This window comes from Streptomyces sp. NPDC000880 (assembly GCF_053599675.1).
Map to the genome: position 1 here is coordinate 1 of NZ_JBSFMS010000015.1, position 56,508 is coordinate 56,508.

The 56,508-nt window shown below is 69.9% G+C and carries 48 protein-coding genes, 1 tRNA gene and 7 pseudogenes (1 of these 56 only partly in view); 34 read left to right on the forward strand and 22 right to left on the reverse strand.

What is annotated here, in order from left to right:
• Positions 1-95 (forward strand): adenosylhomocysteinase (locus ACWDO5_RS07480; protein ID WP_450529338.1); only part of this gene is annotated, 95 nt, incomplete at its 5' end.
• 75 nt (positions 96-170) lie between these two features.
• On the opposite strand, the gene ACWDO5_RS07485 is transcribed toward ACWDO5_RS07480, so the two are convergent.
• From ACWDO5_RS07485 to ACWDO5_RS07495, 3 genes are all read right to left on the reverse strand, one after another.
• Positions 171-464, reverse strand: coding sequence for a hypothetical protein (locus tag ACWDO5_RS07485; RefSeq protein WP_450529226.1), 294 nt, complete (start codon positions 462-464; stop codon positions 171-173).
• A gap of 64 nt (positions 465-528) precedes the next feature.
• Positions 529-888 (reverse strand): hypothetical protein, encoded by a 360-nt coding sequence (locus tag ACWDO5_RS07490; RefSeq protein ID WP_450529228.1) that lies wholly within the window; start codon positions 886-888, stop codon positions 529-531.
• Between the two features lie 53 nt (positions 889-941).
• Positions 942-1,463 (reverse strand): ATP-binding protein, encoded by a 522-nt coding sequence (locus tag ACWDO5_RS07495; RefSeq protein WP_450529229.1) that lies wholly within the window; start codon positions 1,461-1,463, stop codon positions 942-944.
• 124 nt (positions 1,464-1,587) lie between these two features.
• Here ACWDO5_RS07495 and ACWDO5_RS07500 point away from each other — a divergent pair, with 124 nt between their 5' ends.
• The 11 genes and pseudogenes from ACWDO5_RS07500 (at position 1,588) to ACWDO5_RS07550 (ending at position 12,911) form a co-directional block, all read left to right on the forward strand.
• Positions 1,588-2,448, forward strand: a complete 861-nt coding sequence (locus ACWDO5_RS07500; protein WP_450529231.1) for a helix-turn-helix domain-containing protein — start codon at positions 1,588-1,590, stop codon at positions 2,446-2,448.
• Entirely contained in the window at positions 2,449-2,685 is a 237-nt protein-coding gene (locus ACWDO5_RS07505; protein WP_450529233.1) for a DUF397 domain-containing protein, read from the forward strand.
• A gap of 79 nt (positions 2,686-2,764) precedes the next feature.
• A pseudogene (locus ACWDO5_RS07510) lies at positions 2,765-3,565 on the forward strand (SAM-dependent methyltransferase).
• A 317-nt stretch (positions 3,566-3,882) separates the two neighbouring features.
• Complete coding sequence (locus ACWDO5_RS07515) at positions 3,883-4,884, forward strand: LacI family DNA-binding transcriptional regulator (protein ID WP_450529235.1); 1,002 nt, start codon at positions 3,883-3,885, stop codon at positions 4,882-4,884.
• 78 nt (positions 4,885-4,962) lie between these two features.
• Positions 4,963-6,174, forward strand: a complete 1,212-nt coding sequence (locus ACWDO5_RS07520) for an ABC transporter substrate-binding protein (RefSeq protein ID WP_450529237.1) — start codon at positions 4,963-4,965, stop codon at positions 6,172-6,174.
• Positions 6,174-7,292, forward strand: a complete 1,119-nt coding sequence (locus ACWDO5_RS07525) for an ABC transporter ATP-binding protein (RefSeq protein ID WP_450529238.1) — start codon at positions 6,174-6,176, stop codon at positions 7,290-7,292. The genes ACWDO5_RS07520 and ACWDO5_RS07525 overlap by 1 nt, the downstream gene beginning before the upstream one ends.
• Positions 7,293-7,551: 259 nt before the next feature.
• A complete protein-coding gene (locus ACWDO5_RS07530; RefSeq protein WP_450529240.1) occupies positions 7,552-8,469 on the forward strand; it encodes an ABC transporter permease in 918 nt (305 codons plus the stop codon).
• Positions 8,469-9,362: an ABC transporter permease gene (locus ACWDO5_RS07535; RefSeq protein WP_450529242.1), complete on the forward strand. Its 894-nt coding sequence runs from the start codon at positions 8,469-8,471 to the stop codon at positions 9,360-9,362. The genes ACWDO5_RS07530 and ACWDO5_RS07535 overlap by 1 nt, the downstream gene beginning before the upstream one ends.
• 47 nt (positions 9,363-9,409) lie before the next feature.
• Positions 9,410-10,879, forward strand: coding sequence for a glycoside hydrolase family 28 protein (locus ACWDO5_RS07540; RefSeq protein ID WP_450529244.1), 1,470 nt, complete (start codon positions 9,410-9,412; stop codon positions 10,877-10,879).
• Between the two features lie 2 nt (positions 10,880-10,881).
• Positions 10,882-11,106, forward strand: a complete 225-nt coding sequence (locus tag ACWDO5_RS07545) for a hypothetical protein (RefSeq protein ID WP_450529246.1) — start codon at positions 10,882-10,884, stop codon at positions 11,104-11,106.
• A complete protein-coding gene (locus ACWDO5_RS07550) occupies positions 11,103-12,911 on the forward strand; it encodes an alpha-L-fucosidase (protein ID WP_450529248.1) in 1,809 nt (602 codons plus the stop codon). The genes ACWDO5_RS07545 and ACWDO5_RS07550 overlap by 4 nt, the downstream gene beginning before the upstream one ends.
• 56 nt (positions 12,912-12,967) lie before the next feature.
• On the opposite strand, the pseudogene ACWDO5_RS07555 reads toward ACWDO5_RS07550, so the two are convergent.
• Positions 12,968-13,354: pseudogene (locus tag ACWDO5_RS07555) on the reverse strand (FAD-dependent oxidoreductase); the annotation flags it as partial.
• A 115-nt stretch (positions 13,355-13,469) separates the two neighbouring features.
• On the opposite strand from ACWDO5_RS07555, the gene ACWDO5_RS07560 reads away from it, so the two are divergent.
• The gene (locus ACWDO5_RS07560; RefSeq protein ID WP_450529250.1) at positions 13,470-13,904 is read left to right on the forward strand and encodes a YchJ family protein; all 435 of its coding nucleotides are present in this window, start codon (positions 13,470-13,472) and stop codon (positions 13,902-13,904) included.
• 52 nt (positions 13,905-13,956) lie between these two features.
• Here the strand turns inward: ACWDO5_RS07560 and ACWDO5_RS07565 are convergent, their stop codons facing one another.
• Together ACWDO5_RS07565 and ACWDO5_RS07570 are read right to left on the reverse strand one after the other, a co-directional pair.
• A complete protein-coding gene (locus tag ACWDO5_RS07565; protein WP_450529251.1) occupies positions 13,957-14,403 on the reverse strand; it encodes a hypothetical protein in 447 nt (148 codons plus the stop codon).
• Positions 14,400-15,062 (reverse strand): DJ-1/PfpI family protein, encoded by a 663-nt coding sequence (locus ACWDO5_RS07570; RefSeq protein WP_450529252.1) that lies wholly within the window; start codon positions 15,060-15,062, stop codon positions 14,400-14,402. Before ACWDO5_RS07570 ends, ACWDO5_RS07565 begins: the two co-directional genes overlap by 4 nt.
• A 201-nt stretch (positions 15,063-15,263) precedes the next feature.
• On the opposite strand from ACWDO5_RS07570, the gene ACWDO5_RS07575 reads away from it, so the two are divergent.
• On the forward strand, positions 15,264-16,217 hold the full coding sequence (locus ACWDO5_RS07575; RefSeq protein ID WP_450529253.1) for a GlxA family transcriptional regulator: 954 nt from the start codon (positions 15,264-15,266) through the stop codon (positions 16,215-16,217).
• A 5-nt stretch (positions 16,218-16,222) separates the two neighbouring features.
• On the opposite strand, the gene ACWDO5_RS07580 is transcribed toward ACWDO5_RS07575, so the two are convergent.
• The 3 genes from ACWDO5_RS07580 to ACWDO5_RS07590 all read right to left on the reverse strand — a co-directional run bounded on the left by ACWDO5_RS07580 (position 16,223) and on the right by ACWDO5_RS07590 (position 18,092).
• Positions 16,223-16,480, reverse strand: a complete 258-nt coding sequence (locus ACWDO5_RS07580) for a hypothetical protein (protein WP_450529255.1) — start codon at positions 16,478-16,480, stop codon at positions 16,223-16,225.
• 120 nt (positions 16,481-16,600) lie between these two features.
• A complete protein-coding gene (locus tag ACWDO5_RS07585; protein ID WP_450529256.1) occupies positions 16,601-16,918 on the reverse strand; it encodes a hypothetical protein in 318 nt (105 codons plus the stop codon).
• Between the two features lie 97 nt (positions 16,919-17,015).
• Positions 17,016-18,092, reverse strand: coding sequence for an ATP-dependent DNA ligase (locus ACWDO5_RS07590; protein ID WP_450529257.1), 1,077 nt, complete (start codon positions 18,090-18,092; stop codon positions 17,016-17,018).
• A 55-nt stretch (positions 18,093-18,147) separates the two neighbouring features.
• Here ACWDO5_RS07590 and ligD point away from each other — a divergent pair, with 55 nt between their 5' ends.
• Positions 18,148-19,161, forward strand: a complete 1,014-nt coding sequence (gene ligD, locus ACWDO5_RS07595; protein ID WP_450529259.1) for a non-homologous end-joining DNA ligase — start codon at positions 18,148-18,150, stop codon at positions 19,159-19,161.
• A gap of 50 nt (positions 19,162-19,211) precedes the next feature.
• Here the strand turns inward: ligD and ACWDO5_RS07600 are convergent, their stop codons facing one another.
• Positions 19,212-21,356 (reverse strand): OmpL47-type beta-barrel domain-containing protein, encoded by a 2,145-nt coding sequence (locus ACWDO5_RS07600; protein WP_450529340.1) that lies wholly within the window; start codon positions 21,354-21,356, stop codon positions 19,212-19,214.
• A gap of 56 nt (positions 21,357-21,412) precedes the next feature.
• Positions 21,413-23,896: a ThuA domain-containing protein gene (locus ACWDO5_RS07605; RefSeq protein ID WP_450529261.1), complete on the reverse strand. Its 2,484-nt coding sequence runs from the start codon at positions 23,894-23,896 to the stop codon at positions 21,413-21,415.
• 197 nt (positions 23,897-24,093) lie between these two features.
• Between ACWDO5_RS07605 and ACWDO5_RS07610 the strand changes: the two genes are divergently transcribed.
• The 5 genes from ACWDO5_RS07610 to ACWDO5_RS07630 all read left to right on the forward strand — a co-directional run bounded on the left by ACWDO5_RS07610 (position 24,094) and on the right by ACWDO5_RS07630 (position 30,218).
• A complete protein-coding gene (locus ACWDO5_RS07610) occupies positions 24,094-25,089 on the forward strand; it encodes a multicopper oxidase domain-containing protein (RefSeq protein WP_450529263.1) in 996 nt (331 codons plus the stop codon).
• A 132-nt stretch (positions 25,090-25,221) separates the two neighbouring features.
• Entirely contained in the window at positions 25,222-26,016 is a 795-nt protein-coding gene (locus ACWDO5_RS07615) for a VOC family protein (RefSeq protein WP_450529265.1), read from the forward strand.
• A gap of 84 nt (positions 26,017-26,100) precedes the next feature.
• Positions 26,101-26,346, forward strand: a complete 246-nt coding sequence (locus ACWDO5_RS07620; protein ID WP_450529267.1) for a WhiB family transcriptional regulator — start codon at positions 26,101-26,103, stop codon at positions 26,344-26,346.
• Positions 26,347-26,687: 341 nt separating this feature from the next.
• A tRNA-Trp gene (locus ACWDO5_RS07625) sits at positions 26,688-26,763 on the forward strand.
• A 62-nt stretch (positions 26,764-26,825) separates the two neighbouring features.
• A complete protein-coding gene (locus tag ACWDO5_RS07630; protein ID WP_450529269.1) occupies positions 26,826-30,218 on the forward strand; it encodes a hypothetical protein in 3,393 nt (1,130 codons plus the stop codon).
• A 30-nt stretch (positions 30,219-30,248) separates the two neighbouring features.
• Here ACWDO5_RS07630 and ACWDO5_RS07635 read toward each other — a convergent pair whose 3' ends face one another.
• The 3 genes from ACWDO5_RS07635 to ACWDO5_RS07645 all read right to left on the reverse strand — a co-directional run bounded on the left by ACWDO5_RS07635 (position 30,249) and on the right by ACWDO5_RS07645 (position 33,971).
• A complete protein-coding gene (locus ACWDO5_RS07635; RefSeq protein ID WP_450529271.1) occupies positions 30,249-31,223 on the reverse strand; it encodes an acyl-ACP desaturase in 975 nt (324 codons plus the stop codon).
• 117 nt (positions 31,224-31,340) lie between these two features.
• Positions 31,341-32,117 (reverse strand): dimethylargininase, encoded by a 777-nt coding sequence (gene ddaH / locus ACWDO5_RS07640; RefSeq protein WP_450529272.1) that lies wholly within the window; start codon positions 32,115-32,117, stop codon positions 31,341-31,343.
• A gap of 210 nt (positions 32,118-32,327) precedes the next feature.
• Positions 32,328-33,971 carry an ABC-F family ATP-binding cassette domain-containing protein gene (locus ACWDO5_RS07645; protein ID WP_450529274.1) on the reverse strand — a complete coding sequence of 548 codons (1,644 nt, stop codon included), beginning with the start codon at positions 33,969-33,971 and terminating at the stop codon, positions 32,328-32,330.
• A gap of 346 nt (positions 33,972-34,317) precedes the next feature.
• Between ACWDO5_RS07645 and ACWDO5_RS07650 the strand changes: the two are divergent.
• Positions 34,318-34,892 (forward strand): annotated as a pseudogene (locus ACWDO5_RS07650) (WD40/YVTN/BNR-like repeat-containing protein); the annotation flags it as partial.
• A gap of 35 nt (positions 34,893-34,927) precedes the next feature.
• Here the strand turns inward: ACWDO5_RS07650 and ACWDO5_RS07655 are convergent.
• Entirely contained in the window at positions 34,928-35,227 is a 300-nt protein-coding gene (locus ACWDO5_RS07655) for a YciI family protein (RefSeq protein ID WP_450529276.1), read from the reverse strand.
• A gap of 114 nt (positions 35,228-35,341) precedes the next feature.
• Between ACWDO5_RS07655 and ACWDO5_RS07660 the strand changes: the two are divergent.
• Positions 35,342-36,033: pseudogene (locus ACWDO5_RS07660) on the forward strand (endonuclease V).
• 98 nt (positions 36,034-36,131) lie between these two features.
• Entirely contained in the window at positions 36,132-36,272 is a 141-nt protein-coding gene (mmpA, locus tag ACWDO5_RS07665; RefSeq protein ID WP_450529277.1) for a morphogenic membrane protein MmpA, read from the forward strand.
• 36 nt (positions 36,273-36,308) lie between these two features.
• Here mmpA and ACWDO5_RS07670 read toward each other — a convergent pair whose 3' ends face one another.
• Entirely contained in the window at positions 36,309-37,508 is a 1,200-nt protein-coding gene (locus ACWDO5_RS07670) for a saccharopine dehydrogenase family protein (RefSeq protein ID WP_450529278.1), read from the reverse strand.
• Between the two features lie 275 nt (positions 37,509-37,783).
• On the opposite strand from ACWDO5_RS07670, the gene ACWDO5_RS07675 reads away from it, so the two are divergent.
• The 4 genes from ACWDO5_RS07675 (at position 37,784) to ACWDO5_RS07690 (ending at position 43,583) form a co-directional block, all read left to right on the forward strand.
• Entirely contained in the window at positions 37,784-38,926 is a 1,143-nt protein-coding gene (locus tag ACWDO5_RS07675) for a CaiB/BaiF CoA transferase family protein (RefSeq protein WP_450529280.1), read from the forward strand.
• Entirely contained in the window at positions 38,923-40,065 is a 1,143-nt protein-coding gene (locus tag ACWDO5_RS07680; protein ID WP_450529281.1) for an acyl-CoA dehydrogenase family protein, read from the forward strand. Before ACWDO5_RS07675 ends, ACWDO5_RS07680 begins: the two co-directional genes overlap by 4 nt.
• Before the next feature lie 22 nt (positions 40,066-40,087).
• Entirely contained in the window at positions 40,088-41,302 is a 1,215-nt protein-coding gene (locus ACWDO5_RS07685; RefSeq protein ID WP_450529282.1) for an acetyl-CoA C-acetyltransferase, read from the forward strand.
• Positions 41,303-41,405: 103 nt separating this feature from the next.
• Positions 41,406-43,583 (forward strand): 3-hydroxyacyl-CoA dehydrogenase NAD-binding domain-containing protein, encoded by a 2,178-nt coding sequence (locus ACWDO5_RS07690; RefSeq protein WP_450529283.1) that lies wholly within the window; start codon positions 41,406-41,408, stop codon positions 43,581-43,583.
• Positions 43,584-43,647: 64 nt separating this feature from the next.
• On the opposite strand, the gene ACWDO5_RS07695 is transcribed toward ACWDO5_RS07690, so the two are convergent.
• The 4 genes and pseudogenes from ACWDO5_RS07695 to sph form a co-directional block, all read right to left on the reverse strand.
• On the reverse strand, positions 43,648-44,385 hold the full coding sequence (locus ACWDO5_RS07695) for a MerR family transcriptional regulator (protein ID WP_450529284.1): 738 nt from the start codon (positions 44,383-44,385) through the stop codon (positions 43,648-43,650).
• Between the two features lie 238 nt (positions 44,386-44,623).
• Entirely contained in the window at positions 44,624-45,685 is a 1,062-nt protein-coding gene (locus ACWDO5_RS07700; protein WP_450529285.1) for a S1 family peptidase, read from the reverse strand.
• Positions 45,686-45,846: 161 nt separating this feature from the next.
• Positions 45,847-46,408: pseudogene (locus ACWDO5_RS07705) on the reverse strand (cation diffusion facilitator family transporter); the annotation flags it as partial.
• 6 nt (positions 46,409-46,414) lie between these two features.
• Positions 46,415-47,404 carry a sphingomyelin phosphodiesterase gene (gene sph, locus ACWDO5_RS07710; RefSeq protein WP_450529286.1) on the reverse strand — a complete coding sequence of 330 codons (990 nt, stop codon included), beginning with the start codon at positions 47,402-47,404 and terminating at the stop codon, positions 46,415-46,417.
• A 199-nt stretch (positions 47,405-47,603) separates the two neighbouring features.
• Between sph and ACWDO5_RS07715 the strand changes: the two genes are divergently transcribed.
• Both ACWDO5_RS07715 and ACWDO5_RS07720 read left to right on the forward strand, forming a co-directional pair.
• Positions 47,604-48,488, forward strand: a complete 885-nt coding sequence (locus tag ACWDO5_RS07715; RefSeq protein ID WP_450529288.1) for an oxygenase MpaB family protein — start codon at positions 47,604-47,606, stop codon at positions 48,486-48,488.
• Positions 48,436-48,870: pseudogene (locus ACWDO5_RS07720) on the forward strand (glycosyl hydrolase); the annotation flags it as partial. The gene ACWDO5_RS07715 and the pseudogene ACWDO5_RS07720, both read left to right, overlap by 53 nt.
• Positions 48,871-48,900: 30 nt before the next feature.
• Here ACWDO5_RS07720 and ACWDO5_RS07725 read toward each other — a convergent pair.
• Positions 48,901-49,941 (reverse strand): LacI family DNA-binding transcriptional regulator, encoded by a 1,041-nt coding sequence (locus ACWDO5_RS07725; protein WP_450529290.1) that lies wholly within the window; start codon positions 49,939-49,941, stop codon positions 48,901-48,903.
• Between the two features lie 382 nt (positions 49,942-50,323).
• Between ACWDO5_RS07725 and ACWDO5_RS07730 the strand changes: the two genes are divergently transcribed.
• The 3 genes and pseudogenes from ACWDO5_RS07730 to ACWDO5_RS07740 all read left to right on the forward strand — a co-directional run.
• The gene (locus ACWDO5_RS07730) at positions 50,324-52,300 is read left to right on the forward strand and encodes a Xaa-Pro dipeptidyl-peptidase (RefSeq protein WP_450529292.1); all 1,977 of its coding nucleotides are present in this window, start codon (positions 50,324-50,326) and stop codon (positions 52,298-52,300) included.
• Positions 52,297-53,577, forward strand: coding sequence for a M14 family metallopeptidase (locus ACWDO5_RS07735; protein WP_450529293.1), 1,281 nt, complete (start codon positions 52,297-52,299; stop codon positions 53,575-53,577). Before ACWDO5_RS07730 ends, ACWDO5_RS07735 begins: the two co-directional genes overlap by 4 nt.
• A 6-nt stretch (positions 53,578-53,583) precedes the next feature.
• Positions 53,584-53,982, forward strand: a pseudogene (locus ACWDO5_RS07740) (BCCT family transporter); the annotation flags it as partial.
• On the opposite strand, the gene ACWDO5_RS07745 reads toward ACWDO5_RS07740, so the two are convergent.
• The gene (locus ACWDO5_RS07745) at positions 53,892-54,863 is read right to left on the reverse strand and encodes an NAD(P)/FAD-dependent oxidoreductase (protein ID WP_450529295.1); all 972 of its coding nucleotides are present in this window, start codon (positions 54,861-54,863) and stop codon (positions 53,892-53,894) included. The pseudogene ACWDO5_RS07740 and the gene ACWDO5_RS07745 sit on opposite strands and share 91 nt — an antisense overlap.
• 66 nt (positions 54,864-54,929) lie before the next feature.
• Here ACWDO5_RS07745 and ACWDO5_RS07750 point away from each other — a divergent pair, with 66 nt between their 5' ends.
• The gene (locus tag ACWDO5_RS07750) at positions 54,930-55,967 is read left to right on the forward strand and encodes an oxidoreductase (protein WP_450529296.1); all 1,038 of its coding nucleotides are present in this window, start codon (positions 54,930-54,932) and stop codon (positions 55,965-55,967) included.
• Positions 55,968-56,468: 501 nt separating this feature from the next.
• A protein-coding gene (locus ACWDO5_RS07755) for a TrmH family RNA methyltransferase (RefSeq protein ID WP_450529298.1) crosses the window boundary here: on the forward strand, positions 56,469-56,508 show its beginning. It continues 113 nt past the right edge of the window; only the first 40 of its 153 coding nucleotides appear in the window; the start codon lies at positions 56,469-56,471; its stop codon lies off the right edge, out of view.

Here is a 56,508-nt window from a genome sequence, read left to right on the forward strand (position 1 = left end):
TGGGCGTGAAGCTGACCACGCTCCGCCCCGAGCAGGCCGACTACATCGGTGTCCCGGTCGAGGGCCCGTACAAGTCCGACCACTACCGCTACTGATCGGCTGTTGAGCAGTAGCTGATCGGCCCCCAAGACCAGGCCCCCGCCCATCCCCCGGGCGGGGGCCTGACCCATTCAGCGCATGGATGCGACGGCCCACTCGGCGACGACGGCCACCGCGACTCCGCCCCCCAGAACCGCGGTGGCCACCCGCGTACGCCCTTGTCGGCTGAGGACCAGAGCACTGCCGCAGAGGATCAGCGCGATGCCGTAGAAGCCCATGGTCAGCACCGAGTGCGTGCTGCCGAGCCGCAGCACGAGGGTGACGCCCACGGCGATCATGATGATCGCGGAGAGAGCTATCCGTACGCCGCGTGCCTGACGTGGTGTGAGCCCTTGCCGTTCCGGGCTCGAATTGGCTTCTGACATGCTCGGAAGACTAGCGTCCCGTCCCGGCGCTGACTGCCGGGGCCGACACGCTCCTCGCTCGCGCTCACGCGCTGCGGGCTCTGCCCACGCCGGCTTTCCACAGCGGAGCGGTGCCGGTGAGATGACAGGCCATCAGGTAGAGCGGGATCGGCGGAGTGTAGGGGCTGGTGTCGTCGGGCCGGCGGATGAGGCGGGGGCTGGTCGCCGGTACGTACGCCCCGCGGGCGTAGTGCGACGGCAGCGGCCAGGTCAGCTCCAGGTCCGAGCCGGCCGGTACGATCCACCACCACCAGTCGTCGCCGACGAAGACACAGCCCTTCCGCGGCAGCCGCCCGAGCAGCCCCAAGCCGTACCGCGCGGGAATGCCCACAGCGTCGCAGCCCAGATCGGCCGAAAGCGCGGGCGGGAGTGCGAGCCGGGTCATCCGGGCCTCGCTGGGGTGCCGGCTGTTCCGCCAGAGGAGTGTCGCCGGGCCCTTCAGCACAGCCTCTCCGGTCCCGGCATAAAGTCCGTCCCGAACGGAACGTCCGCTCCGGACGGGAGGTCCGCGTGCGCCCGCTCAGCGCGCGGCAGCTCCGCCCAGACGATGCGGCCCCTCCCGTGCTTCGACTCGTACGCGCCCCATGCGCTGCTCACGGCCTCGACCAGCAGCAGTCCGCGCCCGCGTTCCCCCTCGACGGGGTGGCAGACGTGCGGGCCCGTGGGCGCGGCTCCCTGGTCCTGCACGGTGATGCGCAGCCGCTCCGCGCCGTTGAGGAGTTCGCAGGCGACCAGGTGGCCGTCGGTGTGCACGACCGCGTTCGTGACCAGCTCGGAGACGACGAGCATCGCTGTGTCGTGAACATCCCCGCCTATGCCCCAGCAGTGGAGCCGCTCGCGGGTGAGCTTTCTCGCCCGGCCGACGAATTCGGCACGAGCGGGCAGCTCGAAGCCGTATCGGTGGTGGTCGGCCCCCGAACACGGGTCCAATCGCTGGGCAGTGAGCGAGTCACGATTCACCCGACCACTCTCCCGCTGCAAAGGACACCTTGGCAAGACCCACTCTGAAAAATCCAGAGTGGGCATATTCATCGCTGCGAGGCCGTGGCACACTGCTCGCAACAGCACGTGCGGAGGTCTCGAAGTGAGTGAACCGCGGTCCGCCCCCACAGTGGGGCAGGTCGTTCTCGGCAAGCGCTTGCACGACCTGCGGGAGCGAGCCGGACTCAGGCGCGAGGAGGCCGCAAAGGTCCTTCGCGTTGCCGCGGGCACCATCCGTCGGATGGAAAACGCCGAGGTTGCGCTGAAGATCCCGTATGTCCAGCTGCTGCTGAACGCGTACGGGATCACCGACGACGAGGCGCGCGGTTTCATCGAGCTGGCCGAGGAGGCCAATAAGCCCGGCTGGTGGCAGCGCTTTCACGACGTTCTGCCGGGCTGGTTCAGTATGTACGTCAGCCTGGAGGGCGCGGCCGGCCTGATCCGCGCCTATGAGCCGCATTTCGTGCCCGGTCTGCTCCAGACGGAGGACTACGCCCGCGCGATCATGCGCGGCGGAGCCGTCGGCCAGACCGATCCGGCCGATATCGAGCGTCATGTGGCGCTGCGGATGGAACGCCAGGCCCTGCTCACCCGCCCCGACGCACCCAAGCTGTGGGTGATCATGGACGAGACGGTGTTCCGCCGGCCCGTCGGCGGCCCCGGCGTCATGAGAGCGCAGATCGACCGGCTGCTCGAAGGGACCCAGCTGCCCCATGTCACCCTGCAGATCGCGGAGTTCGCGACCGGACACCACCCCGGCACCTACGGGCCGTTCGTCCTCTTCCGGTTCGCTGTCCCCGAGCTCCCGGACATGGTCTACAGCGAGTACCTCACCGGCGCCGTCTACCTCGACGCGCGCCCCGAGGTCGCTTCACATCTGGAGGTTCTGGACCGAATGGCGGCTCAGGCCGCGACTGCACAACGCACGAAGGAGATCCTCAAGGATCTCCGCGAGGAGCTATGAATGGATCACATATACAACGGCATGCCGGCCGCGGAGCTGGGCAGCGAGGGCTGGCACAAGCCGTGGAGCGGCGGCAACGGGGGCAACTGCTTCGAGACCATGAAGCTGGCCGACGGCCGGGTCGCGGTGCGCCAGTCCGCGGACCCGGACGGCCCCGCGCTGATCTACACCTCCGGCGAGATCGCCGCGTTCATCGAGGGAGCCAAGTCCGGCCAGGCGGACTTCCTGCTCACCTGACTCCGAACGTGGTCCGCACCTGATTGCTCAGCTGCCCCTCACCCCTCACCCCTCACCACCGAGACCTGTGGAGCGAGAGATGACCGGTCACGACGCGCCGCCCTCCGGATCGACGCCGGCAAGCCGCATCCGGCCCGGGTGTGCGACTGGTTCCTCGGCGGCAAGGACAACTATCCGGTGGACGAGGCGATGGCCAGGCAGTTGCTCGCCCTCGACTCCCGCGGCCGCGAGTTGGCCCGGGTCAACCGGGCGTTCATGCAATGTGCCACGCGCTGGCTGAGCGCGAACGGCGTACGCCAGTTCCTCGACATCGGCACGGGCATACCGACCGAGCCCAACCTCCACCAGATCGCCCAGCAGGCCGCCCCCGACTCGCGCGTCGTCTACTGCGACAACGACCCCGATCGTGCTGGCCCACGCGGACGCCCTGCTGCGCAGCACGCCCGCGGGCGCCACCGAGTACATCGAGGCCGACGCACGCCATCCGCAGACCATCCTCGAACGTGCCGGGAAGGTCATCGACTTCAGCCGGCCGGTCGCCCTATCCCTTGTCGCGCTGCTGCACTTCGTCGACGACGAGGACGGGGCGTACGAGGTGCTCGGCCGGCTCATGGGCGAACTGTCTTCCGGCAGTTACCTCGTGGTGTCCCACGTCACGGGCGACTTCGACCCTGAAGGCGCGGCGAAGGCCCGCGAGATGTACCGCGCCCGCGGTCTGACCCTGCGCCCCCGGTCCCGCGAGGAGTTCACGCGGTTCTTCGACGGCTTCGAGCCCGGCGTCTCGCCGGCCGCCGACTGGCATCCGGAACTGGGCGAAGCGGTGCGGACCGAGAGCGACGATCCGATCCCCGGGTACGCGGGCGTCGCCCGCAAGGCATAAGTGCGAGTCTCCTGAGCCCTGCTGAGGGTCTCCCGTTGCGGCCAGGGGCGTCTTCCTTCTCCGGACGTCTCGCCTGCGGTTGATCCTTGCCCTAGCGGCAGTGCATGCCGTCCGCGTGGCCCAGATCGGCACCCCCATGCTCGACGACGTCGGTCTCGGCGACGCCTGTGGTGGTCAGAACTTCGGCCGCACGGCAGGGTCGGACAGCCGGCGGCCAGCCGCTCGGCGGCGAGTGGTCCGGCCGGCCTCGGGCTCTGCTACTTTCCTGGGGCGAGAAACCGGTTTCTCAGCCGTGCGTGCCAAAGGAGGGCGTCCTGATGGTTGCCTCGAAGCGTGCGAAAAGGGTCACGATCGCCGATGTCGCACGGGAGGCCGGGGCCTCCGTCGCCACCGTCTCCCGCGTCCTGAACGGCGTGGACACCGTCGCCCCCGTCCTCGCAGAGCGGGTCAGGACGGCCATCGGTGATCTCGGCTACCGGCCGAGCGCCGCCGCGCAGGGCCTGGCGCGCGGCCGCTCCGGCACCATCGGTGTGCTTGTCCCCGATCTCGCGAACCCCTACTTTCACGACATCATCAAGTCGGTCTCCATCGTGGCCCGCGAGGCCGGCAGCCGCGTCCTGGTGATGGACTCCAACGAAGACCCGGACGTGGAACGGGAGCTGACCGAGGACCTGATCCACTACGCGGACGGTCTGCTGCTCTGCTCGCCCCGGATGCCGCGCGCCGACCTCGCCGCGCTCGCGGGCCGCGGCACCCCCATGCTGGTCACCAACCGACAGGTCGCGGGCCTGGCGCTGCACTCGATCACGGTGGACTTCTTCCGCGGGATCATGGCCCTGTGCGGCCATCTTGCCCAGCTCGGCCACCGCAAGGTCGTCTACCTCGAGGGCCCGGAGCACGCCTGGGCCAACGGCGAACGGCTGCGCGCTCTTTCGGGCGCGGAGGCCTTCGGCCTCGAAGTGCACGCGGTGCCCTGCGGGTCCACCACCGACGAGGGGTACGCGGCGGCCCCCGCGGCCCTGGAGAGCGGCGCCACGGCCGTGATCGCGTACAACGACTTCGTCGCGCTCGGCGTCCTCGCCCGCTTCTACGAGCTGGGCGTGAAGGTGCCCGACGACATGTCACTGACCGGCTTCGACGAGATCGACATGGCCCGCTTCTCCGCGCCCCCGCTGACCACGGTAGCGGTACCGCGCGACCAGCTGGGTCAGATCGCGGGTGAGGCGCTCGGCTGCATCATGGGTGGCGACGAGGACATCGAGCCCGCAACTGTCCCCGTTGAGCTGCGCGTTCGCGGTTCCACCGGCGCACTCTCTTGACACGGCTCCTGGCGGGGTGGACTTTGTTCGGGCACAAGGCCGAGTAAGCGCTATCTCACCAGAGGGGTGCGAGTCGCCATGTCCCGTCCACTGCGCCACCGTTCAGCAAGGATCGCGCTCGCGGGACTGCTGCTCGCGGTGGCAGCCGCCGGCTGCGGCGCACCCGACTCCGGGAGTTCGGAGTCCAAGGACAAGACCCCGCAGAAGATCCCGGCGAAGCCGGCCAAGCCGGTGACGCTCGACGTCCTGGATGTCGCCGGGAACCTCCAGCTGACCCAGGGCATGATCGACGAGTTCGTCGAGCAGCACCCGGACATCGTCAGCAAGGTCACCTACTCCAAGGCCCCGGCGCCCGACCTGGCCGGCAAGATCAAGGCGCAGCAGCAGGCCGGCCGCGTCCAGATCGACCTCGTACTCACCGGGACGGACGGTCTGGCCGCCGGACTCTCGCAGAAGCTGTGGAGCTCCATGGCTGAGCAACAGTCGCTGATCGGCACGCCGGACTATCTGGAGCCCGCCGCCGAGATGCAAAAGCTTGCGCAGGGCCATGGCACCGCGATCGTCTACTACCCCTCCGGCCCGCTCATCGAGTTCAACCCGGACAAGGTCAAGAACCCGCCGAAGTCCCCGCAGGAGCTGCTCGCCTGGGCCAAGGCGCACCCCAGGAAGTTCCAGTACGCCGACCCGGCCAACTCCGGCCCAGGCCGCACCTTCCTGATGGGCCTGCCTTATCTGCTCGGTGACAAGGACCCCGGCGACCCGGTCAAGGGCTGGGACAAGACCTGGGCGTACCTCAAGGAGCTCGACAAGTATGTCGGCGTCTATGGCTCCGGCACCACCGAGACCATGAAGAACCTGGCGTCCGGCCAGCACGACATGGTGCTGTCGACGACCGGCTGGTACATCAACCCGCGGGCGCTCGGCACCGTGCCGAAGAAGATGAAGGCCGGGCACTTCGACAAGATGACGTGGGTCACCGACGCGCAGTACGCGGTGGTCCCCAAGGGCGTCGACGCGGACACCATGTCCGCGACGCTCGCGCTGATCAAGTGGATGCTCACACCCGAGCAGCAGGCCAAGGCGTACGACGACGGGTACTTCTACCCCGGCCCCGCGGTCAAGAACGTGCCGCTGACGATGGCGCCGGAGAAGTCCCAGAAGGTGCTGAAGGAGTTCGGTGTCCCGGAGTTCGACCGGTGGATCGACCAGTTCCCGAAGAAGCCCTCGCTGCCGGCGGAGCAGCAGGTCAAGGCGTTCGACATGTGGAACCGCGAGGTGGCGGGTCGCTGATGTCCAGGTTCTCGATGCTCAGGCTGGACAAGGTCTCCCGCAGCTTCGGCCGCCACGCGGCGCTGCGGGATCTCGAACTCGAGATCAGGGGCGGCGAGTTCGTCGCCCTCCTTGGGCCCTCCGGCTGCGGCAAGTCCACTGCCCTGAACTGCCTGGCCGGGCTCCTGCCGCTCACCGGCGGCGCGATCCGGCTCGATGACGAACGCATCGACCATGTCGCGCCGGAGCGCCGCGGCTTCGGCATGGTCTTCCAGAACTACGCGCTCTTCCCGCACCTCACCGTGCGCGGGAACGTGGCCTTCGGCCTGAAGATGGCCAAGGTGCCGAAGGCGGACATCGCCGGACGGACGGACCGGGCGCTGGAGATGGTCCAGTTGACCGAACACGCCCACAAGCGGCCCGGCCAGCTCTCCGGCGGGCAGCAGCAGCGCGTCGCCATCGCCCGCGCGATCGTCCTGGAGCCGCGGCTGGTCCTGATGGACGAGCCGCTGTCCAACCTGGACGCCGCGCTCCGCCTGGAGATGCGCACCGAGATCCGGCGGCTCCACCAGAGTCTCGGGCTGACGACGGTGTACGTCACCCACGACCAGGAAGAGGCGCTGTCGCTCGCCGACCGCCTCGTCGTGCTCCGCGACGGGCTCATGCAGCAGGTCGGCACACCCGAGGAGGTGTACGGCAGGCCCGCGAACCGCTATGTCGCGGGCTTCATGGGCTACCGCAACATGCTCGACGTCACGGTCACCGCGACGGCCGGCGGCACGCTCTCGCTCCGGCTCGCGGACGCGGGGCTGACGGGCCTCGATCGCGACTCCCTCCCGGCGGGTGGCCCCGGCATCGCGGCGATACGTCCGGAGGACCTGGACGTCGCGGGCGAGAACGCCGCCGGGCGCATTCCGGCGGGCATCGAGGTTGTTGAGTACCACGGCCGTGAACTCGCGGTCCAGGCACGGCTGTCGGACGGCCAGCAGGTCCACTTCCGCACGGCCGGCAGGCTGGCCCCGGGCGACCGGGTGGACCTGGCGGCAGCGCCGGAGCGAGTGCTGGTCTTCGCCCCGGAGGGCGCGCAACCGGCCGAGCCGGTGAGGGATGTACCGCGCCAGAAGGCGGTGACGTCATGACCGCGCGGCCACTGCGGGACCCGGCTCGCGGGCGGGGGCCGGGTATCCGTCTCGCCGCCGGACGCGGTGAGGCCCATCCGCGGCTGGTGCCGACCCGCCGACGAGTACCGAGTGCCAGTCCGCGCGGGCCGGGCCCAACTGCGTTGGGCGCAGTGCGGTCGGCGCCCGCGGCTGCCTGTCGGTGTGGCGTGGCGACGCTGCCTCGGTCAGGCCCGCGCCCCAGCGCCGCCGCGGCGGGCGGCCCCGCAGGGGGGACCCCATGACCACCCGCGCACCCGCGCCGCCCGTTGGTCGAGACAGCCGGCCCGCGCTGCGGCACCGCCTCGCCGAGCGCGGGGTCGACCGGACGCTGCTCCTCCTCATTCCCGGCGCGCTCTTTCTCGTACTGCTCTTCTGCTACCCCTTTCTCTACGGGCTCCAGCTCTCCTTCCAGCCCCAGGAGGGCGGTGGCGCGCTCGCCAACTACCGGGAGTTCTTCTCCGACCCGTATCTGCGCGAGACGATCTGGATCACCCTCGAACTCGCCGTGCCCGTCGCCCTGGTGAACTGCCTCGCCGCCGTCCCCGTCGCCTTCCGCACCCGCGGTCCTTTCCGCGGCCGACGGCTGATGACCACCATGCTCGTCATGCCGATCACCCTCGGCACGGTCCTCACCGCACAGGGCCTGCTCGGCTATCTCGGCCCCAACGGCTGGCTCAACAAGGCTCTGTTGGGCACCGGCCTGATCGACCAGCCGCTGAACCTTGTGCACAACTACTGGGGCGTGTTCGCCTCGCTGGTGATCACCGGCTTCCCCTTCTCGTATCTGCTCACGCTCTCCTATCTCACCGGCATCGACCCGAGCCTCGAGCATGCGGCGGCGACGCTCGGGGCGAACCGGCGGCAGCGTTTTGGCCATGTGATGCTGCCGCTGCTCGCCCCGGGGCTTGCGATCACCTTCTGCCTCTCGTTCGTCCTGGCCTTCGCGGTCTTCCCGTCGGCGCAGCTCGTCGGCGACCCGCGGGGGAGTACGCATGTGATCTCGATCGAGGCCTACCAGGCGGCCTTCCAGAAGTTCGACTACTCCCTCGGCTCCGCGATCGCGATGGTGATGGCCGCGGTGATGATGGTGGTCGTGATCCTGGTGCTGGCCTGGCGCTCGATGCTCTACCGCGGCTCCACGGGAGGCAAGGGCTGATGGCAGACGTCCTGGACACGCGCGATCATCGCACCGCACCTGAAGACCCCGAGCGTACGAAGCACCGCTTCGGACGGCCCGTCACCTGGGTGACGTTCCTCGTCTTCGGCTTCTTCTTCATCAACCTCGCCGGGGTCGTCGGCGTACCGCTGGTCGACTCCTTCGGCACCCGCTGGTTCACCAGCTGGCTGCCGGACGGCTGGACGGTGAAGTGGTACGGATCGGCCTGGCGGGAGTTCTCCCTCGGCCAGGTCTTTTTCACCACGGCCCTCGCCTCCGTACTCGTCGTCGCCGTCTCGGTGGTCGTCGGCGTGCCCGCCGCCTACGCACTCGCCCGGCGCGACTTTCCCGGAAAGCGGCTGGTGCTACTGCTGTTCCTGCTGCCGATCCTGGTCCCGCCGATCACGTACGGCATTCCGCTCGCGACCGTCCTCTACAAGTTCCAGCTGGCCGGCACGCTGACCGGCGTGGTGCTCGCCAATCTGGTGCCGTCGGTGCCCTTCGTGGTGCTCACGATGACGCCGTTCATCGAGCAGATCGACCCGCGGATCGAGGCGGCGGCCCGGATGTGCGGGGCCGGGACCGGCGCGGTCCTGCTGCGCATCCTGGCCCCGCTGCTCGTGCCGGGAATCCTCGCAGCCTCCGTCCTCGTGCTGGTCAGGACGGTCGGCATGTTCGAGCTGACCTTCCTCACCGCGGGCCCCGACAGCCAGACCCTCATCGTGGCGCTGTACTACGCGGTGTTCTCCGCCGGCATCCGCACCCAGCAGTCGATCGACGCGATGGCCGTGATGTACACGCTGTCGATGCTGGTGCTGCTGGTGATCGCGCTGCGTTTTGTGAACCCGACTCAGCTGGTGACCCGGGTGAAGGAGGACCGGACCGCCCGCTGACCTCGCCCGCGCCCCTTTCCCCACACCCGATGGAGAGGTGATGTGCCATGCATCCGGACAATACAGACCACTCGCACCACTCGCACCACTCGCACCACTCGCACCACTCGCGCCGCTCGGCCCTCAAAGCGGGCGGGCTGCTGGCAGCGGGCACGCTGCTGCCCACGGTCGCCGCGGGCCCCGCCGCCGCGTCGACCGCCGACACCGCGGCTGACGGCTGGAGCCAAGTCCCGCGCATTCTCGCCCGTATCCGCCCGCCGAAGTTCCGCCGACGGTGTTTCGACATCACCGACTTCGGCGCGGTGGGGGACGGGCTGACGAAGAACACCGCCGCCATACGCACCGCCATCGCCGCCTGTCACCGGGCGGGCGGCGGCCATGTCGTGGTCCCGCCGGGCAAGTTCCTCACCGGCGCGATCCATCTGCGCAGCAATGTCGACCTGCATGTCGGCGAGGGCGCCGCCCTCGCCTTCAGCCCCGACCCGGCCGATTTCCTGCCCGCCGTGCTCACCCGCTGGGAGGGCACCGAGTGCTACAACTACTCGCCCTTCATCTACGCTTACGGACAGCACGACGTCGGCGTCACCGGCCGCGGCACTCTCGACGGCCAGGCCCGCCTCGGACCGTGGGAGAGCTGGTACCGCACCAGCGGCCTGCAGGGCCCCGACCAGAAGCTGCTGCGCCAGATGGGCTCCTCGGGCGTACCGGTCAAGGACCGGGTCTTCGGCGGCGGCCACTATCTGCGGCCGAAAATGGTGCAGTTCAACCGCTGCCGCAATGTGCTCGTCAGCGATCTGACGATCGTCGACCCGCCGATGTGGACCGTTCATCCGGTTCTCTCCACCAATGTGACGGTGCGTGACATCACCGTCGAGAGCATCCTCTACAACACCGACGGCTGCGACCCGGAGGCGTCCAGCAACGTCCACATCACCGGTTGCCGTTTCAACACCAATGACGACTGCGTCGCTGTGAAGTCAGGGCGGGACGAGGACGGCCACCGGGTCGGCGTGCCCAGCGAGAACATCGTCGTCCAGGACTGCGCCTTCTCCGGCCGGTGGGGCGGCATCACGGTCGGCAGCGAGATGTCCGGCGGCGTACGGAACGTCTTCGCCGAGCGGTGCCGGGTCAACCCCCTTGATTTCCCCGGCCATTACCCGGTGAAGTACCCGCTCTACGTCAAGGCGAGCAAGAAGCGCGGCAGCTTCATCGACGGCGTCTACGTGCGTAAGTTCACCGGCCGCGCGGTGGAGCGGGAAATCGCCTTCGTCAATATGAACTACAACGATGGCGAGGGCGGCACGCTGCCCGTCTCCGTACGGAACATCAATCTCTCCGAGATGGAGATCGACGGCGCACGCGCGGTCCTCAATCTGGTCGGCCTCGAGACGGACCGGCTGCGCGGCGTCCATCTCTCCCACTGCGCCTTCACCGAGGTCCGCGGCCCCGATTCCATCGCCTTCACCGACGACCTGACCTTCCACAAGGTCTCCGTCAACGGGGTTGAGGTGTCATGATCATGACTATTGCGAAGGTCCGGCGCTGGGCGACCCTCGAGGACATGGTCCACGACGGGGCCCGTCGCGCCATCAACCTCGAGGGTCTGGAGTCCGATCCCTTCGTCGGCGTCCATGTAGAGCGCTGCGAATTCACCAATATGGCGAGCCCCAACATCATCGGTCCCGCACGGGACTTGACCATCCGCAAGGTCTTCGTCAACGGAACCGAGGTGACGTACCCATGAGACGCCGCACCGTCTGGGTCGGCTGGACCGCTGTCCTCTCGCTGCTGTGCGGGCTGCTGCTGTCGGCTCCCACCGCAGCCCAGCCCCAGCCCCGGCCCGAGCCGGCCGCCGTCGAGGCCGCCGCGCAGTACCCGCCGCGCGAGGCGATGCTGCGCGACGCCACCGCCGGACTCTTCCTGCACTGGGGCATGTTCACCCGCCCCATACACAAGGACTGCCGCGAGTGGGAGAAGGCCGTCACCGACGGCGGCTGGAGCGCCGACTACTGGGTCGAGACGGCGAAGCAGCTCAAGGCGAGCTACATCGTCCTCGCGACCTTTCACTCACGCCTCGGCTACGCCCGCCCCTGGCCGTCCAAGATCCCCGGCAGCTGCTCCACCGAGCGCGACATCCTCGGCGAGCTCATCAATGCCGCCAATGCCCAGGGTCTCAAGGTCATCCTCTATATGACCGACGACCCGCAGTGGCACAACGAGCAGGGCATCGAGACGCTCGACTCCCAGGCCTACTCCGCCTACAAGGGCAAGGACGTGGACCTCACCCAGCGCCCGGGCTTCGGCGAGTTCAGTTACGACAACTTCTTCGAGGTCATGGCCAACTACCCGAAGCTGTCCGGGTTCTGGATCGACAACGACAACGCGTACTGGGAGGAGCACAAGCTCTACGAGCAGATCCGGGAGAAGCGCCCGGACATGACGCTCAGCAACAACAATGAGGACACTCCGATCATGGACATGGTGTCCCATGAGCAGAAGACCGGGATGACGCCGCCCTACGACCAGCCGTCGGCGATCTGGACCCCGATGCCGCGGCTGACAGAGTCCTGCTACAAGGTCCCGGACACCGGCTCCTGGTGGTACGACGGCCAGGACCGGCCGGTCACCACCTCACTCAACGTCGGCCGCTATGTCGCCAACGCAGGCACCTCCATCAAGTCCCTGATGGACCTCACCGCGATGGTGAACGGCAAACTCCCGCCCCAGCAGCAGAAGTTCACCGACTTCATGCAGGGCTACCTACCGCCGATCTGGGAATCCCTCTCCGGCGTCGAGGGCGGCGGTTATATGTACGGCGGGATGCAGCCGGGCGCTTGGAACAACGGCGCGTACGGCTATCTCACGGTCAGCAAGAGCGACCGGACCCGGCAGTACGTCCATGTCACCACCCGGCCGACGAGCGGCGACGAGGTCAAGATCCGCGACAACGGCTACCGCGTCAACCGCGTCACGGACCTGCGCACCGGCAAGCGCATGGCCTTCGACCAGCAGGGCGGCAGCCTCACCATCAAGGGCATCAGCGCCTGGGACGCGTACGACACGGTCTTCACCGTCGACACCGGTCGGCACCGTGAGGGCGTCTACCCGACAGGCTCGGTCAAGGCGGGCGAGCCGGCGATTGCCGACGGCGACTTCTCGACGTACTACGACAACAAGGGCGTCCTTCCCTCGGCGCTGACCCTGGACCTCGGCAAGGTCAGGAATGCCCAGTACCTCGCCGTCAACCAGCGCGAATGGTCCCCCACGTACAACCGGGAGACCTTCGGCAGGGCCGAGGACTCCGCCCGGATCAAGGACTACACGGTCTCGGTGAGCAACGATGGGGCGACCTGGCGTCAGGTGAAGGCAGGCGTCCTGGAAAGCGCTCGCGGGACCCGCTTCCTCGACCTCGGCGTCCGTGCGCGCTACCTCAAGCTGGAGATCGACAGCACCTGGGCGGAAGAGACAGTGCCGCGGTTCTACAAGCAGCTGCAGATAGACGAGATCCAGGTCGGGTACGCGTATCCGCGCAGCCACGGCCACCACTGAGGGGTGGATGCCGGTGTGCCCGGGGGTGGGTCCCGGGCACACCGGCCCTCCGTATCCGGCGTGTGATCCCGGCTGTCCGGCAGGTTGTGGTAGATGCCGGGGATGAAGCGGAAGCCGTGCTCGGCGGGCAGCGGCCGGCGGCCACCCCTCGCGCTGCCGGGGACGTCCATGCTGCGGGCCTTCCCGCCCAGTGCCCTGCGCTCGTAGACGGTGACCTTGAAGCCGCGTTCCGCCAGCTCGTGCGCGGCGGTGAGTCCGGCGACCCCGCCGCCGAGTACGGCGACGGACTGCGCGGCCCGGGAGCGGCCGTCCGCCGCTGAATCGGCGGCTGCGGCTGCGGCTGCGGCTGTGGCCTCGGTGCCCGCCGTGGCCAGCGCTGCCGTGCCGCCGGCTGCGGCGGCCCCCGCCATGAAGGTGCGTCGTGTGCTGCCGACCCGGCCCATCCCCCACCCCTTACCGACGGTAACTATCGCGTCCGGCGCAGGAGCATACGGAGATCCCCTACGGCCCCGGAAGCCACGCGTGGGCCTATTCCTTCAATGGCTGGAAAATGGACCCATGTCCCGACGCAGCTCCCGCTCCGGGCGCGGCCACGCGCCCGCCCTCACCGACACCTCGTCCTGCCCCTGCGGGCTGCCCGCCGCCTACGGCGAATGCTGCGGCCGCTTCCACTCGGGCGAGCACGCAGCACCCACCGCCGAGCTGCTCATGCGCTCCCGCTACAGCGCCTTCGTCGCCCAGGACGCTGCGTATCTGCTGCGCACCTGGCACCCCGCGACGCGGCCGCCGCGCCTCGAACTCGACCCCGGCATGCACTGGAAGGGGCTGGAGATCCTTGAGACCACGGACGGCAGCCCCTTCCATTTCTCCGGAACGGTCACCTTCCGCGTCCGCTACCGGCACCACGGCAAGCGTGGCGAACTGCACGAGCGCAGCAGCTTCGAACGGCATGGCGGCGCCTGGGTGTACGTCGACGGCGTCTTCCTGGAGTGAGCGCGGGGGCGCGCACCACCCCAGGTCGCACGCATGCGGTGGCCCGCGCGGGTCACGCCCCGGTGGTGGATCCGGGCCGCACGATCATCAGGACCGTGACCGTCGCCCACAGTAGATTGAACGCCCCCGTGGACATGGCGAGCCTGGCGGGCGCGACGGCCCCGAGATCGTCCACGACCGCGCTCTGACCGGGCAGCACCAGCAGTCCGAGGATGCCGGCGGCCAGGGCGGTGAGCACGATCGAGACGATCAGCCAGGTGTCGCCGAGGACATGAAGGCTGTTTGCGGTCGCGAGACCGAAGACGGGCACGACGACACCGACGACGGCGTACACACGGCAGATGCGGTGCAGATTGCGTACGACACCGAGCGCCCCTTCGCTGTCGGGCTCGGCCTGGGCCCGGCGGACGGCGGCGGGGAACGCGCTGGCAGCGACCGTGACCGGGCCGATCGCGATGATCGCGGCCAGTACGTGAACGATGAGCAGGAACTTGGTCACGCCGGCCGGCCTTCGAGGACGGGAACGGCGCCGCGGGCACTCCAGACCGTGCCGCGGCGCTCGTGGGAGAAGAGCCGCTCCACGGCGTGCGCGACGCGCGGCCCGAGCTCCCGCTCCAGCAGATAGAGCGCGAGATCGATCCCGGAGGTGACGCCCGCGCCGGTCACCAGATCGCCGTCGTCGACAACTCGGGCGTCGACCGCGTGGACCCCTGCCGCGGCGAGCGCGTCGAGACCCAGGTGATGAGTGGTGGCACGGCGGTCTGCGACGAGCCCCGCCATGGCGAGAAGCATGGAGCCGCCGCAGACGGTGGCCATGATGAGTTCCGGGCGGTCGCAGGCGGCCTTCAGCAGCCCGGGCAGTGGAGTGTTCAGGCTCCGGCCGAGGATCGCCGGGACGGTGTCATCGCCGTCGTCGTCCGAGATACGACCAGCGGCCCCCGGCACAAGCACCAGGTCGGCGCGTTCGGGGTCCAGCGCGCCGACGGCCCGCAGCGACAGCAGGCCCGTGCCGCTGGGTACGTCGCGTACGCCCTCGGCCGAGACGAGCTCGACGGTGAGCGCACCGCCGGCGACCATGCCGCCGGCGCCGAGCACTTCGTACGGAGCGATGACGTCCAACGGGTCGAAGCCGTCGAACAGAACGATCTGGGCGAGCATCCGGCACCAGTCCTTGCCTAGGGAGGGGCAGCCCCGGCCGGGGCGCCGGTCCGACGCTACTGAGCGCCGCACGTGGCGGGACAGTGGCATGAATGCCACCTGCCAACGGATTCTCGCCAGCGCGATCGACGAGGGATGACGACAGGCCGGCCCAGGTGGGGGGCCCTGAGCCGGAAACCGGTCAGCGCATACGTTATGGCCATGCACACCGTGGCTGTACTCGCCCTGGACGGCGTCATCGCCTTCGACCTGTCCACCCCGCTCGAAGTGTTCGCACGTACCCGGCTGCCGGACGGCCGGCTCGCCTACCGGGTCCGCGTCTGCGCCCCTTCGGACGAGATCGACGCGGGCGCGTTCACGCTGCGCGCGCCCTGGGGTCTGGACGCGCTGGCCGAGGCCGACACGATCATCCTGCCCGGCTGCGCCGACCCGACCGTGCCGGTACCACCCGAGGCGCTCGACGCCCTGCGGGCCGCGGCAGCCCGCGGCACCCGTATCGCCTCGATCTGCGCCGGGGCCTTCGTCCTCGCGGCCACCGGCCTGCTGGACGGGCTGCGAGCCACCACCCACTGGCTCGGAGCGGGGGCGCTCGCCGCCCTGCACCCCGAGGTCGAGGTGGACCCGGATGTGCTCTACGTCGACAACGGCCAGTTCCTGACGTCCGCAGGCGCCGCCGCCGGACTCGATCTCTGTCTGCACATGATCCGCAGGGACCATGGCTCGGCGGTGGCCGCGGACGCGGCACGGCTCTCGGTGATGCCGCTGGAACGCGAGGGCGGGCAGGCGCAGTTCATCGTCCATGAACAGCCGCCGAGCCCGGACGGTGCGACGCTGGAACCCTTGCTGCGCTGGATGGAGGAGAACGCCCGGCGTGAACTCACCCTCGGTGAGATCGCCGCGCGGGCGGGCTTGAGCACCCGCACTCTCAACCGCCGCTTCCGTGAACAGACTGCGACCACACCCCTGCAGTGGCTGCACCGCGCCCGTATCCGCCAGGCTCAGTACCTGCTGGAGACGACGGCGCACACCGTGGACCGCATCGCGATCCAGGTCGGCTTCGGCTCACCGACCGCCTTCCGTGACCGCTTCAAACGCCAGGTCGGCACCAGCCCGCACGCCTACCGCCGCGCCTTCCAGGGTTCGTCTGTGGGGTGAGCGGGTCAGTGGGCGCGCCCCGGCTTGAGGATCAGCAGCGGGTTGTAGGCGGCCAGCACCTTGTTGGCCAGAGCCAGCGCGGACAGCGCGTGCTCCCGGTCCGCCCGATCCGCGGCGCACATCGGGCCGCGGAACCGGTACACCTCACGCGCGGCGCACTCGGCGTCGATCTCCGCCTGCAGGATGTGGGTCGGCATGCAGGACCCGATCAGCGCGGCGACGCCATCGGGGATCGGCACGGGGATCAGGGGCGACGCGGTCACGTGTAGTCCTTCTCTGCTTCTGTGTCGGGCGCCGGCGGTCGGCGGCCACCCCTCCATACGTACCGGACGAGCTTCCGTATTCGTCGGCGGGGATGTATCTGTGCGGCAACCGTTTCCGGATCAGCCGTTGAGTAAGTGCTGAGGTCCCGTCAACTCCCCGCCCGCGAGCCGCGAACAGGGGCCGACCATGCGCGTACGCAAGGATCCGAAGAGGCGAAACAGCGCGGTGATCTCGCCGGCCGGGTCCCGGTCGACATTGTCAGGGACAACGGCGCCGACCACCTCCGGCAGCACCGCCGACATACGATACGCGAACGTGGGCCGCGCCCCCGAATCGGCCGTCCTGAGGCGCAAGGACGGTGACTGACGGTGGCGGCCCGTCACCGCAACCGCATCCGCGACCGAAGTGACCGCGGTCGCAAAGTGCTTGATCGCCACGGGCCGCGAACCCGGCGCCCGGACCCGGCCCATGGCCGGCGGGCGGGATCACCTCACCGCCCCCGAGCGGAAGTCCGGGCAAGGGGCCCTCGCACCATCAGGGAGCTGACACCTCAGGGGCCAGCACCTGTGAGAGGTCGTACCGCACCGGCTCCTCCAGCTGCGTATAGGTGCAGTCGGCGGGCTCGCGGTCGAGGCGCCAGCGGCGGAACTGGGCGGTGTGCCGGAACCGGTCGCCCTCCATGTGGTCGTACGCCACCTCGACCACCCGCTCGGGCCGCAGCGCCACCCACGAAAGGTCCTTCTTGCCCGTCCACCGGCTCTGCGCGCCGGGCAGCCGGGCGCTCTCATGGGCGGTCTCCTCCGCCCATGCCGCCCAGGGGTGGCCGTCAGGGGGATCCATCCGCAGCGGTTCCAGCTCCTCGATCAGCTCCTCGCGCCGTTTCATGGAGAAGGCGGCGCAGACGCCCACGTGCTGGAGCGCGCCCGAGCCGTCGTACAGGCCGAGGAGCAGCGAGCCGACGACGGGGCCGCTCTTGTGGAGGCGGTAACCGGCGACGACGGCGTCCGCCGTGCGTTCGTGCTTGATCTTGAACATCAGGCGGGCATCGGACCGGTACGGCAGGTCGAGCGGCTTGGCGATGATCCCGTCGAGTCCCGCGCCCTCGTACCGCTCGAACCATTCCTGCGCCAGCGCGGCGTCGGTGGTGGCGGGTGCGAGATGCACGCGCGCCCGCGCGCCCGCGAGCGCGTCGGCGAGCAGGGCGCGGCGCTCGGCGAGCGGGGTGTCGAGCAGGGACTCGTCACCGAGGGCGAGCAGATCGAAGGCGACGAAGCTGGCGGGGGTCTGCTCGGCGAGCAGCTTTACCCGGGACTCGGCCGGGTGGATGCGCTCGGTGAGCCGGTCGAAGTCGAGGCGTCCCTCGTGGGCGATGACGATCTCGCCGTCGACGACACAGCGGTCGGGAAGGTTGGCCAGCAGATCTGCGGCCAGCTCGGGGAAGTAGCGGGTGAGCGGTTTGCCGGTCCTGGAGCCGATGACCACCTCGTCGCCGTCCCGGTGGACGATCGCCCGGAAGCCGTCCCATTTGGCCTCGTACTGCATGCCCGGCGGGATCTTCTTCACGGGCTTGGCCAGCATCGGCTTGACGGGTGGCATCACGGGCAGATCCATGCTTCAGATTCTGCACGATATGCGGCATATCCGCGCTCGGCCTACCGTGGCGCACATGGGTGCAGCGGTGGAACTGGAAGCCGGCGGGCGTGCCGTGCGGCTGTCCAATCCGGACAAGGTCTACTTTCCCGAGCGTGGTTTCACCAAGCTGGACGTGGCCCGCTACTACCTGGCCGTGGGGGAGGGGATCACTCGCGCCCTGCGCAACCGCCCCACCACCCTCGAGCGCTACCCCGACGGCGTCGGCGGCGAGTCCTTCTTCCAGAAGCGCGCCCCCAAGAACCTTCCCGGCTGGATCCCCACGGCCCATATCTCCTTCCCCAGCGGCCGCTCGGCCGACGAGATCTGCCCCACCGAGGTCGCCGCCGTGATCTGGGCGGCGAACCTCGGCTGTCTGACCTTCCACCCCTGGCCGGTACGGAGGGACGGCGTCGACCACCCCGACGAACTGCGCATCGACCTGGACCCGCAGCCCGGCACCGACTTCGCCGACGCGGTCAGGGCCGCGCACGAGCTGCGCGCCGTCCTCGACGAGCACGGACTGCGCGGCTGGCCCAAGACCTCGGGCGGCCGCGGTCTCCATGTGTTCGTGCCGATCGAACCGCGTTGGGACTTCACCCGGGTAAGGCGCGCGGCCATCGCCGTCGGCCGCGAACTGGAACGGCGCATGGAGGGCAGGGTGACCACCGCCTGGTGGAAGGAGGAGCGCGGCGCCCGGATCTTCGTCGACTACAACCAGACCGCCCGTGACCGCACCATCGCCTCCGCCTACTCCGTACGCCCCCGCCCGCACGCGCCGGTCTCGGCGCCACTGCGCTGGGACGAGATCGACGACGTCTCGCCGCTCGACTTCGACATCGCCACCATGCCCGTGCGCTATGTCGAACTGGGCGATGTGCACGCGGACATGGACGACTACGCCTTCTCCCTGGACAGCCTGCTGGAGCTGGCCGCGAAGGACGAGCGCGACCACGGTCTGAGCGACCTGCCGTACCCGCCGGACTATCCCAAGATGCCGGGCGAGCCGAAGCGGGTGCAGCCGAGCCGCGCGAAGAAGCCCCCTTCCTAGGTGCGGGAAGGGGGCCCCTCGTTGGTCAAGGTCCGGAGCAAGGTCCGGTGCTAGAGCTCCTTGACCCGGATGTCACGGTACGAGATCACATCCGTCGTGCTGTGGACCTGGAGCCCGATGTAGCCGGAGGCGTACCGCCGGCCGTCCGTGCCCGGGTCGTCGCCGCGCGGCGGGGCGAACACCTGGCCGCCGGTGTTGTCGAACTCATTGATCAGGACGCCGTTGCGGTAGATCGAGTAGTGCTGGTCGACCACCCGGATCTCGTAGTCGTTCCAGGTGCCCTTCGGCGTCACACCCGCACCGGCGAGCCCCACCCGGTCGAAACCGTAGATAGAGCCGGTCTTGTACATGTCGCCGTCCGGCCGGTCCAGAACCTGCACCTCGTGGCCGTACTTGATGGCGACCCACTCCGGACGCGACTCCTCCGGGTTGTTGTGGACGTACGGGAAGCGCACGAAGACACCGCCGTTGGCGTTGCCGGAGCCCGGCGCGTCGTCCCGCCACTGCAGTTTCAGCGAGAAGTCCCCGTACTGCTGCTGCGGGAACCACAGCATGCCAAGGCCACCCTTTGTGGTGCCACTGGTCATCGCCCCGTCGGCGCTGAGTCCGAACGACCCGCCGCCCACGTGCTGCCACTTGCTGAACGACGTCTGCGTACCGTCGAACAGATTGCGGTAGCCCTTGTTCTGGCCCGGCTTGCCGATGCCGGACTGCTTGGCCGCCTGGTAGATCTTCTTGTGCTCGCGCTGGTCGATGACGCCGTCCGCGAGGAGCTTGTCGAGCACGTTGTCCACGTGCTTGAGGAACAGCGCCTGCGAGGACCAGGCCTTCTCGTCCTCGATCAGCTCGTTGATGGTGCAGCGGTTGCGTGTGATGCGGTTGGGCACACCCGTGTCGACCGTGCCGACGATCACCGTCAACCGCTCGTCGTACTCCGGGCAGTTGGGCGCCGGCACGCCGCCGCCCTCCGCGATCGTGAACGACACCTGTTGCGCCTGGGAGGTGTTGCCCGCCTTGTCGGTCGCCCGGTGCAGCACGGTGTGGAAGCCCACCCGGTCGACGATGACGGGAGAGGTGTACGCGAGGTACGGGCCGCCGTCGAGAGAGTACTCGACCTTGTCGACCCCCGAGTCCGCGTCGGTCGCGGTGAGCGTCACCTTGGCGCTGGTGACGTACGCGCCGTCGGAGTTCTTCTGACCGCTCACCTCGGCCGAGGTCACCGGCGGGGTCTTGTCCTCGGCGGGCGGCGTGACGACCGTGAAGTCCACGGCCTTCTCAGCGGCCGCGTTGCCCGCCTTGTCCGTCGCCTTGTAGCGGACCTTGTGCGTGCCCGCCTCGTGCACCATCACCGGGGCGGTGTACGGCTGCCAGGCGCCGGCCGCACCGATCGCGTACTCAATGGTGTTGACGCCCGAGCCGGTGTCGGACGCGGTCACGGTGACCGTGGCCATCCCCAGGTACTCGCCCTGCGCGTTCTTCTCGCCGCTGACCGTCGCCGAGGTCTCCGGCGGCGTCTTGTCGTCGGTCGGCGGGGCGACGACCGTGAAGTCGACCGCCTTCTCCGCGGCGACGTTCCCCGCCTTGTCACTGGCCCGGTAGCGGACCTTGTGCGTGCCCACCTCGTTGACCACGACCGCCGTGGTGTACGGCTGCCAGGGGCCGTCCGCCCCGACCGCGTACTCGATCTTGTCCACGCCCGATCCCGCGTCGGTCGCCGACACGGTCACGGTGGCCTGGCCGACGTATGCGCCCTCCGCGTTCTTGTCGCCGTCGACCTTCGCGGTCGTGTCGGGCGCGGTGGTGTCCTCGCCGCTGCCTTCGGTGACGGTCAGGATCCCCTGCATGGAGCCGTGGCCGGGGATGCTGCAGTGGAAGCGGTACCGGCCGGGGGTCAGCGTGACCTCGGCGGTGTGCTTGCCGCCCTGGTCGTCACCGGGGTTGGCGAGGATGTTCAGCGGTACGTCGTTGTTGTACTCGGGATCGGAGACGTCGAAGGTCAGCGTGTGCGGCATACCGGTGGTGTTACCGGTCGCCGTGCTGTTCTCGAACACGATCGTCGTCGTGCCCGCCACCGCGGTGGTGGGGAAGGAGAGATAGCGGTCGGTCGGATTGCCGGCTGTCCAGGTCAGGACCTGGTTGGCGACCTGGCCGTCGCTCTGGCCGTACGCGACCGCGGACGTCAGCCCAAGGACCATCGTCACCGCGGCCAGCAGGGCCGTCCAGAAACTCGCCGTTCTGTGTCTCAGGTGTGTCACTGCGCTGCCTTCCGTGCCAGCTTGTCGGCGGACGGCGTGGGCTCGCCGCCCTTGTACGTCACGTGCCACAGCGCCGACCTGGAGTCGGATGTGAAGAATCCGCGCCCGTAGTCCAGGACGTAGAGCGAGCCGTCCGGCGCGAACTTCCAGTCCATGAGGTTGCGAATGCCGTTTGTCCCGCCCGGGATGATCCCCTTCAGGGATTCTGCGTGCACCGGGATGCCGCCCTTGCCCACGGTCTTCGGGTCGGTCAGCACCGCGTGCCGCGGCTGGTCGCCGTCGTAGAAGTCACCGACGAACCACTTGCCGTCCCAGTACGACGGCCACTTGTCCTTGCTGGTGCTCGCCGTGTCGTAGCGGTAGACCGGACCGTTCATGGTCGCCTGGCCGCCGCCCTTGAGCCACGGCATCAGGATCTTCTGCTCCTCCACCTTGTAGCTCGGGATGCCGTTGGCGTCGCGCGGATAGTCCACGCCGCCGCCCTGCGGCGAGTACCAGATGGTGTTGGAGACGACCGGCGGCAGATTCACCAGGCCGTCGTTGTTGGGCGACTCATTCTTCGGGGCGTCGCAGTTGTACCAGCCGAGCGGCTGGCTCGGATCGGGCAGATTGCGGTCGCGGTAGGGCTGCTTGTTGCCCATGCAGTACGGCCAGCCGTGGTTGCCCGCCTTGGTGATGGCGGAGAAGGTGTCGTACTTTGCCGGGCCCCAGGTCGTCGACGGCGTGCTCGCGTCCGGGCCGACCCAGCCCGCGTAGAGGATGTCCGTCGACTTGTCGATGAAGATACGCGCCGGGTTGCGGACGCCCATCACATAGATCTCGCCGCGGGTCTTGCCGCCGCCCTCGTCCGGTTCCTTGCCCGTGAATAGGTTGCCTGCCGGGAGCGTGTACGTCCCGTCGTCCTCGGGGTGGATCCGCAGGATCTTGCCGTTGAGGTTGTTGGTGTTGCCCGCGGTGCGGCGGGCGTCGGCGAAGGACACACCCTTGAAGTTCGGCTCCGGGTTGTTGCCGGAGTAACCGCCGCTGAATTGGGAGGAGTTGTTGTCACCGGTGGCGATGTAGAGATTCTGCTGCGAGTCCCAGGCCATACCACCGCCCGCGTGACAGCAACTGTGGATCTGCACCGGCCACTTGAGGAGCACCTTTTCGCTCGCCAGGTCCAGCTTGGCGGTAGCCGGGTCGAGCGTGAAGCGGGAGACGCGGCGCTCGGCCATACGCGTGTCCCGGTTGATCTGGGAGTGCGGTGTGTAGTGCAGATACACCCAGCCGTTGGTCATGAAGTCGGGATCCAGCTCGATGCCGAGCAGGCCCTCCTCGACCTTGATCAGCTCATCGCCGCCGCCCTTGTTGCCGAAGATGGTGAGGGACCCGGCGAGGGTCACCTTCCCGGTCTTCGGGTCGTAGACGTGGACCTCGCCCTGACCCTTGCCCATGTCGGGGTTGTTCCAGTCGGTCACGACGGGCTTGCTGGAGTCGGCGCCGCCGCGCCCGATGTAGAACACCCGGCCGTCGGGGGCGGTGACCAGGCCGTGCGGCTCGCCGATCTGGTCGTTCTGCCCCGGCTGGTTGGGCTGGGTGACGCGCTCGGCGGTGTAGTTGGCGTTGATGGTGGCCTTGCAGTCCGCGCGCGAGAGACGGGTGGTCCACGCGAGGGCGCCGCGCAGATGGTCCCGGAAGTCGGTCTCGGCGAAGCTGTCGACCGTACCGCCCATGCCGGTGTAGAAGGAGCGGCCGCCGTCGTAGTCACGGCACCAGGAGACGGGATGGTCCCAGCCGTTGGCGCCGGCGACGGGCTTGTACGAGTCTTCCTTGACGCGGGCCACGGTGTGCACGCTGCCGGACGGGTTCGCCGCCCAGTTGAACCACTTGTCGGGCCGCTTCCACTGGAGCGGAAGCGACTTGGTGGCCGGATGCTGACGGTCGCCGACCTCGACCGTCGCGCGCTGGACCGTGCTCGGGGCTCCGGTCGGCCGGGCGCCGATCAGCCCGGTGAACCAGTCGGAGTACGGCTCGGTGCGCGCCGCGTCATGGATGCCCAGGAAGCCTCCGCCGGCCTCCAGATATGTCTCGAGCCCGGCCTCCTGCTCCGGGTCGAGCACATCGCCGCCGCCCGTCAGGAAGACGATCGCGTTGTACCTGCCGAGCTTGGTGGCATTGGTGAACACGGAGGCGTCGTCGGTGGCTTCGGTCTTGAACCGGCCCGCGGCCGGACCCGTCTGCCCGATCGTCTCGATCGCCGCGATACCGGCGTCGACGGTCGGCGACTCCTCGGTGGCGGAGCCGTGGAAGACGAGGACCCGTACATTCGCGCCGCCGGGAGGCGACGGCAGGGACAACGTTGTCGAAGGCGGCTCCGGATAGGTCCTGGCGGCGGCGACATCGCCGCCGCCGAGCAGGGACACGGTCAGTACGCCGACCCCAAGGGCCGCCGCCAGTCCGCTTCTTCGGGATCTCGACCTGTGATGTGGTGCGCGCTGCATGTGGTCACCCACCCCTCTTTGGTCACAACAACAGCCTCGGAAACTAGACCCCTTTTCGCGGTTCGCCAATAGGTAAGACCGAAATGGCACGAACTTTGTCCTGGGTGTGGATAAACGAAGATCCCACCGCTACCGTGTGCTCGTCTCCGGGGTCACTTGTGCCCCGTCAATCTCCGTACAGAACTTGGGAGTTCGGCATGGACAGACGGAGCTTCAACCGACGGCTGCTGGCGGGGAGCGCGGTCGCGGCGACGGGCGTGACATCGTTGTCGCTGGCTTCGGCCCCGAGTGCGACCGGCGCCGCGTCGGCGGTAGGCCCGCCGAAGACCGCCCCGGCGGGCGGCCAGATACGCCATCTCAAGCTGTACGCGGAGAAGTTGCCGGACGGTCAGATGGGCTACGGCCTGGAGAAGGGCAAGGCGTCGATCCCCGGCCCGCTGATCGAACTGGTCGAAGGCGACACCCTGCACATCGAGTTCGAGAACGCGATGGACGTACCGGTGAGCCTGCACGTCCACGGCGTGGACTACGACATCGCCAACGACGGCACCAGGCTCAGCAGGAGCCACGTCGAACCCGGCGCCACCCGCACGTACACCTGGCGCACCCACACACCGGGCAAACGCGCGGACGGCACATGGCGCGCGGGCAGCGCGGGCTACTGGCACTACCACGACCACGTGGTGGGCACGGACCACGGCACGGGCGGCATCCGCAAGGGCCTCTACGGCCCGGTGGTGGTCCGCAGGAAGGGTGACATCCTCCCGGACAAGCAGTTCACCATCGTCTTCAACGACATGACGATCAACAACAAGCCGGCGAACGCGAGCCCCAACTTCCAGGCCACGCTGGGGGATCGCGTTGAGATCATCATGATCACGCACGGCGAGTACTACCACACGTTCCATATGCACGGTCACCGCTGGGCGGACAACCGGACGGGCCTGCTGGAAGGCCCGGCCGACGTCAGCCGCGTGATCGACAACAAGATCACGGGTCCGGCGGACTCGTTCGGCTTCCAGGTCATCGCGGGCGAGCACGTGGGAGCGGGGGCGTGGATGTACCACTGCCACGTCCAGAGCCACTCGGACATGGGGATGGCCGGGCTGTTTCTGGTGGCGAAGCAGGACGGGACGATTCCGGGGTACGAACCGCATCATCCGGAACAGCCGGCGGCTGCCCACGACCATTAGGGCGCGCCGCGAGGGCAGCCGGGCACGGAGGAATTCGCTCCCTCGCGGTGGGCGTGTACTGGATGCGCCGGTGCGGGATCGGTAGCAGACTCGGGGACGTCAGACAGCGGGACTCCCACAAAGGAGCGCACCATGCTCACCACCCGTTTCGTCACAGGCTCCCCGAACTGGCTCGACCTTGCCGCGCCCGACATCGAGGCGGCGAACGCCTTCTACGGTGGCCTGTTCGGCTGGACCTTCCAGTCGGCAGGCCCCGAGGCCGGCGGCTACGGCATGTATCAGCTGGACGGCAAGACCGTCGCGGGCGGCATGACGGTCAGCCCCGAGCAGGGCGGCCCGGGCTGGACCCTCTACTTCCAGTCGCCCGACGCCGACGCCATGGCCAAGGCGGTCGAGCAGGGCGGCGGCGCGGTGCTGTTCGAGCCGATGGACGTCTTCGACCTGGGCCGCATGGCGGTCTTCAACGACCCGGCGGGCGCGGGCTTCGGGATCTGGCAGCCGGGCCGGAACAAGGGCCTGGACGTCGTCAACGACCCCAACACGCTGTGCTGGGCGGAGCTGTACACCGACGACCCGGGCGCGGGCCTCAACTTCTACAGCGGAGTGTTCGGCTGGGAGACATCGACGATGCCGCTGCCGGACGGTACGGGGTCGTACACGATGGTCAACCCGGCGGGCGCGGGCGCGGAGGCGATGTTCGGCGGCATCGTCCCGCCGGCCGCGGATCCGGTGGAGACGGACGGTCCCTACTGGCTGCCGTACTTCGAGGTCGAGGACTGCGACGCGTCGGTGGCCAAGGCGCAGCAGCTGGGCGGCAAGGTCAGGATGGCCCCGGTTGACATGGAGGGCGTTGGCCGCTTCGCGAAACTGGCGGACCCGGCGGGGGCGCGCTTCGCGGTGATGCAGGGGGTGCAGCAGGAGGACTGATTGTGGGGCGGTGGCCGAGAGAGGCGTGGGGTCGTTGATGCTTCATTGACCCGGTGTTTATCGGCAAGGGGGAACGTGTCCCGCATGCCGATCAACACCATCACCGACCAAGAACTCTCCTGGCAGGAGACCGCGCTGTGCGCCCAGGCGGGACCGGAATTCTTCTTCCCGGCCCCTGGCTCGTCGACGCGTGAGGCGAAGCAGTTGTGCGGGGCGTGCGAGGGGCGAGTGGCGTGCCTGGAGTACGCGCTGGCTCACGACGAGCGATTCGGGGTGTGGGGAGGGCTGTCGGAGAAGGAGCGGTACCGCCTCAAGCGTGCGCAGAGCTGAGCCTGGCGGAGGTGGCAGATCCATGGACTTGGGCACGACGCGAACGGGGGAGTGCCCGTCGAGGAAGCCGCTCCTGGAAGGCCCGTCGTCGTCCAGTAGCGCCTGGAAGATCCCCGCGCGGGTGCCGAACCGGCGGAACAACGTCCCCTTGCCCAGGCCCGCCGTTCGGCCAGCCCGTCCGGGATCCGCCACGAACGCGGCCATCCCCCTGGTCCTTGCCATCGCCGCGCTCACGCTGCGCCTTGCGACCACCTGACTGCACGCCGATCCCCCGCCGGGGAGACAGACCGATGACCGTCACAGGTCACCGCGCAGCCGCCGGGTCAGGATCTCCGGCAAGGGCGGGGTCGTAGCACAGAGGCTGACGCGCCGGTCTCCAGAACCGGAGGACGCTGGTTCGACTCCAGCCGCCCCGCCCCCTCCCCGTCGCACTCGGGCGATGGCACCCGCCATGACGACTCAGCAGGCAGAATCCCCCCATGGCTCACACCCCCCTGCACCAGGCGGACCGCCTGCTGGACGTGCTCGACCCGCTTCCGTACCCGCTGCGCATGCGTGAACTCGCCGCGAAAACAAGGGAGATGAACCAGGCCGAGCTAGGACCACTGCTCGCCGAGCTCGATGAGCGCGGCCCCTATGAGCGTGGTCTCGCCGTTGTTGTGGCGGCTGTGGGCGGGGACGCCGCGTGGGTCGGAGCCCGGCTCGCGGACCCGGACTCGTTCGTTCGCGGCCAGGCCCTGCGGGTGGCCACGAGCCTCGGCGTGCCGGACGACGCTTTCGTCGCCGCTCTCAACGACGCCCCCGCCGCCGTACGCAAGCAGCTGCTGCACGCGATAGTCGCCGCGCGCCGTTCCGCGCTCGCCGACCGCGTCATCGACCGGATCCGGGAGACCTGGGGCGACGTTGAGGCGGCGCGGCTGCTGCCGGGGTGCGGGGCCGGGACCGTCGCGCGGCTGCTGCCCGCCCTGTTCCATGCCGTACGCGGCTGGACAGGGCTCGGCACCCGCCATCCCGGCGTTCTCCTCGACACGGCGGAGCGTAACCTGTCCGCGCTTCCCGAGGCGCTCCGCGACGGCTGGTGGCAGCGGTACGCCGGTGCCGTCGCCTCCGTCACCGCTGCCGAACCGCTACGCGTCATCGATCTGCTCGTACGGCATGGACCCGCGGCCCTGCCCGTCCGGCTGCGCCCGAGCATCCCGGCGCTGACCAGGGCCGACCCGGCGCACGTGGTGGGCATGCTGCTCGCGCCCGAGGGGCACGCCATTCGCCGAGGCACAGCGCTGCGTCCGGCCGCCCTGCGGCACCTGGCACGTCACGCACCTCAGGATCTGCTCGTCGAGCTGGGCCAGGTCATGTCAGCCAACCACGACGAGTACTCCCGGCTCGTCAAAGCCCACCCGCCGGCCCGCCGCGGAGCCTTCCACGAGGCCGTGCTCACGGAGCGCGGGCCCGAGGCGGGGACTGTGAACGCGGAGCTTCTCGACGTACTGCCCCGCAGTTACGTGGCGGGCGAGGCGCGCCGGGCGGCGGACCGGGCCAAGGAGCGTGGAGCGGGCTGGAGTTCGGTGCTGCTCGCCGAGTCCTATCTGCCCGTCGCGCAGGCGCGCGAGCAGCTCGTCGCCGCCACGCACCGTGCGTCGGCGGAGGATCGTGCCGAGGCCTGGCCCCTGCTGATCCGCAATGCCGGGCGCTCCGGCGATCCCCATGCCGTCACCTCCGTACTGCACGAGATGTCTCGGCTGCGAGATGAGCAGGACCCGGTGCGCTCGGCCGCGATGCACGCGCTCGCCGCCACCCCGCCCGCACTGTTCACCGAGGACGCGGAGCCGCACTTCGATCGCGTGGCCACCGACGCCGTGGCAGCTCGCGACTCCTCCCCGGATACCCGCCAGGCGCTGAGCCGCCTCGCCATCGCCGTGCTGCGCGAGCATGCCGCAACCGGCCGGCGGCAGTTGGTGAACTGGGCACTGCGCACCCTCGTACGCATCTCGGGAAGCACCGGCGGCGCCGATCTCGGCCGGCTGGACCGCACCCTGCGGCGTGGTCAGGAGCACGCGGTCTTCGAGGCGCTGCGCCCCTGGATCGAAGCGGGCGCGGAGAAGGCCGACTTCAGCCTCGCCTTCGCGCTCGCCCGCGCGGTCGGCCGCCGCGCGGCCGGAATGCCGGAGTTGCAGGATCTGCTCTGGCAGGCCATACGGTTCGGCGACAACTCCACCGCACAGACCGCAGTCGGGCTCTGGCTCGAACCGTCCGGCGGACGTGACCGGCGAGTGGAGCGGCTCCTGATCCACGAGCCCTCGGCCGCAGTACTCCCCGCTGTCGTACGGGCGTTGAGCACGCGCCGCACCGATCTGCTCGACCGGTTGCTGGGTGACACCGCGCCGTACGGGCGTTTCCTCACCAAGGGCACCCACTGGACCGTGCCGGTGGGCGTCGACGTCCGTCGCTGGACCGCACGACAACAGCGTGCAGCAACCCGCCAGTTGGAGCGCACGGCACACGACGCATCGCTTCCGTTGTACGCGCGTGCGTCCGCTCTCATGTCCGCCGCGCGGATCCCGGACGTGGGCGCGGACGTGGCGCGCCGCTGGACCCGGTCGCCGGACGTGGTGCTCGCGGAGGCGGCCATCGCCGCATTGGCATGGACCGACCGGCCCGCCGAGGTGCTGTCCGAACTGCTCGCCCACGCGGCCGGCGACCGGGCGCGCGTCGCCGTGTACGCGGCCACCCGCGCTTCCCGGTACGCAAGGCCGTCACAGCTCGGCGCGCTGCTGAGCGGCGTACTGGCGCCCGGCACCGCCAAGGTGACCAGCCGGAAGGAGGCCGTACGGCTGGCGGCCACCCGGCTGCCGCTGCCCGAGGCGGCCGGCCTGCTGGCCGACGCGTACGCCATGCGGGGCCAGCACCGGGATGTGCGGGCCGCGTGTGTGAGCTTCGCCGCCCCGCTGCTCGGCGACGAACGGACCTGGCAGCTGCTGAACGAAGCGGCGGCCGGCGACACGGTGCTGCGTACCGCCGTGCTCCGGGTCCTGCCGATGGATCTGCCGGAACCTGACCGGCCCCGCTACGCCCGCCTGGTCCGGGAGGTGTGCGACACCGAGGACACGGAGCTCGCCGCCCTCGCGTACGAGGCGGTCGCGCGCTGGGTGCCCTGGTCGCCCGATGCGTCGGCCGTCCTGGTGGCCGCGGTCACCCAGCTGGACAAGCGGCAGTCCTGGCGCGCCGCCGCGGACGGGCTCGCCTCCGCCGCGCCTTCCGGCCCGGAAGCAGGCCGTGCCGTGGAGCGCGCGCTCCAGGCGCTGGTCACGGCCGATACGGTGGCCGTGGATGACGCGTTCGAGGCGTTCGACGCGGGGACCGACCGGGACCGGCCCGCGTGCCGACGTGTCGAATACCTCGTGGCGCGGTTCTCCCGGGAGACCGTGTCGCGGCCCGGCGCGCTGCGCCCGGTGCTGACGGCTGCCGCGGAGCTGCTGGCGCGCCACGACGCCTTCGTCCCGCAGGCCGCGGCCCTGCTGGTGGAATCCCTTGACCTGAACGCGGAACCGCCAGAGCTGCACGCTGCTTTCGACCGGCTGGTCAGCCTCCATGAGGGCCGCCCCGCACTCGCCGTGCGCACCGCCGGCGTACTGGAGAAGCGGATCGGCGGCAGCCAGCGGCCCGGCGACACCGGGACGCTGCTCGCCGCCGCCAGGCAGCTCGCTGATGCCGGCGGCCACACGGAGGGTCTCTTCGCCGTCACGGTCGTCTCGGCCGGCGGCTCACGCACCTCCTGGACCGAGCCGTGGCGGGTCCAGCTGCGGAAGCTGCGCCGCCATGCGGATGCGGACGTGCGCGATGCGGCCCTGGGCAGGGTGACGGCGTACGAATGACCCGAGCGGCCGAGGGAGCGGCCGGGACGGTCAGCTTGCCGCCCGCGCCGCCATCCGCGCCTTGCGCGCCGCGAGCTTCTCGTCGAACTTGCTCGCCTCGGAGTCCAGCCCGCCCATGTACAGGCCGAGCTCCTCCTGCGCCTTCAGGCCCTCCGGGCCGAGACCGTCGATGTCCAGGACCTTGAGGAAGCGCAGCACGGGCTGGAGCACGTCGTCGTGGTGGATCCGCATGTTGTAGATCTCGCCGATCGCCATCTGCGCGGCGGCCCGCTCGAAGCCCGGCATGCCGTGTCCCGGCATCCGGAAGTTGACCACAACGTCACGCACGGCCTGCATCGTCAGATCGGGGGCGAGCTCGAAGGCCGCGCCCAGCAGATTCCGGTAGAAGACCATGTGCAGGTTCTCGTCGGTCGCGATCCGCGCCAGCATCCGGTCGCAGACGGGGTCGCCCGACTGGTGGCCGGTGTTGCGGTGCGAGACGCGCGTGGCGAGCTCCTGGAAGGCGACGTACGCGACCGAGTGCAGCATCGAGTGGCGGTTGTCGGACTCGAAGCCCTCCGCCATGTGCGCCATCCGGAACTCCTCCAGCTTGTCCGGGTCGACAGCGCGGGAGGTGAGCAGGTAGTCGCGCATCACAATGCCGTGCCGGCCCTCCTCCGCCGTCCAGCGGTGCACCCAGGTGCCCCAGGCGCCGTCGCGGCCGAAGAGGCTGGCGATCTCGTGGTGGTAGCTGGGGAGGTTGTCTTCGGTCAGCAGGTTCACGACCAGCGCGATCTTGCCGATGTCGGTGACCTTGGACTGCTCGGGCTCCCAGGCCTGGCCGTCCTCGAAGAAGCCGGGGAAGTTGCGGCCGTCGGTGAACGGGACGTACTCGTGCGGCATCCAGTCCTTGGCGACCTTGAGATGGCGGTTCAGTTCCTTCTCCACCACCTCTTCCAGCGCGTACAGCAGCCGGGCGTCAGTCCACGCTTCCGAGCTGCCGAGGTGGGGAGAGGTGATCGTCACTGGTACTCCTGGGGGACGGGAGAGCTACTTACGGATTCGTAGGTTACGACACCGTAGGTTAAAGGGGCAGTAAGCCGTCGGCCAAGCCCCCGATCCCGGATATCCGGTTACGTTCCGTTATGCGTACAGGTCACGGAGGCGTACGGAAAGGCAGGTCACGCAGCCTTCGAGCTTCTCGAACTCACTGATGTCCACCGTCACGGGCTGGTAGCCGAGATCCGTGAACAGCTCCGCCGTCTTCGGCGCGCTCGCCGCCATCAGCAGCCTCCCGCCGCCGAGCAGCACCACATGGGCGCCGGACTCCTCGGGCACCGGGAGGTGGCGGGGGAAGACGGACGGGGTGTCGACCAGCGGCGGGTAGCCGATGACGGTGGTGTCCGGCAGGGCGGTCACCGCCGACTTCAGGTGCAGCACCTTGCTCACGGGCACGGGCACGACGCCGGCGCCGAGCGGTTCGAAGACGGCGCGCAGCTGCTGCACCCCCGCCGCGTTCGTCCGGCCGCCGCGGCCCACATAGATCGTGTCGCCGATCTTGAGGACGTCGCCGCCGTCGAGGGTGCCCGGCTCCCACACCCAGTTCACCGAGCAGCCGAGACGGGCGAGGGTCTCCTCGACGGCCGTCGTCTCCGGCCTGCGGGACTCGGCGCCCGGGCGGGCGATCAGCGCGACATTGCGGAACATCACCACCGTGTCCTCGATGAAGACGCTGTCCGGGCAGTCGTCGGCCGGCTCCGTCTCGACGGTCTGCCAACCGTGCTCACGCAGGGTCTCGGCGTACGTCTCCCACTGCTGGAGCGCCAGACCGGCGTCGACCGGGGAGCGCTCGATATGGGTGACCAGGCCCTCGGCGAGGCGCGGGCTGGGACGGCGGATCAGGGCTTTCCTGCTGGGCACGGGGAGTTCTCCAGGGGGTATCACGGTCCGGTCGGCCCATCATGACGCGCCGTCCAGGGGCGATGGAATCCCCGGCGCGGCGCGAGCGTGAACAGGCGGCGCAAAGGGCCACGGAACGGGCGGCGGCGGTGGCGCCCGATCTCGCGGCAGGCATTCTCGTGGTGACCACGTCCCGAGACCGGACCTCCGCCTCCGCTGTGACCTGCACCTTTACTCCATCGGCAGCTCACCCTCCCGTACCTCGTCCGCGGTGATGTCACGGAGTTCGCCGTCCAGCAGCAGCCAGCGCGTGATGCCGATCGACTCCAGGAAGGGCACATCGTGACTCGCCACGATCAGCGCCCCCTCGTACGACTCCAGAGCCGCGGTCAGTTTCCGCACGCTCGCCATGTCCAGATTGTTCGTCGGCTCGTCGAGCATCAGCAGCTGCGGCGCCGGCTCGGCGAGCAGCAGTGCGGCGAGCGCCGCGCGGAACCGCTCTCCGCCCGACAGCGTCCCGGCGAGCTGGTCGGCGCGCGCGCCCCGGAACAGGAAGCGCGCGAGCCGCGCCCTGATCCGGTTGTTGGTGGCCTCCGGCGCGAACCGCGCCACGTTCTCCACCACGCTCAGCCCGTCGTCCAGCACATCGAGCCGCTGCGGCAGAAAGCGCAGCGGGACCTCGGCCACCGCCTCGCCTGCGACCGGCGCCAGCTCGCCGGTGATCGTGCGCAACAGAGTCGTCTTGCCCGCTCCATTGCGGCCGACCAGCGCGATCCGCTCGGGGCCGCGGATCTCGAACTCTCCCTTCGCCTCGGCTCCGTAGCGCAGCCGCAGCTCGCTCAGCCGCAGTACGCCCCGGCCCGGATGGACCTTGGTGTACGGCAGCTCAATACGGATCTCGTCGTCGTCCCGGACCGCGTCCGCAGCCTCGTCGAGCCGCTCCTTCGCCTCGGCGAGCTTCTCCGTGTGCATGATGCGGTGCTTGCCCGCCGACTCCTGGGCCGCGCGTTTGCGCGCACCCATGACGATCTTCGGCTCACGCTTGGCGTCCCACATCTTCTGTCCGTACCGCTTGCGACGGGCCAACTTGACGTGGGCGTCGGCCAGTTCACGCTTCTGCCGCTGTACGTCGGCCTCGGCGACGCGCACCATGCGCTCCGCGGCCTCCTGTTCGACGGCGAGCGCCTCCTCGTACGCGGAGAAGTTTCCGCCGTACCACGTGACCTCTCCGTCGTGCAGATCGGCGATCTGGTCGACCAGCTCGAGCAGTTCACGGTCGTGGCTGACGACGACCATCACACCGGACCAGGCGGCGACCGCCTCGTACAGCCGTCTGCGCGCGTAAAGGTCGAGATTGTTCGTCGGCTCGTCGAGCAGCAGCACATCCGGCCTGGCCAGCAGCAGAGCGGCCAGCCGCAGCAGGACGCCCTCGCCGCCCGACACCTCGCCGATGGTCCGGTCGAGGCTGATATGCCCGAGCCCGAGCCGGTCGAGGGTGGCGCGTGCCCGCTCCTCGACGTCCCAGTCGTCGCCGACCGCCGTGAAGTGCTCCTCGCTCGGATCGCCCGCTTCGATGGCGTGCAGTGCGGCGCGCGTCCCGGCGATGCCCAGCACTTCGTCGACACGCAGCGCGGTGTCGAGCACCAGGTTCTGCGGCAGGTAGCCGACCTCGCCCGTGGTGCGCACCGTTCCGCCCGTCGGCGTCAGGTCACCGGCGATCAGCCTCAACAGCGTTGATTTTCCAGATCCGTTGAGGCCGATCAGGCCGGTTCTGCCCGGGCCGACCGCCAGTTGGAAGTCGTCGAGTACCCCGGTGCCGTCCGGCCAGGCGAAGGTGAGGGAGGAGCAGGTGATGTGAGTGGGGACAGTAGACATACGGGTCTCCCGGTTGCGTGGGAAGGGGCGTGGGCAACTGGTGGAGACACCGCGGCGCGGGCGGGCCCGGTCGGGGAGGACGGCTCGAACGCCGAGGTCGCACGCGAAGCGCACAGCATGCTTGAAGAAGCTGTGACGCACGGTGTCTCAAGACCTCAGACGAGCAACGTCCTACTCCAATCGACGACAACAGGACCGCTGTACACCGTACGAGGCGGTTCTGGAGACGTCAACGAATTATCGTGAGCGGGGACCAAGGAGGGGACAAGGAGAGGACAAGGAGAGGACAAGGAGAGGACAAGGAGGCGTCGCCGTGCCCAATGGATCGCTTTCGCTCGCCGCCCGGCTCTACGACTGCACCTTCTTCGACAGCCGGCACGGCCTCGCCATGAGCGACCCGGTGGACGGCAAGTACCGCATCCTGTCCACCGGCGACGGCGGAAAGTCGTGGAAGGTACTTCCGAACGCCGGTATGCCGGCGGCGCTGCCGGGCGAGGCGGCCTTCGCCGCCAGCGGCCAGTGCCTTGTCAGCTCAGGGCCGAGGGACGTCTGGCTGGCGACCGGCGGCGGCGCCACGGCGCGCGTGCTGCATCCGCCGACCGCGGCCTGAACTGGACCGTCGCCGAATCGACCGTTCCGGCCGGGGATCCGGCGCGGGGGGTGTTCGGGCTCGCCTTCCGTGACCGTGCCCATGGCATCGCCGTCGGCGGCGACTACCGCGGCGGCCAGGCGTCCCCGAACGCCGGAGCGGTCAGTGGGGACGGCGGCCGCAGCTGGCAGCAGTCGAAGACACCCCCGCCGTCCTACCGTTCCGGCGTGGCCTGGCTGCCGCACAGCAGGTCGGTCGCGCTCGCCGTCGGACCGACCGGGACCGATCTGACACTGGACGCCGGCCGCGCGAGAAGGGCCGCGTCGCCCGGCTGGAGTTCTAGGCCCTGACGGGGCCTAGCTAGGCGCTACGAGGGCAACTGCTGCTTGTACGGGGCGAGTTCCGGCGCGGTCTTCGTCGCGATGAACTCCGTGATCCGGTACTCGCACACACCGCCGACCGTGAATGGGTCGGCCGCCGCGATCTCCTCGATCCGCGCGCGGTCGTCCCCGACGGCCAGGATCACCCCGCCGTCACGTGGGTTCTTGCGGCCCGACGCGATGAACACGCCCTCCTCGTACAGCGCGTCCAGCCAGGCCACATGTGCCTCGAGGAGCTCGTCGACGCGCTCGACCGGTGCGGTGTAGGTCAATTCCAGTACGAACATGATCGCCAGGCTACGGCACGACGACATCGGGCCGATCGACAGAGCCGGCGGGACGCCCGGATCGACAACGCACCAGGGGACTGCGCGGCGGCCGGTCGTAGGGTGGGCGGCATCATGAAGATCATCGAGACGCCCGCCGACTGGCCCGCCGACGAGAGTGCGGCCCTGGCCGTCCAGGACGAGCTGCGCACGCGCGTCGTCCTGGACGAGCCGGGGCCGGAGCCGGGTACGGGCCTGGTGACCGGCGTTGATGTGGCGTACGACGACGAGCGCGATGTCGTCGCCGCGGCGGCCGTCGTCCTGGACGCCACGACGCTCACCGTCGTCGAGGAGGCCACCGCGGTGGGCCGGGTCGCCTTCCCCTACGTGCCCGGGCTGCTGGCCTTCCGGGAGATCCCGGCCGTGCTCGCCGCCCTGGAGTCCCTCACCCGGGACACCGGTCTCGTCGTCTGCGACGGCTACGGCCGGCGCACCCCCGCCGCTTCGGTCTCGCCAGCCATCTCGGCGTGCTGACGGGGCTGCCAGTGATCGGTGTCGCCAAGAACCCCTTCGCCTTCAGCTACGGCGAACTCGGGCCGCGGCGAGGCGACTTCGCGGCGCTGCGCGCGGACGATGGCGAGGAGGTCGGCCGGGCGCTGCGCACCCAGGACGGCGTCAAGCCGGTCTTCGTCTCCGTCGGCCACCGCACGACGCTCGACAACGCCTGCGCGCACACCCTCCGCCTCGCGCCCGGCTACCGGCTCCCGGAGAGCACGCGATTGGCCGACCGGCTGTGCCGGCGCGCCCTGGCGGAGGCGACTGCGTAGGTGCCCGGGCAGCGAAGCGAGTACCTGGGTACCAGGGCCCGCGAACTGAGTATCTGAGCGGATGTCAGGAACTGGGCGCGATCGGCATCCTCTCCGGCATGACGACTCAGACGACGCACAGCGCAATCGAGACCACCACCCACCCCGTCGAGCGCATCGTGACGGCCGTGCTCGTCCTGGCCGCCCTCGCCGGCTTCAGCTGGGTGGGGTCGATGTTCTACGCGGCGCTGACCGGCTGACCTGCCGCACGTATTCGCGGTCGGCTCCCGGGCTCATCAGCGCGTGGCGGCCACCCGGAACCGGATGCCGGCCGCCCGCAGCCGCTCCAGCAGCGCATCTCCCATCGCGACCGCCGTCGTGACCTGCCCCGCGGTGTCGGGCAGTTGGTCGAAGGCCAGGCACAGTGCCGATTCGGCGAGCATCTTCGCCGTCTCGTCGTAGCCCGGATCGCCGCCCGACACCTCCGTGAACACCGTGCGGCCGCCGCCCTCGCCGACGAAACGCACCGAGAACCAGCTCTTCGCCCTGCGCCGCTCGTCCGGACCCGCACCCGGCTTGATCCGGTCCGACAACCAGCGCCGGGCAGGCGGCAGTTGAGCCAGACCGAAGAGCGCGCCCACGGCCGCCGTACCACCCGCCGCCATGGGAAGCGTGCGGACCGCCGCGTAGTGCCGGTAGCGGAAGTCCGGACCGTACCGCGGCAGTGCCCGCGCCGAGCGGGCGACGATCTGCGGGTCCACCGTCGGCAGCGGCAGCGCCCATGCGCCGGTCTCCCGGCTGAACCGCGGCCCGCCGAGCGGGGCCCGCGCCCGCCGTCCCACCAGCCGCGGCTCGTGCAGCCGCCGGTCGTGCGCGGCCCGCAGCATCTGCCGGCCACGGCCCATCGCGGTGAGCGCGGAGGCGAACGTCCCGCCGGAGAGGGTGGCGTTCGAGCGTACGAATCCGTCGACGCGCAGCGGCACGTCCTTGGGAAGGTGCTGGACGGTGAAGTACGCCCCCAGGTCGTGCGGGACGGAGTCGAAGCCGCAGGCGTGGACGAGCCGCGCCCCGGTCTCCCGGGCCCGTGCGTCATGGCGTACGTACATCAGGTCCACGAACTCGGCCTCGCCGGTCAGGTCGACGTAGTCGGTGCCGGCCTCCGCGCAGGCGGCGACCAGCGGCTCGCCGTACCAGAGGTAGGGGCCGACCGTCGTTGCCACCACATGGGTGGACTCGGTGAGTTCGCGCAGCGCTTCGGGGTCGTCCGCGTCCGCCTCGATCAGCGGCAGCTCTGCGCAGCCGGGATGCTCGGCGGCAAGCCGCTCACGCAGCCGCTCCAGCTTCTGCCGGCTGCGGCCCGCGACGGCCCAGCGGCATCCGGAGGGCGCGTGCGCCGCGAGGTACTCCGCGGTGAGCACGCCGACGAAGCCCGTCGCTCCGAAGAGCACGATGTCGTACGGGCGCTGCGCGCGACCGGTCCCGTTCTGCCTGTTCAATGGCCCCTCCGCCGTTGCCCCGCGGTCGTGTCGGTGGCTGAGGCTAGCGTGCGAACGGGGTCGGGAAGAAGATGCGTTTCCCATCGGTAACCTGCCGGGCCGCGCGGCCGGATCGTCCGCCACGCCGGGGCGCCAGGACGATCCGGGCGTGCCGCCGTACGGGAGTAGGGTGCGGACAATTCTAAGCGCTTGCTCGGCCCAGGCCTTGTGCCGAGTGGAACGCGTTCTTACCATCGCTGGTGTTACATCAGTTGTGTCACAGTGCTGGGGGCTTGATGACAGCGACGGGCAACGGCCCGCTGGCCGGAGTGCGAGTGGTCGAACTGGCGGGCATCGGGCCCGGTCCGTTCGCCGCCATGCTCCTGGCCGACCTCGGCGCCGATGTCGTACGGGTCGACCGGCCCGGCGGCTCGGGGCTGAACATCGATCCGGCGTACGACCTCACCAACCGCAACAAGCGATCCGTGCTGATCGACCTCAAGGCGGCGGACGGCCCCGGCCAGGTCCTCGATCTGGTCGAGCGGGCAGACGTACTGATCGAGGGCTACCGCCCCGGTGTCGCCGAACGGCTCGGCGTCGGGCCGCAGCAGTGCCTCGCCCGCAATCCGCGCCTGGTGTACGGGCGGATGACCGGCTGGGGCCAGGAGGGACCGCTCGCCCAGCGCGCCGGACACGACATCGCGTACATCGCCGTCACCGGCACCCTCGGCATGATCGGTAAGCCCGACGAGCCGCCGGCCGTCCCGGCCAACCTCGTCGGCGACTACGCCGGCGGCTCGCTCTATCTTGTCGTCGGAGTGCTCGCAGCCCTGCAGCATGCCCGCAGTGAGGGCGGGGCCGGCCAGGTCGTGGACGCGGCGATCGTCGACGGGGCCGCCCATCTCGCCACGATGATCCACGGGATGATGGCGGCCGGCGGCTGGCAGGACCGGCGCGGGGCCAATCTGCTCGACGGCGGCTGTCCCTTCTACGGCAACTACGAGACCGCCGACGGCCAGTACATGGCGGTCGGCGCACTGGAGCAGCAGTTCTACAACGAGTTCATCGAGCTGCTCGGCATCAAGGACGAGGCTCCGGCGCGTAAGGACTTCGCCCGCTGGGGTGAGCTGCGCACCGCTGTCGCCGCCCGCTTCAAGACCAGGACGCGCGAGGAGTGGACCGCCGTCTTCGAGGACTCGGACGCCTGTGTCGCCCCGGTGCTCTCGTTGCGGGAAGCCCCCTCGCACCCGCATCTCGCGGCCCGCGGAACCTTCATTGACCACGGCGGACTCACCCAGCCCGCGCCCACCCCCCGCTTCTCCGCCACACCCGGCTCCGTGTACCGGGGCCCCGCCCAGCCTGGCGCCGACACCGCAGAGGTGGCCCGCGACTGGGATCTGCCCGGCCTCGCCGAGCCCGCCGAGGAGGGCAAGAGTTGAAGCGTCAGATCTTCACTGCCGAGCACGACGCGTTCGGCCGGACCGTCCGGACCTTCCTCGCAAAGGAGGTCCTGCCGCACTACGAGCAGTGGGAGAAGGACGGCATCGTCAGCCGGGACGCCTGGCTGGCCGCGGGGAGGCAGGGACTGCTCGGACTCGCCGTGCCCGAGGAGTACGGAGGCGGTGGGAACGCCGACTTCCGCTACAGCGCCGTCCTGGCCGAGGAGTTCACCCGGGCGGGCGCGGCCGGGCTCGCGCTCGGACTCCACAACGACATCATCGGCCCCTACCTCACCGGCCTCGCGACCGATGAGCAGAAGCGGCGCTGGCTGCCCGGCTTCTGCAGCGGCGAGATCATTACCGCCATCGCGATGACCGAACCGGGTGCGGGCTCCGACCTGCAGGGCATCCGTACCACCGCCGAGGACCGTGGCGACCACTGGATTCTCAACGGCTCCAAGACCTTCATCTCCAACGGCATCCTCGCCGACCTGGTGGTCGTCGTCGCCAAGACCAGCCCCGAGGGCGGGGCCAAGGGCCTCTCGCTGCTGGTCGTCGAACGCGGCATGGACGGCTTCGAGCGCGGTCGCAACCTGGACAAGATCGGCCAGAAGTCCCAGGACACGGCCGAGCTGTTCTTCAACGACGTACGCGTCCCCAAGGAGAATCTGCTCGGCGAGCTGAACGGCGCCTTCATCCATCTGATGACCAATCTCGCACAGGAGCGGATGGGCATAGCGGTCGCCGGGATCGCCGCCGCAGAGTATCTGCTCGAGATCACCACTCAGTACGTCAAGGAGCGCGAGGCATTCGGACGGCCGCTCTCCAAGCTTCAGCACATCCGCTTCGAGATCGCCGAAATGGCCACCGAATGCGCCGTCACCCGTACGTTCCTCGATCGCTGCATTGTGGATCACTCGAACGGGGAACTCGACGCCGTACACGCGTCGATGGCCAAGTGGTGGGCCACCGAACTGCAAAAGCGCGTCGCCGACCGCTGCCTGCAATTGCACGGCGGATACGGCTATATGACGGAATACCGCGTCGCCAAGGCTTTCACGGATGGCCGTATCCAGACGATCTACGGCGGCACGACCGAGATCATGAAGGAAATCATCGGCCGTTCTCTTCTCGCCTGACCCTCATTGAAAGGCTGCTGTCTTGAGTACCGAAGCGTATGTGTACGACGCGATCCGCACCCCGCGCGGGCGCGGCAAGGCCAATGGCGCCCTGCACGGCACCAAGCCGATGGACCTCGTGGTCGGTCTGATCCACGAAATCCGCAACCGTTTCCCCGGCCTCGACCCGGCGGCGATCGACGACATCGTGCTCGGTGTCGTAGGCCCTGTCGGGGACCAGGGCTCCGACATCGCCCGTATCTCGGCCATCGCTGCCGGGCTGCCCGACACGGTCGCGGGCGTACAGGAGAACCGCTTCTGTGCCTCCGGGCTCGAAGCCGTCAACATGGCGGCGATGAAGGTCCGTTCGGGCTGGGAGGACCTGGTGCTCGCGGGCGGCGTCGAGTCGATGTCGCGGGTGCCGATGGCCTCCGACGGTGGCGCCTGGTTCGCAGACCCGATGACCAACTACGAGACGGGCTTCGTCCCGCAGGGCATCGGCGCCGACCTCATCGCCACCATCGAGGGCTTCTCCCGCCGCGACGTCGACGAGTACGCCGCGCTCTCCCAGGAGCGGGCCGCCGACGCCTGGAAGGACGGCCGCTTCGACCGCTCCGTCGTCCCCGTCCGCGACCGCAACGGCCTGGTCGTCCTCGACCACGACGAGCACCTGCGCCCCGGCACCACCGCGGACAGCCTCGCCGCGCTCAAGCCCTCGTTCGCGGGCATCGGCGAGATGGGCGGCTTCGACGCTGTGGCGCTGCAGAAGTACCACTGGGTGGAGAAGATCGACCACGTACACCACGCGGGCAACTCCTCCGGCATCGTCGACGGCGCGGCGCTCGTCGCCATCGGCACGAAGGAGGTCGGCGAGCGGTACGGACTGACCCCGCGCGCCCGGATCGTCTCCGCCGCGGTCTCCGGCTCCGAGCCGACCATCATGCTCACCGGCCCGGCGCCTGCCACCCGCAAGGCGCTCGCCAAGGCGGGGCTCACGATCGACGACATCGACCTCGTCGAGATCAACGAGGCGTTCGCCGGTGTCGTCCTGCGCTTCGCCCGCGACCTGGACCTCCCGCTGGACAAGATCAACGTCAACGGCGGCGCGATCGCGCTTGGCCACCCGCTCGGCGCCACCGGCGCGATGATCCTCGGCACCGTCATCGACGAACTGGAGCGCCAGGACAAGCGGTACGGCCTCGTCACGCTCTGCGTCGGCGGCGGCATGGGCATCGCGACCGTGGTCGAGCGCCTGTAGCCCTACGGCCCCGGCGCACCGTCCGCCAGGGACGCGCGTGCGCGGTGGCCCCCTCGCGACCTTCCAGGCCCCGGCCCGATCAGACCCTCATGGAGACTTCGCAATGACCGAGAGCACCACCATCCGCTGGGAGCGGAGCGACGACGGCGTCGTCACCCTCGTCCTCGACGACCCCAATCAGTCCGCCAACACGATGAACCAAGCCTTCAAGGCCTCCATCGCGGCGATCGCCGAGCGCGCGGAGGTTGAGAAGGACTCCATCCGCGGCATCATCATCACCTCCGCCAAGAAGACCTTCTTCGCGGGTGGCGATCTCAAGGACATGATCAAGGTTGGTCCGGAGAACGCCCAGCAGGTCTTCGACACCGGCATGGCCATCAAGCACGCCCTGCGCAAGATCGAGACCCTCGGCAAGCCCGTCGTCGCGGCGATCAACGGCGCGGCGCTGGGCGGCGGTTACGAGATCGCCCTCGCCTGCCACCACCGCATCGCACTCGGCGCGCCCGGCTCCAAGATCGGCCTGCCCGAGGTCACCCTCGGCCTGCTCCCGGCGGGCGGCGGCGTCACCCGTACCGTACGGCTGATGGGCATCGCGGACGCGCTGCTGAAGGTGCTGCTGCAGGGGACGCAGTACTCCCCGCAGCGGGCCCTGGACAGCGGCCTGATCCACGAGGTGGCCGCCACCACCGACGAGATGCTCGCCAAGGCGCGCGCCTTCATCGACGCCAACCCCGAGTCCCAGCAGCCCTGGGACGTCAAGGGCTACAAGATCCCCGGCGGCACCCCGTCCAACCCGCGGTTCGCCGCCAACCTTCCCGCCTTCCCCGCGAATCTGAAGAAGCAGACTGCCGGCGCCCCCTACCCCGCCCCGCGCAATATCCTCGCGGCGGCCGTCGAGGGCTCCCAGGTCGACTTCGAGACCGCGCAGACCATCGAGGCGCGGTACTTCACCGAGCTGGTCACCGGCCGGATCGCCAAGAACATGATCCAGGCGTTCTTCTTCGACCTGCAGGCGGTCAACTCCGGCGCCAACCGCCCGGAGGGTATCGAGCCGCGCCCAGTCCGCAAGGTCGCCGTCCTCGGCGCGGGGATGATGGGCGCGGGCATCGCGTACTCCTGCGCCCGCGCCGGCATCGAGGTCGTCCTCAAGGACGTGTCCCTGGATGCGGCCGAGAAGGGCAAGGCCTACTCCGAGCAGCTGCTCGCGAAGGCGCTCTCCCGGGGCCGTACGACCGAGGCCAAGCGGGACGCGCTGCTCGCCCGCATCACGCCCACCGCGGAACCCGCGCATCTCGCGGGCTGCGACGCCGTGATCGAGGCCGTGTTCGAGGACACCGCGCTCAAGCACAAGGTGTTCCAGGAGATCGAGGAGGTCATCGAGCCGGACGCGCTGCTCTGCTCCAACACCTCGACCCTGCCCATCACCGTGCTCTCCGAAGGCGTGTCCCGGCCCGTCGACTTCATCGGGCTGCACTTCTTCTCGCCCGTCGACAAGATGCCGCTCGTCGAGATCATCAAGGGCGAGCGCACCGGCGACGAGGCGCTGGCCCGCGCCTTCGACCTGGTCCGCCAGATCAACAAGACCCCGATCGTCGTCAATGATTCGCGCGGGTTCTTCACCTCGCGCGTGATCGGCCAGTTCATCAACGAGGGCGTGGCGATGGTCGGCGAGGGCGCCGATCCCGCGTCGGTCGAGCAGGCCGCCGCGCAGGCCGGGTACCCGGCGAAGGTGCTTTCGCTGATGGACGAGCTGACGCTCACCCTGCCGCGCAAGATCCGCAACGAGACGAAGCGCGCGATCGAGGAGGCCGGCGGCACCTGGTCCGGGCACCCGGCGGACGCCGTGATCGACCGGATGGTCGACGAGTTCGGGCGTACGGGCCGCAGCGGCGGGGCGGGCTTCTACGAGTACGGCGAGGACGGAAAGCGGACCGGGCTGTGGCCGGGACTGCGCGAGCACTTCACGCGTTCCGGTGTGCACCTGCCCTTTGAGGACATGAAGGAGCGGATGCTCTTCTCGGAGGCGCTGGACTCGGTCCGCTGCCTGGAGGAGAACGTGCTGACGTCGGTCGCCGACGCCAACATCGGCTCCATCATGGGCATCGGCTTCCCGGCCTGGACGGGTGGCGTGCTGCAGTACATCAATGGCTACGAGGGCGGTCTGCCCGGCTTCGTGGACCGCGCCCGGGAGCTCGCCGAGCGGTACGGCGACCGCTTCGACCCACCGGCGCTGCTGGTCGAGAAGGCGGAGCGGGGCGAGAAGTTCAGCGACGAGGCCTGACCGTCGCCGGCCGGGGCCGCCTCCACCGCCGCGTGGTACGACTGCGACGTACCACGCGGCGGGACTACTCCGTGGCGAACGCGGCCCGCAGCTCCTCCTTCAGCGAACGCTGGAACGCGGTCACCAGCGCCTGCACCACCATCGGCTGCATATGGGCGGACAGCGACTTCATCGCCGCGACATGCTCGGGGTCCGACTCCCGCTCGCGGTACGGGCTCCACACCTCGTCGCGGAACAGCCGGGTGAGCTCGTGCGCGGCGGAGCGGGTGTGCTCCAGCAGGACGGTACGGGCGGCAAGGATCGTCTCGTGCGCGATCGGCACGTCCAGCAGCTGCACACCGAGCCGTAGCAGCCCCGGGTCGAGCCGGTAGCCGTCGGCGGCGTCCGCGCCTCCCGAGCGCTCCAGGACGCCCATCGCCGCCAGCCGGTCGATGTCCTCCTCGCTCAGCGACCGCCCCGCACGGCGCTCCAGGTCGGCATGGGACGCCTCCTCGGCCGAGTCCGGCGCCCAGGAGGCCACCAGCGCACGGTGGACGGCGAGATCGTGCGCGCTCAGGTCCTCCGGCAGCTGCTCCAGATAGCGCTCGATCGCGGCGAGGGTCATGCCCTGGTGCTGAAGCTCCTCGATGAGCGCCAGCCGGGACAGATGGCCGGGGCCGTAGTGCCCGACCCGCCGCGGCCCGATCGCCGGGGGAGGCAGCAGCCCGCGCGTGCTGTAGAAGCGAACGGTCCGCACGGTGACCCCGGCCCGCGCGGCCAGCTCGTCGACGGTGAGCGTCGGCTCCTCGGCCTCGGTCGCCATGGGTGCGCCTCACTTTCTCCTCACGCGGTGCAACAGTATTGCTGTCTCACCAGTGTTGTGAAAGTGCCCTACGGATCTGGACGCGCCGGCGGGCGCGGGCGGGATCCAGGGGGCCGCGGCCGGCAGCATCGGTGCCGGGTGTGAATGTGGTGTCGGGCGGGCTCGACGTGCGCAGCCGGAGGAACTGAACAGCACGGCGGGCGTGCCCACTTGGTGGGCACGCCCCGTGTGTCGGTCCTCAGTACACGTTCACACCGTACGCGCTGAGCGCTTCCTTCACCGGCTGGTGGATCGCTGAGCCGTCGGTACCGGAGCAGCCGGAGCTGCCCGAGTGGATACCCAGGGCGGTGGCTCCCGCGAAGTGCGCGCCGCCGCTGTCGCCGCCCGCCGAGCAGGCGGTGGTGCGGACCATGTTGTAGACCGGCCCCTCGCCGTAGTTGACGGTGACGTTCACCGCGGTGACGGTGCCGCTGGTCACCTTGGACGTCGAGCCGCTCTTCCTGATGGCCTGGCCGACGATGGCGTCCGCCGCGGACGTGATGTCCTGGGAACCGCCCTCGTAGAGGTTGACGTCCCCGGCGGGCTGCGAGCTGTTCGTGTACCGGACGAGGCCGTAGTCGTTGGTCGGGAAGCTGGAGCCCACGCTGGTCCCGATGGCCGCGCCGCCGGACGTCGTCGACCATTTGGCGGCCGCGTTGGTGCAGTGGCCCGCCGTCACGAAGTAATGGGCCGTGCCTTTCGAGACGTTGAAGGCTGCCGAGCAGCGGTAGCCGCCGCCGAGGATCGCGTCCCCGCCGAGCACTTCCTTCTTGAGGACGCCGGGCACACGCTTGATCCGCACGGCGTCGCCGAGACCCGCGGCCACCGTCTTCAGCAGCGCCATTGAGCCCGCGGAGACGGTCCGGTCGGCCTCGATCGCGACCTGGTTCGTCGAGGGGTCGATACCCCACGAGGTGCCGGTGATCTTCGCCCGGGCCTCCAGCGTGGCCATGGCCGATTCAAGCTCTGCCGTGCTGTGCTCGACGCGCTTCGCACGTGCGCCGGCGGCCCGGACCTGGTCGGCCGCGGCCTCATCGGTGACGGTGACGACCAGTTCGCCCGTGTCGGCGTCGAGATACGAACCGGCGGTCTGGGCGCCGAGCGCACGTTCGAGGGTGCTGTGCAGGTGGTACTGCATCGCCGAGGGCGTGACGCCCGGATGTGGTTCCGGGGCGGCCGCGGCGGTGCCTGGGCCCAGACCGGCGGCAGGCAGGGCGAGGAGGACGGGAAGGTAGATGCGCGCGCGGAGCGTGCGTCTCATGGGGGGGCTTCTCCTTCGTACGAGTCCGTAGTGGGGGTGCCGAGAAGCAGTCTGGACTGGACCAGTCCGGTGTGCGGGATTCGATCAACCAGGGACCTGTCAAGCAGCCAAGCGCGCGAGAACGCCGGAGCACCCGTTCGGCGGAAGGAGTCGAAGGGGTGTCAGGGACGGATCTGGACGGTGGCCGCGGTCAGCCGGCGGACCCCGCGCAGCAGCGCGTGCTCAGCCGCCGGCGCCACGGCGTGCGCCTGCGCCACCGTCGGCGCGGGGTCGACGACGATCGACGTCTCGGCCCGCAGATCGGCCCGAGCCAGCGCATTCGTACGTCCCCCACTGCCCGTACGCCCGCGACATGACGGAGCGCGTGCTCGGCCTGGTCGACCAGCGCCGGGTCGACCGCGTCCATCAGCCGGTGCGAGATCTCGGGTGTCGCCCCGCGCAGCACCAGCGCGATCGCCCCCGTGATCGCGAGCCCGATCAGCGGATCGGCCCACCGCCATCCGAGTGCAGCTCCGCCCGCGCCCAGCAGTACGGCCAGAGAGGTGAAACCGTCACTGCGAGCGTGCAGTCCGCCGGCGACCGGCGCGGCCGATCCGATCCAGCGGCCGGTACGGATCCGGGCCACTGCCACCCGCTCGTTGCCGGCGAAACCCGCCAGACGCTCGCGGCCACTGCCACCAGATGGCTGACCTCCTGCGGCTCGAACAGCCGGCGCAGCGCGGCGTGCGACTACTGTCCGGACGCGACGACCGGGTAGTGGTCGGAGAGGTTGGTGTACGTGTAGTTCGTGCCCCAGCTGGAGACCGTCCAGGGCGCGCTCTGCTCCTTGATCACCTCATTGGTCCAGCCGGCCGGCTTCGCGTGCCCGGCGCGGTGCAGAACATGGTCGAGGTCCTCGCGAGGGTCGTCCGGGTAGCGCTCGGACGCGATCGAGTTCTGCTCGGTGTCGAAGGAGTACGGGTGTCCGGTGCGGGCGTCCGCACCCGTGAGACCCGCGTCGGCGAGCATCGTGGCGTACTCCGGCGTCCGCGAGTCGACATTGAAGTCGCCCGCGACCAGGACCTGTTCAGAGGCCGGGATGTTCTTGCCGTCCAGCAAGGCGTCGATCGCCTTGAACTGGCGGCTGCGCATCTGCGCCGCCTCGCCCGCGCCGCAGCCGGGGTCGGTGGACTGCGCGTGCGTACCCACCACATGCACCTTCGCGCCGTTGACGTTCAACACGGCATAGACGAAGCCCTTGTTGGACCACCAGTCCGCCCCGCAGGCGTCCTTGTAGACGAACTGTTCCTTGCGGACGATCGGCCACTTGCTGAGCACGGTGACCCCGCCGTCCTCGGGCGTGGTGGCCGAGTACGACCCGCCGGTCGCGTCCCAGCCGTCCTTGCTCCGCCCCATCACCGGGGTCTGGTACGGGTACTGGCCGGCGGCCTTCTGCTTCAGCGCGTCCGACGAGGAGTTGTCGAAGGCCTCCTGGATCACGACGACGTCGTTGCCCTGGAAGAACGAGGTCGCGGGGATCGCCGCGGCCCGGTGGTCCTGACCCCAGTTGGGGTACAGGTTCTTGCTGAACAGGAAGGCGTTGTACGTCAGCACCTTCAGGGACGGCGTCGCGGCCGCCGGAGCGGCAGAAGCCGCCGGAGCCGTCCCGGTGAGGACGGCCGCGGCGAGCGCGGTGGAAAGAGCTGCGCCAGGGATACGGCGGAGCGCGGAGTGCGGCACAAAGACTCCCGAGTGTGGTGGGGGGCACGACCGGCGACGCACATCAAATCAGGCGGAGTTACCACCTGGTAATGGCCAGGTGCCCACTTTCTTTCCGCTGCCGCACGATCTCACCAACACTGGTGCCGCCGTCTTCGCCCGGCTGCCCGGCAGAGGCCATGGAAGGCCTGCCCGACCTCCTGAAAGTTACGATGGTCAAATGACCGGGCCCGCGACAGATTCCGTACCACCACCGCCCGGCGGAGTGCTCTGGACCCTCGCCGGTGACATCCGAGGTCTGCTGATGCTGCCTGCCGCGCTCACCCTGCAGGTCGCCCACCCCGCTGTCGGCGCCGGCGTCGACGAGCACTCAGTCTTCCGCACCGACCCCTGGGGCCGCGGTGAGCGTTCGCTGCGCTCGCTCCTGCTGTGGGTGTACGGGGGCGAGGCGGCGGCCGAGGAGGGGCGCAGGCTCCGGGAGCTGCACAAGTCCATCCAGGGCACGGACGCCCACGGCCGCAGGTACCACGCGCTCGATCCGGCCTACTACTCCTGGGTCCACGCCACCGGTTTCCCCGTCTACCAGCACGCGCTGCGGTATCTGGCGCGCCCGCTCACCCAGGCCCAGGAGCGCAAGCTCTACGCCGAATGGCTCCAGGTCGGGCGGGTCCTCGGCATCCACGACCGGGACATGCCCCAGACGATCGAGGAATTCTGGCCGTACTACCGCAAGGTGCTCGCCGACGAGCTGGAGGCGACCGTCGTCGTACGCGAACTGATCGCCACCGACCAGGCGATACCGCCGCCCGACCGCGGGCCGGCGGTGCTCAGAGTGCTGCTCAGGACGGTGTGGCCGGTGCTGCTGCCCGCGTTCGCCCGCTTCCGCCGCTTTATGACCATCGGGCTGATGCCGCCCGACGCCCGCGAGGCGATCGGCCTGGAGTGGACGGACGAGCAGGAGCGCAGACTGCGCAGATTTGCCCGGGTCATACGGGCCGTGGTTCCCGTACTCCCCGAGCGACTGCGCTACCTCCCGCCGGCGCGCGAAGCGCGGCGGGCCGCCCGGATCAGCCCGTCAGACCGCCCCGTGCGCGGCCGGCGGTAACTACGACGGCACCCCGCACCAACCCCTCGTCTACGAGATCAGACACGTCGACGGCACGCCCACCCCGGGCGCCGCGACCGCGTTCCGCCTTCAGCTGGACGCGGGCACCACCGTCGGCCTCGGCCAGCAGGCCCGTATCAGCTACGACCTCACGGGCGACGGCGCCTTCGACCGGACCGAGACCTACCACTATTTCGCGACCGACCCGGTGGCAGGCTGGGCGGAGTACGCCCAGTCACGCGGCCTGAAGGCGGCGACCGGAACCGTCGGCGATCTCAAGGGCGGCACCGTACGACTGGAGGTGTGGAGCGCCATCGGCAATGGCACTGCGAAGCTCCAGACCGGCACGGACAAGTCGGTGGTCGTGATCCCCTTCAGCTGACCGTGCGGTGTGCGGCGGGCAACGGCCCTCTCAGGCCGAGGCCCGCCGCACCAGCGTGGTCGGAGTGATCAACGAGGCGGGAACGCCGGCCCCCGGCTCGCCCTCGTTCAGTACGCGCATCAGCAGCCGGACCATCAACCGGCCCATCCCCTCGATGTCCTGCCGGATCGTCGTCAGCGCCGGATCGGTCGTCCCCACCACCGACGCCATGTCGTCGAAGCCCACCAGCGCCACATCCTGCGGCACCCGCCGCCCCCGCTCGCGCAGCGTTCGCAGCGCTCCCGAGGCCATCAGGTCGTTGGAGGCGAACACGGCGTCCAGTTCCGGGCGGCGGTCCAGCAGTTCGGCCATCGCGCGGGCGCCGCTGTCCGCGGTGAAGTCGCCCTGGCAGACCAGTTCCGGGTCGGCGTCCAGCAGGACGTCGCGGTAGCCGTCGATCCGGTCCAGCGCGGAGGTCTGGTCGCGGGGGCCCGCGATGTGCGCGACGTGCCGGCGGCCCAGTGAGACCAGATGACGTACGGCTTCCCGGGCGCCGCCGCGGTTGTCGCAGTCCACATAGGGGACGGCTGGCTCGGCGGCGGCGCCGGGCCAGCCCGGACGGCCGCCGAAGACGGTCGGCACCTGCACCCGGCGGATGATGGCGGGCAGTTCGTCGTCGTTGTGCAGCGAGAAGGCCAGTGCGCCGTCGACATGGCCGCCGCCGAGATAGCGGGCGATCCGGTCGTAGTCGCCGGGCCCCTCCACCCACAGCAGCACCAGCTGGGAGTCGTATGCCGTCAGTTCGCGGCTGATGCCGCGCACCTGCTGCTCGAAGAAGGGGTCCGAGAAGATCCGGAACTCCGGCTCGGCGATGACCACGGCGACCGCGCCGTTGCGCCGGGTGACCAGGGTGCGGGCCGCGTGATTCGGTACGTATCCGAGTTCCTCGACCGCCTGGCGCACCTTGTCGACCAGCGGGGGGCGAACCCCCGCGCCGCCGTTGACGACCCGCGATGCCGTGGCCCGGGAGACGCCGGCGCGGGCGGCGACGGCTTCCAGGGTGGGGCGGGACCCCGTGGTCTTCTCGGGCAAGGCGGGCGCTCCTAGTCTGCTTCAGTCAGCTGCGTCAGACGGCAGCGGGGGGAACGCTGTCAGATACAGGATATCCGGTCCCGGCGATCTTCTGAGAGCGCTCCCATCGTGGGAGGGAGCGCCGCCCCGGCCCGGGACGACGGCCCGTCCCGCGGCCTGGCCGCGGCCGGGTCGGCACCTTCCGTGCCTCGTCCCGCGGCCGGCGAGGCCGGCTTCGACTGCTGGTGGAGTCAGGTGTCGAAGAGCCCGGCGAGCGGCTTGCCCGAGATCTTTCCGGCCGAATTTCACATAATCGCCGACCTGGCACCTGGTGTCCCATCGGTCGCTTTGATGCCCTGATTGCCCCCTGTTGCAAGGGAGTTGGCCGGGGTACCTTCCGCCCATGCCAACACAAGCGCGGGGCACCCGCTTGACGTGCAGATCGCTGGTGGTGGCGGCCTCGGCCGTCCTGATGGCCATGACCCTGGCCCCGGCAGGCGCACAGGGCGCGCCCGTACGGGAGAGCAGACCCGTCTACTCGTACGAGAACGCGATCCGCGAGTCCGTTTGGGTCGACACCCGGCTCGACGGGGACGGCGACGGGCGGACCGATCGCGTCGCCGTCGACATCGTCCGGCCGCGTGAGCCCGCGCATCAGGGCCGGAAGATCCCCGTGATCATGGACGCCAGTCCGTACTACTCCTGCTGCGGACGCGGCAACGAGAGCCAGAAGAAGACATACGACGCGAACGGCAACCCTGTCCAGTTCCCGCTTTACTACGACAACTTCTTCGTCCCGCGCGGGTACGCCTTCGTCGCGGTCGACCTGGCAGGTACCAACCGCTCCGACGGCTGCGTCGACGTCGGCGGCCGCTCGGACATCCAGTCCGCCAAGGCCGTCGTCGACTGGCTGAACGGCCGCGGCCGCGGCTACACCACCCGCACCGGCGGCGAGCGTGCCGGGGCCGGCTGGAGCACCGGCAGCACCGGCATGATCGGCAAGAGTTACGACGGCACGATCGCCAACGGCGTCGCCGCCACCGGAGTCGAGGGACTCAAGACAATCGTCCCGATCGGCGCCATCTCCTCCTGGTACGACTACTACTTCGCCAAGGGCGCCCCGCTCTACAACTCGGGCCCCGACTGGCTCTCCGACTATGTCGAGAGCCCCGACGCCCGCGCCCGCTGCCAGGCTGTCCAGCAGCGGCTGGTCGACGAGGCCCCCCGCAACGGTGATCTGACCCGGCTGTGGAGCGAGCGCGACTACGTTCCCGACGCTGACAATGTCGAGGCCAGCGTCTTCGCCGTGCACGGCATGCAGGACCTCAACGTCCGCTCCAAGCACTTCGGACAATGGTGGGACGCCCTCGCCGACGAGGGCGTGGAGCGCAAGGTCTGGCTCTCGCAGACCGGGCACGTCGACCCGTTCGACTTCCGCCGCGCCGAGTGGGTCAGCACCCTGCACCGCTGGTTCGACCACTACCTCCTCGGCTACGACAACGGCATTGACAGCGAGCCGATGGCCGACATCGAGCGTGCTCCCGACCAGTGGTCCACCGACCGCGTCTGGCCGCCCCGGTCCACCGACACCACCAGCCTCCGCCCGGACAAAGGCCCGGCGGCAGGCGTCGGCACACTCGGCCTGCAGCCCGCACGCCCCGGCGCAAGAGAGACCTTCACCGACGACCCGACGCTCGACGAGACCGACTGGGCCGCCCAGGTCGACCGGTCGACCTCCTCCAAGGCCGGGTTCATCACCAAGCCCCTCGGCCGTGACCTTCGGCTGTCCGGCTCCTCGAGGGTGACCATCACCGCCACGCCGTCCACCACCAGCGCCCATCTCTCCGCGGTCCTCGTCGACCTCGGTCCCGACACCATCCGCAACTACGCGGCAGCCGGTGAGGGCATCACCACCCTTGCCGAACGCAGCTGCTGGGGTGCGAGCACCCCTGGCGACAGCCCCTGCTTCAAGGAGACCAAGGCCCGCACGGCAGCCGTCGACTACGCGGTCTTCAGCCGCGGCTGGGCGGACCTCGGCAACTACGCCTCCGACGCGAAGGGCCGCCGGCTGACCCCCGGCACGGCGTACACCATCGCCCTCGATCTGCACGCAAGCGACCATGTCGTCCCGGCCGGGCACCGGCTCGCCCTGATCGTCGGTGGCACGGACAGGGACCTCATCGACCCGCCCGCGAGCACTCCGGCGCTCACTCTCGATCTGGCCCGTACATCGGCGAAGCTGCCGATCGTCGGCGGCGCCGCCGCCTTCGTACGCGCCACCGCGGGGTCCACCGCGCCCGTTACCCCGCGCGAAGCCCGGCTCAGCGGTGTGGCCGAGCCGCGTCCCATCCGCCCGATCCCCGGAGGCGACAGCCGATGACTTCCCGTATCCGCATTCTTGCCCTGGCGGTCGCAGCGGCAGCGCTTGCCGTGCCGCTGGTCACGGCGCCGGCCGAGGCGGCGCACAGCCTGCCCCGCACCGGCTTCGAGACCAGCCAGGGCGCGCGCTGGACCAGTCAGCCCGAGGAGCAGACGTTCCTCGCCGCCGTCGACCGCGGCAGCGACCGCGTCTCGGTCGGCCGGATCGGCACCACGAAGCAGGGCCGTCCGCTCCAGCTCGTAAGCATCGGTGCTCAGCACGCCGCGAACACCGTGCTGCTGATCTGCTCTCAGCACGGCGACGAGCCCTCGGGCCGCGACGCCTGTCTGACCACGGTCCGCGATCTCGCGTACGCCGGGGACGGCGAAACCCGCCGGCTGCTGTCCCGTACGAGAATCCTCGTCGTCCCCACCGCCAACCCGGACGGACGGGCGGCGGACACCCGCGGCAACTCCGACGGGGTCGACATCAACCGCGACCACATCGCCCTGAAGACCGCCGAGGCGCGGGCGCTGGCTGCCGTCATGCGGGACCAACGCCCGGACATTGTCTACGACTTGCATGAGTACGGCGCCACCCCGCCGTACTACGACAAGGATCTCTTCGACCTCTGGCCCCGCAACCTCAACACCGACGCCAAGGTCCACCAGGAGTCGCAGACCCTCTCCGAGGACTACGTCCGCCCGGCCGCGAACGACAGCGGCTTCAGCACCGGCACGTACGGCATCTGGACCGATCCGGTCACCGGCGACCCCATCAAGCAGACGGCGGGCGACGGCCAGGAGCGCATCCTGCGCAATGCCTCGGGGGTCAAGAACGCTCTGGGACTGCTCATCGAGAGCCGCGTGGACCCCGTCACGGAGGAGGAGAAGGCCGACCCCGCGCTGAACAACCGGCGCCGGGTCAACAGCCAACTAGCATCTCTGGGCGGTCTGTTGACCTTCACCGACGAACGGCGCGGCCGGATCGAGGCGGCGACCGGAGCCGCGAGGCTGGCCGGTTTCAAGGACCGCGGCCCAGTCTATCTGGGCGGCGCCGACAACGACCCCGCGACGGCCGAGGAGACCCTTGAGGATCCGCCCTGCGGCTACCGCCTCGACGCGGCGCAGTACGCGGATGTGCGGGACGAACTGGGGCTGCACGGCGTTACGTCGAGGCCGGACGGGGACGGGGCGTTCGTACCGCTGCGCCAGTCCCAGCGGCAACTGATCCCGCTGCTTCTCGATTCCCGTGCGACATACCACCTCACAGCGGGACAACCGATTACCGCCTGTTGAGGGCGACAACCGAACAGGCTGGTGGTCGTCTTCTGGGGCATGCTGACAGGTGCCGTCGCGGCGATCATGCTGCTCATTGGGAACGGAAGGGGTGACGCACTGGCGGGACTGCAGAATCTGACGCTCCTGGTGGCCGCGCCGTTCGTGATCGTCATGGTGGGCATGTGCATGGCGCTGATGCGCGATCTGCGCCACGACCCGCTGATCGTGCGCGGCGAGATCGGGGTCGAGGCCGTGGGGTCGGCGGTGATCGCGGGCCACGAGAAGTACGACGGTGTCGCCCGCTCCGGCACGACCGGGGCGGGCGGTGCCGCTCAGGGCGCCGGGTCCGCCCGGCGCACCAGGCGGGCCGCCGCATGGGCGCAGCCCCAGGCGACCGTCACCCCGGCGCCGCCATGGCCGTAGTTGTGGACCAGAACACCGCCGTCCGGCAGCCGCTCGGCCTCGATGCGTACCCCTTGACGTCTCACCGGGCGCAGCGCCGCCCGGTGTCCGAGGATCCGCGCCCCGGCGATCTCCGGACGGATCCGCGCGCAGCGCGCCACGATCTCCTCGGCCGTCGCCGGATCGGGCGAGAGGCGCCAGTCGTCGTCCTCGGCGGTGCCGCCCAGAATCAGCCGCCCGGGCTGCGGAAAGAAGTACGTCGTTGTGGCCGAGGCCTGGTCGGCCGCGGTGAACCACTCCTCGATGCCGGGGTTCTCCACCAGTACCAACTGCCCGCGCACCGGGCGAAGTTGATCGTCCTGGGCCAGCTCGCGCGCGCCGAGCCCGGTGCAGTTGACCACCACCCGTGCCCGGTCCGCCGCCCGGGCGAAGGAGCTGACCGTACGCAGCTCCACCGTGCCGCCCGCGGCCTCGAAGCGCCGCCGCAGCCAGCCCAGATGAACGGGCATGTCGATCAGCGGGATCCTGGCCCACAGCCCGTCGGCGTACCCCCCGGGCAGCTCATCGGCAGCCGCCTCGCGCAACCCCTCCACCTGCGCGGCCCATCGCCCGAGACCCGACAGGCGTACATCGGCGTGTATGCCCGCGGCCAGCCGGACACCGGTCTCCTCGGGGCGGGCGGCGAGCTTCTCGTACACCCGCAGCGAGGCGAGCGACCAGTCGCCGACCAGCTCCTGCGGCTCGATGCGGTACGGCCACCACAGCGCGCCCGCCACCGCCGATGTGGTCTCCTCCGCCGGCTCCCGCGTCCACACGCGTACGCCACGGCCACTCTCCGCAAGCACGACCGCGGTCGTCAGCCCGATGACTCCGCCGCCCACCACCAACACATCGCCGCTCATGCCGGGACGGTAGCGGAATGCCCGTTGCCGTGCTCAGAACGTGGCACAGGTGGGGATACTCAGGATATGTCTGCCGTATACGCGACCTTCGGGCTGGCGCCGGCGATGCGCGCCGGGGGAGTCCTCGCGGATGGTGGCTACCAAGTGCACCGGGACTTCATGGACTTCATCGTCGACGGGCGGCCGCTGCTGTTCCAGCTCTCCGGCCTCGACGCCGTCTCGCCGCTGGCCTCCGACGTGCCCCCGGCGATCTTCACCGCGCAGGTGCGCACGCTGCTGCTGGACGCGGCGGCACCGCTGACGGGCGGCCGCTGTGTGATCTACGGCTGCCCCGAGTGCGAGGACATCCAGTGCGGAGCGGTGACGGCCGTCATCGAGCGCGACGAGGACGACTTCGTATGGCGGGACTTCGCCTGGCAGACGTCCGAGACGGCGGACCTGGAACTCAACGGCTACCACGGGATAGGGCCGTTCCGCTTCCGCGGCGACGCCTACCGCGCGGAGCTGGAACGCCTGCTGCCGGACGGCGACGGCGACGGCGACGCGGCGCCCGTCCGCCGCCGGGTCCTGCTGATCGGCGCACGGGTCGCTGTACTGGCCAGGCTGGCCGCGGCCCTGCGGACCATCGGCATCGGCGCGGACATCACCGGTGGAGCCACGGGGGTCCCTGCGGAGGAACTGCGCACTTATGGCGCGGTCGCGTTCGGCAGCGCGGTCACCGCGCAGGAGCGCGCGGCTGTGCGTTCGGCGTTCGAGGCGGTGGGCGTGGAGGTGGCGTACGTGGACGGCCTTGCCCCGATCATTCCACTGCTGGTCGCCCAGATCGAACACGCCCTGGACCGCGCCCCGTTGGAGCGCCGTTGCTTGACCCGGCTGACGGCGGCGGACGGCGCGGCGGATGTGGCGGTGACCTGGACGTGCCGGGTGCAGCTCGTCGCGTACCGCCTCGACAGGCTGCACCGGACCCGTACGCGGGAGGTGTTCGACGGGATGCTGGAGCCCGGTGAGCACCGAATTCCGGTGGACGGACGGGCGGCGAAGGGGCAATCCTTCGTTGTGGCGCGCACCATGGGGAGCGTGCTGGTCGCACCGATGGTGCACTGACACCGACGATGGCCCCGGCGAGCCGCCAATCGCCTCGCATGATGCATCGAGTGAACCGGAGCCTTGCCGACGGCAGGCCCGCCCCGGGCGGACGCGGGCGGCAGCGAGCGCCCCGGCCGCGATGAGCGGCCGTAAGCGCGGGCCCGCCATTCGAACCCGGACCCGCGAGGAACTACGCAGCACCCGTCGCCCACGCGCCCACTCCTGCTGGGACCACCTCTACGCCGCGCCCCTCTGGCCGCTCCACGGCGCCAACCTGGGCACCCTCGCCCGTACCTGTGACGCCGTCGGCGCCTGCCTCACCGTGCCGCGCTTCCCGTGGGTGCCCGAGGCCCTGGCCCGCGGCAACACCCTGCGCAAGCCGCTCTGCGTGCACTGGACGGGAGACCCGCTGAACTGGCTGGCCAAGCAGCGGGAGCGGGGCGCCCGGATCGTCGGGGTGGAGCTCGCCGACGAGGCGATCAGGCTCGCCGATCTGCCTGCCGCCCGGCGCCCACCGTCATGGTCCTCGGCCATGAACAGCACGGCATCCCACCCGAGG

Excerpts from the sequence above, each read along its gene's own strand:
- ACWDO5_RS07485 (WP_450529226.1), bottom strand. The coding sequence starts at position 464 with ATGTCAGAAGCCAATTCGAGCCCGGAACGGCAAGGGCTCACACCACGT.
- ACWDO5_RS07490 (WP_450529228.1), bottom strand. The coding sequence starts at position 888 with ATGACCCGGCTCGCACTCCCGCCCGCGCTTTCGGCCGATCTGGGCTGC.
- ACWDO5_RS07505 (WP_450529233.1), top strand. The coding sequence starts at position 2,449 with ATGGATCACATATACAACGGCATGCCGGCCGCGGAGCTGGGCAGCGAG.
- ACWDO5_RS07515 (WP_450529235.1), top strand. The coding sequence starts at position 3,883 with ATGGTTGCCTCGAAGCGTGCGAAAAGGGTCACGATCGCCGATGTCGCA.
- ACWDO5_RS07520 (WP_450529237.1), top strand. The coding sequence starts at position 4,963 with ATGTCCCGTCCACTGCGCCACCGTTCAGCAAGGATCGCGCTCGCGGGA.
- ACWDO5_RS07525 (WP_450529238.1), top strand. The coding sequence starts at position 6,174 with ATGTCCAGGTTCTCGATGCTCAGGCTGGACAAGGTCTCCCGCAGCTTC.
- ACWDO5_RS07530 (WP_450529240.1), top strand. The coding sequence starts at position 7,552 with ATGACCACCCGCGCACCCGCGCCGCCCGTTGGTCGAGACAGCCGGCCC.
- ACWDO5_RS07535 (WP_450529242.1), top strand. The coding sequence starts at position 8,469 with ATGGCAGACGTCCTGGACACGCGCGATCATCGCACCGCACCTGAAGAC.
- ACWDO5_RS07540 (WP_450529244.1), top strand. The coding sequence starts at position 9,410 with ATGCATCCGGACAATACAGACCACTCGCACCACTCGCACCACTCGCAC.
- ACWDO5_RS07545 (WP_450529246.1), top strand. The coding sequence starts at position 10,882 with ATGACTATTGCGAAGGTCCGGCGCTGGGCGACCCTCGAGGACATGGTC.
- ACWDO5_RS07550 (WP_450529248.1), top strand. The coding sequence starts at position 11,103 with ATGAGACGCCGCACCGTCTGGGTCGGCTGGACCGCTGTCCTCTCGCTG.
- ACWDO5_RS07560 (WP_450529250.1), top strand. The coding sequence starts at position 13,470 with ATGTCCCGACGCAGCTCCCGCTCCGGGCGCGGCCACGCGCCCGCCCTC.
- ACWDO5_RS07570 (WP_450529252.1), bottom strand. The coding sequence starts at position 15,062 with ATGCTCGCCCAGATCGTTCTGTTCGACGGCTTCGACCCGTTGGACGTC.
- ACWDO5_RS07575 (WP_450529253.1), top strand. The coding sequence starts at position 15,264 with ATGCACACCGTGGCTGTACTCGCCCTGGACGGCGTCATCGCCTTCGAC.
- ACWDO5_RS07590 (WP_450529257.1), bottom strand. The coding sequence starts at position 18,092 with ATGGATCTGCCCGTGATGCCACCCGTCAAGCCGATGCTGGCCAAGCCC.
- ligD (WP_450529259.1), top strand. The coding sequence starts at position 18,148 with ATGGGTGCAGCGGTGGAACTGGAAGCCGGCGGGCGTGCCGTGCGGCTG.
- ACWDO5_RS07600 (WP_450529340.1), bottom strand. The coding sequence starts at position 21,356 with ATGGTCCTTGGGCTGACGTCCGCGGTCGCGTACGGCCAGAGCGACGGC.
- ACWDO5_RS07605 (WP_450529261.1), bottom strand. The coding sequence starts at position 23,896 with ATGCAGCGCGCACCACATCACAGGTCGAGATCCCGAAGAAGCGGACTG.
- ACWDO5_RS07610 (WP_450529263.1), top strand. The coding sequence starts at position 24,094 with ATGGACAGACGGAGCTTCAACCGACGGCTGCTGGCGGGGAGCGCGGTC.
- ACWDO5_RS07615 (WP_450529265.1), top strand. The coding sequence starts at position 25,222 with ATGCTCACCACCCGTTTCGTCACAGGCTCCCCGAACTGGCTCGACCTT.
- ACWDO5_RS07620 (WP_450529267.1), top strand. The coding sequence starts at position 26,101 with ATGCCGATCAACACCATCACCGACCAAGAACTCTCCTGGCAGGAGACC.
- ACWDO5_RS07630 (WP_450529269.1), top strand. The coding sequence starts at position 26,826 with ATGGCTCACACCCCCCTGCACCAGGCGGACCGCCTGCTGGACGTGCTC.
- ACWDO5_RS07645 (WP_450529274.1), bottom strand. The coding sequence starts at position 33,971 with ATGTCTACTGTCCCCACTCACATCACCTGCTCCTCCCTCACCTTCGCC.
- ACWDO5_RS07655 (WP_450529276.1), bottom strand. The coding sequence starts at position 35,227 with ATGTTCGTACTGGAATTGACCTACACCGCACCGGTCGAGCGCGTCGAC.
- mmpA (WP_450529277.1), top strand. The coding sequence starts at position 36,132 with ATGACGACTCAGACGACGCACAGCGCAATCGAGACCACCACCCACCCC.
- ACWDO5_RS07675 (WP_450529280.1), top strand. The coding sequence starts at position 37,784 with ATGACAGCGACGGGCAACGGCCCGCTGGCCGGAGTGCGAGTGGTCGAA.
- ACWDO5_RS07690 (WP_450529283.1), top strand. The coding sequence starts at position 41,406 with ATGACCGAGAGCACCACCATCCGCTGGGAGCGGAGCGACGACGGCGTC.
- ACWDO5_RS07695 (WP_450529284.1), bottom strand. The coding sequence starts at position 44,385 with ATGGCGACCGAGGCCGAGGAGCCGACGCTCACCGTCGACGAGCTGGCC.
- ACWDO5_RS07700 (WP_450529285.1), bottom strand. The coding sequence starts at position 45,685 with ATGAGACGCACGCTCCGCGCGCGCATCTACCTTCCCGTCCTCCTCGCC.
- ACWDO5_RS07715 (WP_450529288.1), top strand. The coding sequence starts at position 47,604 with ATGACCGGGCCCGCGACAGATTCCGTACCACCACCGCCCGGCGGAGTG.
- ACWDO5_RS07730 (WP_450529292.1), top strand. The coding sequence starts at position 50,324 with ATGCCAACACAAGCGCGGGGCACCCGCTTGACGTGCAGATCGCTGGTG.
- ACWDO5_RS07735 (WP_450529293.1), top strand. The coding sequence starts at position 52,297 with ATGACTTCCCGTATCCGCATTCTTGCCCTGGCGGTCGCAGCGGCAGCG.
- ACWDO5_RS07745 (WP_450529295.1), bottom strand. The coding sequence starts at position 54,863 with ATGAGCGGCGATGTGTTGGTGGTGGGCGGCGGAGTCATCGGGCTGACG.
- ACWDO5_RS07750 (WP_450529296.1), top strand. The coding sequence starts at position 54,930 with ATGTCTGCCGTATACGCGACCTTCGGGCTGGCGCCGGCGATGCGCGCC.